This is a genomic window from Pseudochrobactrum saccharolyticum, assembly GCF_008801715.1.
In the GTDB taxonomy this organism is placed as follows: Bacteria; Pseudomonadota; Alphaproteobacteria; order Rhizobiales; family Rhizobiaceae; genus Pseudochrobactrum; species Pseudochrobactrum saccharolyticum.
In genome coordinates this window covers 346,029-397,119 of sequence record NZ_VZPG01000004.1, presented here as the reverse complement: position 1 = coordinate 397,119, position 51,091 = coordinate 346,029, and the positions used below count along the sequence as shown (strand labels likewise).

43 protein-coding genes and 4 tRNA genes (1 of these 47 running past the window's edge) are annotated in these 51,091 nt (G+C 50.7%); 21 read left to right on the top strand and 26 right to left on the bottom strand.

Going from position 1 to position 51,091, the window contains the following annotated elements:
• The 3 genes from F7P81_RS14100 to F7P81_RS14090 all read right to left on the bottom strand — a co-directional run.
• The coding region (locus tag F7P81_RS14100) for a GTP-binding protein (protein WP_210246329.1) at positions 1-298 on the bottom strand (298 nt) is incomplete at its 3' end.
• 216 nt (positions 299-514) lie between these two features.
• Positions 515-588: transfer RNA gene (locus tag F7P81_RS14095), tRNA-Gly, on the bottom strand.
• A gap of 25 nt (positions 589-613) precedes the next feature.
• Positions 614-698 (bottom strand) — tRNA-Tyr (locus F7P81_RS14090).
• 280 nt (positions 699-978) lie between these two features.
• Here F7P81_RS14090 and rlmB point away from each other — a divergent pair.
• A complete protein-coding gene (rlmB, locus tag F7P81_RS14085) occupies positions 979-1,869 on the top strand; it encodes a 23S rRNA (guanosine(2251)-2'-O)-methyltransferase RlmB (RefSeq protein WP_151160002.1) in 891 nt (296 codons plus the stop codon).
• 106 nt (positions 1,870-1,975) lie between these two features.
• Here rlmB and F7P81_RS14080 read toward each other — a convergent pair whose 3' ends face one another.
• On the bottom strand, positions 1,976-2,410 hold the full coding sequence (locus F7P81_RS14080) for a CBS domain-containing protein (RefSeq protein ID WP_022710935.1): 435 nt from the start codon (positions 2,408-2,410) through the stop codon (positions 1,976-1,978).
• Between the two features lie 186 nt (positions 2,411-2,596).
• Positions 2,597-3,334 carry a rhomboid family intramembrane serine protease gene (locus F7P81_RS14075; RefSeq protein ID WP_116087614.1) on the bottom strand — a complete coding sequence of 246 codons (738 nt, stop codon included), beginning with the start codon at positions 3,332-3,334 and terminating at the stop codon, positions 2,597-2,599.
• Between the two features lie 663 nt (positions 3,335-3,997).
• Between F7P81_RS14075 and F7P81_RS14070 the strand changes: the two genes are divergently transcribed.
• The 3 genes from F7P81_RS14070 to F7P81_RS14060 all read left to right on the top strand — a co-directional run bounded on the left by F7P81_RS14070 (position 3,998) and on the right by F7P81_RS14060 (position 7,038).
• Positions 3,998-4,960, top strand: a complete 963-nt coding sequence (locus F7P81_RS14070) for a PAS domain-containing protein (RefSeq protein ID WP_170265291.1) — start codon at positions 3,998-4,000, stop codon at positions 4,958-4,960.
• A 191-nt stretch (positions 4,961-5,151) separates the two neighbouring features.
• Positions 5,152-5,781 carry a PilZ domain-containing protein gene (locus F7P81_RS14065; RefSeq protein WP_151160000.1) on the top strand — a complete coding sequence of 210 codons (630 nt, stop codon included), beginning with the start codon at positions 5,152-5,154 and terminating at the stop codon, positions 5,779-5,781.
• Between the two features lie 663 nt (positions 5,782-6,444).
• Entirely contained in the window at positions 6,445-7,038 is a 594-nt protein-coding gene (locus tag F7P81_RS14060; protein ID WP_075656443.1) for a transglutaminase-like cysteine peptidase, read from the top strand.
• A 108-nt stretch (positions 7,039-7,146) separates the two neighbouring features.
• On the opposite strand, the gene F7P81_RS14055 is transcribed toward F7P81_RS14060, so the two are convergent.
• Together F7P81_RS14055 and F7P81_RS14050 are read right to left on the bottom strand one after the other, a co-directional pair.
• Positions 7,147-7,677 (bottom strand): gamma carbonic anhydrase family protein, encoded by a 531-nt coding sequence (locus F7P81_RS14055; protein WP_075656330.1) that lies wholly within the window; start codon positions 7,675-7,677, stop codon positions 7,147-7,149.
• A gap of 29 nt (positions 7,678-7,706) precedes the next feature.
• A complete protein-coding gene (locus tag F7P81_RS14050) occupies positions 7,707-8,162 on the bottom strand; it encodes an NUDIX domain-containing protein (RefSeq protein WP_151159999.1) in 456 nt (151 codons plus the stop codon).
• A gap of 162 nt (positions 8,163-8,324) precedes the next feature.
• Between F7P81_RS14050 and F7P81_RS14045 the strand changes: the two genes are divergently transcribed.
• Positions 8,325-9,302 carry a metallophosphoesterase family protein gene (locus F7P81_RS14045; RefSeq protein WP_151159998.1) on the top strand — a complete coding sequence of 326 codons (978 nt, stop codon included), beginning with the start codon at positions 8,325-8,327 and terminating at the stop codon, positions 9,300-9,302.
• Here the strand turns inward: F7P81_RS14045 and F7P81_RS14040 are convergent.
• From F7P81_RS14040 to F7P81_RS14030, 3 genes are all read right to left on the bottom strand, one after another.
• Positions 9,265-9,924 carry a hypothetical protein gene (locus F7P81_RS14040; protein WP_151159997.1) on the bottom strand — a complete coding sequence of 220 codons (660 nt, stop codon included), beginning with the start codon at positions 9,922-9,924 and terminating at the stop codon, positions 9,265-9,267. The genes F7P81_RS14045 and F7P81_RS14040 overlap by 38 nt on opposite strands.
• Positions 9,925-10,059: 135 nt before the next feature.
• Positions 10,060-11,766: a 2-isopropylmalate synthase gene (gene leuA, locus F7P81_RS14035; RefSeq protein WP_170265290.1), complete on the bottom strand. Its 1,707-nt coding sequence runs from the start codon at positions 11,764-11,766 to the stop codon at positions 10,060-10,062.
• Between the two features lie 456 nt (positions 11,767-12,222).
• Positions 12,223-13,131, bottom strand: coding sequence for a cation diffusion facilitator family transporter (locus F7P81_RS14030; protein ID WP_151160028.1), 909 nt, complete (start codon positions 13,129-13,131; stop codon positions 12,223-12,225).
• Positions 13,132-13,788: 657 nt separating this feature from the next.
• Between F7P81_RS14030 and F7P81_RS14025 the strand changes: the two genes are divergently transcribed.
• Together F7P81_RS14025 and F7P81_RS14020 are read left to right on the top strand one after the other, a co-directional pair.
• Positions 13,789-14,697 (top strand): cation diffusion facilitator family transporter, encoded by a 909-nt coding sequence (locus F7P81_RS14025; RefSeq protein ID WP_116087624.1) that lies wholly within the window; start codon positions 13,789-13,791, stop codon positions 14,695-14,697.
• Between the two features lie 126 nt (positions 14,698-14,823).
• Positions 14,824-15,297, top strand: coding sequence for a YccF domain-containing protein (locus tag F7P81_RS14020; protein ID WP_075656322.1), 474 nt, complete (start codon positions 14,824-14,826; stop codon positions 15,295-15,297).
• Positions 15,298-15,389: 92 nt separating this feature from the next.
• Here the strand turns inward: F7P81_RS14020 and F7P81_RS14015 are convergent, their stop codons facing one another.
• Together F7P81_RS14015 and putA are read right to left on the bottom strand one after the other, a co-directional pair.
• The gene (locus F7P81_RS14015; RefSeq protein ID WP_151159996.1) at positions 15,390-17,561 is read right to left on the bottom strand and encodes an anthranilate synthase; all 2,172 of its coding nucleotides are present in this window, start codon (positions 17,559-17,561) and stop codon (positions 15,390-15,392) included.
• An 889-nt stretch (positions 17,562-18,450) separates the two neighbouring features.
• Positions 18,451-21,609, bottom strand: a complete 3,159-nt coding sequence (gene putA / locus F7P81_RS14010) for a bifunctional proline dehydrogenase/L-glutamate gamma-semialdehyde dehydrogenase PutA (protein WP_151159995.1) — start codon at positions 21,607-21,609, stop codon at positions 18,451-18,453.
• Between the two features lie 125 nt (positions 21,610-21,734).
• On the opposite strand from putA, the gene F7P81_RS14005 reads away from it, so the two are divergent.
• Positions 21,735-22,196, top strand: a complete 462-nt coding sequence (locus tag F7P81_RS14005; protein ID WP_075656316.1) for an Lrp/AsnC ligand binding domain-containing protein — start codon at positions 21,735-21,737, stop codon at positions 22,194-22,196.
• A 69-nt stretch (positions 22,197-22,265) separates the two neighbouring features.
• On the opposite strand, the gene zigA is transcribed toward F7P81_RS14005, so the two are convergent.
• From zigA to F7P81_RS13975, 6 genes are all read right to left on the bottom strand, one after another.
• Positions 22,266-23,471 (bottom strand): zinc metallochaperone GTPase ZigA, encoded by a 1,206-nt coding sequence (gene zigA / locus F7P81_RS14000; RefSeq protein WP_151159994.1) that lies wholly within the window; start codon positions 23,469-23,471, stop codon positions 22,266-22,268.
• 256 nt (positions 23,472-23,727) lie between these two features.
• Positions 23,728-23,934 (bottom strand): DUF3126 family protein, encoded by a 207-nt coding sequence (locus F7P81_RS13995; RefSeq protein WP_022710917.1) that lies wholly within the window; start codon positions 23,932-23,934, stop codon positions 23,728-23,730.
• A gap of 214 nt (positions 23,935-24,148) precedes the next feature.
• Entirely contained in the window at positions 24,149-24,973 is an 825-nt protein-coding gene (gene cysE, locus F7P81_RS13990) for a serine O-acetyltransferase (RefSeq protein ID WP_022710916.1), read from the bottom strand.
• A gap of 257 nt (positions 24,974-25,230) precedes the next feature.
• Positions 25,231-26,010, bottom strand: coding sequence for an alpha/beta fold hydrolase (locus F7P81_RS13985; protein WP_170265288.1), 780 nt, complete (start codon positions 26,008-26,010; stop codon positions 25,231-25,233).
• Between the two features lie 53 nt (positions 26,011-26,063).
• On the bottom strand, positions 26,064-26,546 hold the full coding sequence (locus F7P81_RS13980) for a DUF192 domain-containing protein (protein ID WP_151159993.1): 483 nt from the start codon (positions 26,544-26,546) through the stop codon (positions 26,064-26,066).
• Between the two features lie 89 nt (positions 26,547-26,635).
• Positions 26,636-27,217 (bottom strand): cold-shock protein, encoded by a 582-nt coding sequence (locus tag F7P81_RS13975; RefSeq protein WP_022710913.1) that lies wholly within the window; start codon positions 27,215-27,217, stop codon positions 26,636-26,638.
• A 229-nt stretch (positions 27,218-27,446) separates the two neighbouring features.
• Between F7P81_RS13975 and F7P81_RS13970 the strand changes: the two genes are divergently transcribed.
• Complete coding sequence (locus tag F7P81_RS13970) at positions 27,447-27,887, top strand: VOC family protein (RefSeq protein ID WP_151159992.1); 441 nt, start codon at positions 27,447-27,449, stop codon at positions 27,885-27,887.
• Positions 27,888-27,917: 30 nt separating this feature from the next.
• Here F7P81_RS13970 and recJ read toward each other — a convergent pair whose 3' ends face one another.
• From recJ to F7P81_RS13940, 6 genes are all read right to left on the bottom strand, one after another.
• Positions 27,918-29,720 carry a single-stranded-DNA-specific exonuclease RecJ gene (gene recJ / locus F7P81_RS13965; RefSeq protein WP_151160026.1) on the bottom strand — a complete coding sequence of 601 codons (1,803 nt, stop codon included), beginning with the start codon at positions 29,718-29,720 and terminating at the stop codon, positions 27,918-27,920.
• Between the two features lie 346 nt (positions 29,721-30,066).
• Positions 30,067-31,056: a class II fructose-bisphosphatase gene (gene glpX / locus F7P81_RS13960; protein ID WP_022710910.1), complete on the bottom strand. Its 990-nt coding sequence runs from the start codon at positions 31,054-31,056 to the stop codon at positions 30,067-30,069.
• Positions 31,057-31,344: 288 nt separating this feature from the next.
• Positions 31,345-32,874, bottom strand: a complete 1,530-nt coding sequence (locus F7P81_RS13955) for an ABC-F family ATP-binding cassette domain-containing protein (RefSeq protein ID WP_151159990.1) — start codon at positions 32,872-32,874, stop codon at positions 31,345-31,347.
• Between the two features lie 355 nt (positions 32,875-33,229).
• On the bottom strand, positions 33,230-34,549 hold the full coding sequence (locus F7P81_RS13950; protein WP_151159988.1) for a homoserine dehydrogenase: 1,320 nt from the start codon (positions 34,547-34,549) through the stop codon (positions 33,230-33,232).
• A 105-nt stretch (positions 34,550-34,654) separates the two neighbouring features.
• A complete protein-coding gene (locus F7P81_RS13945) occupies positions 34,655-35,848 on the bottom strand; it encodes an LL-diaminopimelate aminotransferase (protein ID WP_116087639.1) in 1,194 nt (397 codons plus the stop codon).
• Between the two features lie 178 nt (positions 35,849-36,026).
• A complete protein-coding gene (locus F7P81_RS13940) occupies positions 36,027-36,371 on the bottom strand; it encodes a hypothetical protein (protein WP_022710906.1) in 345 nt (114 codons plus the stop codon).
• A gap of 401 nt (positions 36,372-36,772) precedes the next feature.
• Here F7P81_RS13940 and F7P81_RS13935 point away from each other — a divergent pair, with 401 nt between their 5' ends.
• From F7P81_RS13935 to map, 5 genes are all read left to right on the top strand, one after another.
• Positions 36,773-37,945 (top strand): YcbK family protein, encoded by a 1,173-nt coding sequence (locus tag F7P81_RS13935; protein ID WP_246176131.1) that lies wholly within the window; start codon positions 36,773-36,775, stop codon positions 37,943-37,945.
• Positions 37,946-38,260: 315 nt separating this feature from the next.
• A tRNA-Glu gene (locus F7P81_RS13930) sits at positions 38,261-38,335 on the top strand.
• Between the two features lie 239 nt (positions 38,336-38,574).
• Positions 38,575-38,649: transfer RNA gene (locus F7P81_RS13925), tRNA-Glu, on the top strand.
• Positions 38,650-38,743: 94 nt separating this feature from the next.
• Positions 38,744-39,448 carry a DNA/RNA nuclease SfsA gene (gene sfsA, locus F7P81_RS13920; protein WP_151159984.1) on the top strand — a complete coding sequence of 235 codons (705 nt, stop codon included), beginning with the start codon at positions 38,744-38,746 and terminating at the stop codon, positions 39,446-39,448.
• 81 nt (positions 39,449-39,529) lie between these two features.
• Positions 39,530-40,357 (top strand): type I methionyl aminopeptidase, encoded by an 828-nt coding sequence (gene map / locus F7P81_RS13915; RefSeq protein ID WP_022710902.1) that lies wholly within the window; start codon positions 39,530-39,532, stop codon positions 40,355-40,357.
• A gap of 58 nt (positions 40,358-40,415) precedes the next feature.
• On the opposite strand, the gene pdxY is transcribed toward map, so the two are convergent.
• Positions 40,416-41,264, bottom strand: a complete 849-nt coding sequence (pdxY, locus tag F7P81_RS13910) for a pyridoxal kinase (protein WP_151159981.1) — start codon at positions 41,262-41,264, stop codon at positions 40,416-40,418.
• Entirely contained in the window at positions 41,264-42,499 is a 1,236-nt protein-coding gene (locus tag F7P81_RS13905) for a benzoate/H(+) symporter BenE family transporter (RefSeq protein ID WP_151159978.1), read from the bottom strand. The genes pdxY and F7P81_RS13905 overlap by 1 nt, the downstream gene beginning before the upstream one ends.
• 140 nt (positions 42,500-42,639) lie before the next feature.
• Between F7P81_RS13905 and pdxR the strand changes: the two genes are divergently transcribed.
• From pdxR to F7P81_RS13870, 7 genes are all read left to right on the top strand, one after another.
• Positions 42,640-44,127: a MocR-like pyridoxine biosynthesis transcription factor PdxR gene (gene pdxR / locus F7P81_RS13900; protein ID WP_151159976.1), complete on the top strand. Its 1,488-nt coding sequence runs from the start codon at positions 42,640-42,642 to the stop codon at positions 44,125-44,127.
• Between the two features lie 119 nt (positions 44,128-44,246).
• Positions 44,247-45,038, top strand: a complete 792-nt coding sequence (locus F7P81_RS13895; RefSeq protein ID WP_151159973.1) for a YggS family pyridoxal phosphate-dependent enzyme — start codon at positions 44,247-44,249, stop codon at positions 45,036-45,038.
• 276 nt (positions 45,039-45,314) lie between these two features.
• Complete coding sequence (gene radC / locus F7P81_RS13890) at positions 45,315-46,085, top strand: RadC family protein (RefSeq protein ID WP_374828100.1); 771 nt, start codon at positions 45,315-45,317, stop codon at positions 46,083-46,085.
• Positions 46,086-46,284: 199 nt separating this feature from the next.
• Positions 46,285-46,923, top strand: a complete 639-nt coding sequence (locus tag F7P81_RS13885; RefSeq protein ID WP_151159969.1) for an outer membrane protein — start codon at positions 46,285-46,287, stop codon at positions 46,921-46,923.
• 375 nt (positions 46,924-47,298) lie between these two features.
• Positions 47,299-48,363: a dipeptidase gene (locus F7P81_RS13880; RefSeq protein WP_151159966.1), complete on the top strand. Its 1,065-nt coding sequence runs from the start codon at positions 47,299-47,301 to the stop codon at positions 48,361-48,363.
• A gap of 205 nt (positions 48,364-48,568) precedes the next feature.
• Positions 48,569-50,191 (top strand): ABC transporter substrate-binding protein, encoded by a 1,623-nt coding sequence (locus F7P81_RS13875; RefSeq protein ID WP_022710894.1) that lies wholly within the window; start codon positions 48,569-48,571, stop codon positions 50,189-50,191.
• Between the two features lie 6 nt (positions 50,192-50,197).
• Positions 50,198-51,091, top strand: partial view of an ABC transporter permease gene (locus F7P81_RS13870; protein WP_022710893.1) — the 5' portion only. Its footprint extends 171 nt past the window's final position; only the first 894 of its 1,065 coding nucleotides appear in the window; the start codon lies at positions 50,198-50,200; its stop codon lies beyond the right edge, outside the window.

The window sequence follows — 51,091 nt, the reverse complement described above, 5'->3', positions numbered from 1 at the left end:
CCAGGATCGCGCCGTCCATCTGCGCAGCACCGGTGATCATGTTCTTAACATAGTCAGCGTGGCCTGGGCAGTCTACGTGTGCGTAGTGGCGGTTTTCTGTTTCATATTCAACGTGCGAGGTCGAAATAGTGATACCGCGGGCTTTTTCTTCCGGTGCGTTATCGATCTGGTCGTAAGCGCGGAAGTCACCAAAGAATTTGGTGATTGCAGCTGTCAACGAGGTCTTACCATGGTCAACGTGACCGATTGTGCCGATATTGACGTGCGGTTTGGTACGTTCAAATTTGCTCTTTGCCATCGCTGTCGCTCTCTTTCACCACAACGCTTAATTTAATGCGCTGCAACAATTTTAATTGCCATATAACTTACCCTACGACCTGACAGTCAAGGATATTATATAGTAGAACTAAAGCCCCGCCCCGCTACCGGATCGGAACTCTATCAACTCGCTTCCGGCTTAAGCTTTATTCAAAGCCCGCCAAGTTACTCACGCCAAACCGCCCTGAAATAAATCTGGAGCGGGTAGCGGGAATCGAACCCGCGTATTCAGCTTGGAAGGCTGCTGCTCTACCATTGAGCTATACCCGCGCACTCTAAACTCCTGCTCTGGCAGTGGTGGAGGAGGTTGGTTTCGAACCAACGTAGGCTAAGCCAGCGGATTTACAGTCCGCCCCCTTTAACCACTCGGGCACTCCTCCAGAAACTCACTGCAAGCAGAGTTGAGCGACTAGGCATTCCGTTCACTGTGACCCCGTAGCGCTTGGCTCGTTTGTCGCTGTGAACGAGGCGGGTTATGCCGATAACACCCTGATAAGTCAACAGCTCTTTTTGAAAAAAATGCACAAAATTTTCACAGGCTTATCAATCATCCACAATATAGGGCTTTTCAGGGGTAGTTTTTTCGCATCATGAAACTTTCCTGCCTGTGAATAAGGAAAGATGCTACCTTGAAGACAGGAAAATCGGTATAGAGCGCTCATGAAAGATAAAAAATCGTCACCGGACTCATCCGGCTCCTCCTCCGGCACACCAAAAGATTCGCATTATGCGCGTCTGCGGCGCCAGTTTCGTGATCAAAAATCCGGCGGCAGCGAACAAAATTCGCAAAATAACCGGTTCCCTAAGCGTAAACCTGTAAAAGGCACGCCTGCGGGCGACGGAATCACCCGTCTTTATGGCCTGCATACGGTAAAAGCCGCGCTGGAAAATCCGCGCCGCAAAATTTTCCGTATGATGGTCACTAAAAACGCCCTCGCCCGTCTGGAGCTGGATGAAGCAACAATTGCCCGTCTCGCTCCTGAAATGGTTGAGCCGCGCGATATTGATGCGCTGACCGGCTCCGACGCTGTTCATCAGGGTGTTCTTATTGAAACTGCAGCGCTTAAACCGCGTAAATTGCAGGATCTGAAAGAAGGCAGCCTGCTTTTGATTCTCGATCAGGTCACCGATCCGCACAATGTCGGCGCTATTTTGCGCTCGGCTGTGGCTTTCGGTGCAGATGCTTTGATTACAACATCCCGTCACAGCCCGCAGGAATCAGGTGTTCTGGCCAAATCAGCATCCGGCGCTTTGGAAATGATCGACCAGATTGAAGTGCGCAATCTTGCTGAAGCGATTCAGGAGCTGCATGAGCTGGGTTACATAACAATCGGCCTTGATTCTGAAGGCCCTCAGGAAATGGAACACACGCTCAAAGGCGACAAGATTGCTCTCGTGCTTGGCGCGGAAGGTAAAGGTCTTCGCCAGAAAACCCGCGAAACAGTTACCGCATTGGCACGGCTTGATATGCCGGGCGCAATTAAATCGCTCAATGTCTCGAACGCCGCTGCAATTTCACTTTATGCTGCCCAGCGTTTCCTGAGCAAATAACAAGTTTGAACAACAAAGCCCTGTATCGGGGATTCGCTGAGTGTCACTTTTGACCGTGACATTCTCCTGAATCACTCAATGCAGGGCTTTTTTATAAAATCAGCAATCAGGCAGTGGCGATATATTGAATCATCTCGGCCGTTTCCTGTTCGGCCTGTTCAATACGACGCTTCACAACGTCACCAATCGAAATAATACCGACGAGATCACCGGCTTCATTCACCACCGGTACATGGCGGAAACGATGCCGTGTCATCATTTCCATGACATAATGAACATTGTCCTGCGGGCTGCAATGCAGCACTTTTGTCGTCATTGCTTTTGAAACCGGCAGCTGCAAGGCCTGTATTCCGTGATTAGCGCAGGCGCGCACAATATCCCGCTCGGAAAGAATCCCTGTATATCGGCCCTTGCCGTCATCAACCAGCAAAGCACCGATCCGGTGCTCTGAGAGTTGTTTTGCTGCTGTTTCCAGATTCGCATCTGACCTGACAGTGAAAACATCACTGCCCTTCTGCTCCAGAATTGCGCGTACAGTCATTATTTCCTCCCGATAATGAAACACATCACATTTTCCTCCTGAAAACAGAGAGGATTATGGCATCAGGCGGCTGACCGGCACACAAAATACTGCATAATGTTACAAGAACGGAAGAGCAGCATGTGTACTGGTGACCGTTGATTCAGTCTAACACAGAATCGCGGAAGGCGATAAAACAAAGCAGCTTCAGGAGCGCCCGCGCAGCAACAAAGCTATGCCGAAGAATCCTGCAACAAAACCGCCGATATGTGCCTCCCACGCAATGCCTGACAATTCACCGGCAGGCGTTGCATAGAGTCCTGTAATCACATTGATGAGCAGCCAGAAACCGACAAATGTCAGAACGGTGCGGTTTTGCAAGGTTTCAGCCACCGACAATAGCGGCCCGCCGAAAGCAGGTACCTGCCGTCCTGTCCCTGTATAATAAGTAACACGACGGAAACCGAAACGCGCCGCAGCCCCCATCATGCCGGATATTGCACCGGAAGCCCCGACAAGCGGGATATTGCTGTCCGGATAAAGCGCATAATGGGTGAATGCCGCCAGAATGGATGTGAGTATCCAGAACAGCAGAAATTTACGCGTCCCGATACGACCGGCCAATGGCGACCCAAAAGCGGCAAACCACACGCTGTTCACCGCCAGATGCGCAAATCCGCCATGCATGAAGGAATAGCTGATTGCAGTGAACCATGCTGTAATATCGGTAAAGCCGCCCCACGCACTGAAGCGCTGCGGAATAAATGCAAAATTCAGCAGGAACCAGATATATTGCGGATCGCTCAGCAGATAGAACTGCACAATATATACAGCGGCACAGAGACCGATTAATGCCACAACCACCGGCGGCATATTAAAGACCGGCTGAGAACCGCCTTGTCCGCGGTCATCCTCTGTCCGGGTTTCATTAACCGGCTGCTGCATATTATCCTCATCATGATTTACACATTTATCGGCAGAGTGCTGTCGGAACACAATGCGACAAGGTCTGTCTGCGGAATTTATCGCTCAAACAGGAACATAGAGCACTTCCGGTAAAAGTGGAAAGCGGTTTTGTCGCGGCATTTTACATCGCACATTTATATGCAGGCGTGAGGCAAGCCTGAAACATTCCGGTGAAATTCTTGAAAACCTTGTCCAGTTAAGAAAAAACCGCCTGTTAAACAGGCGGCGAACGGACAATATCGTCCGGACATAAATTCTGGAGTTCAAGCATAAGATGCAATTGGCAGCTTCCCAATAAAACGCCTGCAACTTTTGCGTAAAAGTATCTAAACATACTTAATTGATTAATGCAATCGAAGCAAAGCGTTAACCATAAATTTTATTGTTCGTGGATGTTCGGCGCTCAATCATGGCTTGTTTACGTTCCTGTGCGCATATTATCGCCATCAAACATATTCAAAAACCCGTCAATCTCAGCTCCGGCTGAGAATTTTTATCGGGCTTTGAAAATTAAAATATGTTTCGCGAAAGCAGTGTTTCAATCTGAAAGACATGCGCGCTCAACATGTTACACACAGCCGGTATTCCGCTGCAAAAGCAGAAATATCCGGTCGCAGGAAGATACGAGGACAGCGCCATATCATGAAACATGATTGGACGGCAGATCTGCTCACATATTGGGACAGGCTGCGCGGAACCCGCGCAGCGCCGGATCGTCGTGACATCAGCCCGCGTGCGCTGGGTGGCAAGCTACCGAATATCTTCATTCTGCGCAGTGATGCTGATACCAACGGCGCAGCAGAGCAGCCTGAGACCGCAGATATTCCGCAGGCAAAGCAATGGCAGTTCCGGCTGGCCGGTACCCGCCTCTGCACAATTTATGGCAGAGAATTGCGCAATACCCGCTTTTTATCTCTCTGGCATGATGATGTCCGTTCATGGCTTGCTGAACAGCTGCATCTCTCCGGTCTGGATTACCGCCCGCTGCGGCTGGAACATACCGGCCAGACGCTGAACGAAAAAAACTGCCATTTCGAAACATTATTATTGCCGTTGCATGAGGCAGACGGTTCCCTTGCATGGATCGGCAGCATGGTTGCGCTGGATCAGCCGCTCTGGCTTGGCAGTGAACCGCTCATCAGTAACCGCATGGGTCTCTCAGACAATAATGCTGCGCTACCTGTTCAGGATGACAATCTGAATGCGGCGAAAGGGATGAAGTCTGTTCTTCAGGTCTTGCTCGATCGCCATCACGAACTTCTGCCGAATGCAGATAATATGCCGATTGCGAAAACCGCATCAGCGGGCACTGCCCCTCTTCTTGATGAAAGCATCAGAATTGACGGTATCGGTGTAGCAGATACGGCTTTTGCCAGAGCCTTACTTCCCCAGATCGAAGCTTTGATGCCGGCTGCGCGGGCAACGGAACAAATTGTTCCGCATTCTGCCCGCCCCGCACCGGCAATAACCGGCGCACCTGCTCCTCTGACGGTTGCTGATCTCATTAAAAGTATTCATACAGCGGCACCGGAAACCGAATCTGCCTATCAGACACCCAAGGCAGCACATCTCAAGCTGATAACCGGCGGCAAAGACAAATCCTGATTTGTGAGGTCAGTATAACCGGCAGTACTGATGTAAAATTTGTTATCCCCATAGAATGGTGAAGTAAAAACGCTACAAAATTAAGCTTTTAGTAGCGTACTGTTAAATTTTATCGTATCGTATTATCGCCGGTGAAGGGGAAACACCGGCTTTCATATTTTTAGAATCGCTCAAAGGCACCTTTGAATCATATGTCGGCAGAAACACCTCCATCTTCGCACGCCTCATTCACATCGCCTGCAAAGACTGCGGAGCAACCGGATTCTGCCGTAAGACTAACCCTGAAATCACCTCTGGACGGCCGCTTCATGCGCGCTGACGGCAGTGAATATGCCTGCAAATTATGGCGTATCTCCACCAATAATGCCGACCTCACTCTGAGCGATGATGAAATCATCATCCGTGCGGATGATCATATTATTGCTTATGTGGATAATATCGGACGGCTCGAAGGCACTGTCATCAGTGTTCAGCGGGATGATTTCACGCTGCAGCTGATCCAGACTGTGCATCAGAAAAATAAACTGGCTGCAAAAATCAACTGGCTGAGCAAAAACACCAGCCAGCAGTCAGAGCAAAGACGTCATGCCCGTCATACACCTGCGCGTACCGAAGCGATCCTGATCCTTGATGACGGTTCGGAACATGCCTGTAAAATTCTTGATCTGTCACTGTCCGGCGCAGCCGTCGCCACCAATCTGCGACCACCATTGCGCAGCATTGTAACGCTTGGCAACAGTCAGGCGAAAGTCATGCGCCATTTTGAAGATGGCATCGGTATTGAGTTTCTGGTTCTGCAAACCGATCTGCCAAAAGACTAAAGCATCTCCTGTTTAATTCTGCCCTATTATATTCATCCGGACATCGGGTGAACGTGTTGACGCGCGCAGATTTCATCAACCGGCCCGCGTAAACGATCCGGCACTAAAGCCCCTTTTCCCTTGTATCTATGATTCTGAGTGATCTTTGCTGTTGTGTATTAAGGGCAAGGCATCACCATTCTCAGGGCAAGCCTGTGTAAAAAGCCACGCATTCATATTTTATAGTTATCAAACGCTGAAATTCATTTTTACAAATTCGTAAAAGCACAAAACGGCTAGGTAAATATAAGCTTATCGCACACGGCACGTCTTACACCGCATATTAACCAGAGGCTGTGGACATCCGGCGGATTTCAACCCGCTGTTAACTGCACAACGCTCTGTTAACCTCAAGCTTTCACACAACCGAAACCTGCGTGAATTTTGCGTATAGTAAGTCCTAATTTTCGTTAAAACACTGATTTTACAGGCAGTTAAGGTTTACGAATTTTCACTTCTGCGTTTACTTTGTCTTATTCATATCCCTTTGGATAGTGTCAATGTCTCGCTGCCATGGTGCTCTCAACAAGGAGCGTCACAATGTATAAAAAGACAGCACATAAAAAGAGTGCCCGCAGCATAACAGCAAAGAATAAGCTGGCTGCCGCAACTCTGCTGCTTACAATGACAGTTTTAGGAACAGTGTTCGGCGGCACGACGACAAGTCAGGCTGCTCAGCCATGGATGCAGACGGAAGGCCGCACAACCCAGCCGGTCGGTCATTATGACTTCTGCAAACAGTATAAAAAAGAATGCAGCCAAACCAGCCGCTCAGAAGCCCCGTTGCAGCTCACACAGGCTCTGTGGAACAAGATCGTTCAGGTCAATGCACAGGTAAACACTGCAATTCTGCCACGCACCGATATGGAAATCTGGGGCAAGGAAGAAGTCTGGTCTTACCCGACACAATATGGCGACTGTGAAGACTATGTGCTGCTCAAGCGCCGTATGCTGATTAATGCCGGTTTTCCGGTGAATACATTGCTGATTACTGTTGTCCGTCAGAGCAATGGCGAAGGCCATGCCGTGCTGACAGTGCGCACAGACCGCGGTGATTTCATTCTGGATAATCTTGAAGACAGCGTCAAAAACTGGAGCCAGACGGACTACACCTATCTCAAGCGTCAGTCCGCCCGTCACAGCGGCCAGTGGGTCGATATCCGTCACGCACCGGAAATGCTGATGAGCGGTATTGCAACATCAGCGCTGGGAAATTAGAGCGCTGTGCGCCCTCTTGGGCGCACAAAACTCGCTCTAACACTTTATATTTACAGCATAATTTTACCTCAAACTGATTCAAGCTTAAGAAATTATGCAGTTGAGCAATTAAGGCGCAATTTCCAAACCGCGCTGATAACGCTTGCCATTGGCAACGTAATTTTGTGCGGAATCACGCAGTTTCTCAATTTGCTCTGTGGTCAGTTCTCGCAATACCCGCGCCGGTGAGCCGACAATCAGCGAGTTATCCGGAAATTCTTTTCCCTCGGTGACCAGAGCACCGGCGCCGACCAGAGAGTTTTTGCCGATTTTTGCACCATTAAGAATAATTGCGCCGATTCCGACCAGACTATTCTCGCCAATCGTGCAGCCATGCAGCATTGCCCGATGGCCGATTGTGCAGCCCTCACCAATGGTCAGCGGAAAACCGATATCGGTGTGCAAAACACAATGTTCCTGCACATTCGTATCCTTACCGATATGAATCAGCTCATTATCGCCTCGGGCGACAACGCCGAACCAGATCCCCGCATTTTCACCGACACGCACTTTGCCGATCAACGTCGCATCCGGTGCCAACCAGTTACTGGCACGATGGTCGAATTGTGGATTATGGCCGTCCAACACATAAACCGGCATGGTGGTATCTCCGTTTTCTCAAGCTCAAATCACCACAACGCATCCGGCTCCGCATGGGTTGTGATCTCTTTCAGACGACGCATCGTGGCCTCTGTTACGCCGTCAGGCAAGTCACTGAACGGAAAAAATCCGGCCTCGACAATTTCCCAATCGGGTGAGCGCGTTCCGCTCTGTTTAAAAGACCGGCATATATACAGTGCCACATGATCGCGATTGGAAGCTTTGGTGTTTTTATACAGAGCGAAAAGTTCCGGCGTAGCAGTCAGCTCAATACAAGCTTCCTCACGCAGCTCTTTAATCAGAGCCTGTCCAAATGTTTCTCCACGCTCCACACCACCGCCCGGCAAATGCCAGCCTTTGACATAGGTATGGCGCACCAGAAACACACTCTTTCCTTCGTCTCCGAGCACGACAGCCCTCACCCCCAGCGTCATAGGACGACGGAACAAAAAATACGTATGAAAGAACCAGCTTTTAAAATTCATAAATCGGCTTTTCTGCAATGGTCGGAGATACTAAATATAAAGAGTACGGCTTACGATCCAGTCAATTGACAAAACTATTAGCCCGCATGCGTTTTTACACGCCAAACTCTTATATGTATGTTTTTCATTGACTATGCGCAGTTGAAAGCTAAATCTTCGCCAATGTTCAGACTTGCCCATATTTCAGACATTCATCTGTCGCCGCTGCCGCAGGTTCGCTTGCGCGAACTGGCCTCCAAACGCATCACCGGCTATATTAACTGGAAGCGTCACCGTAAAGGTGCCATGCATGACTGGGTGCTGGAAGGGCTGATTAAAGATCTGCAAAGCCACAAGCCGGATCATATTGCCGTCACCGGTGATCTGGTAAATCTCGCGCTTAATCTTGAAATTGATAATGGTTTTGAATGGCTTAAACAGCTCGGCTCACAGGAAGACGTTTCTTTCGTGCCGGGCAATCACGATGCCTATGTTCCGGGTGCGCTGGATAAATCCTGCTGCAAATGGGAGCCGTGGATGCGCGGCGATGGCATCGACAATCGTGAAAAACGTCCGCAATTTCCCTATTTACGTGTGCGTGACGGCGTGGCGATCATTGGCGTCAGCTCGGCACGTGCGACCGGTCCGTTCATGGCCAGCGGTGATTTTTTGCCTGCACAGGCCGCGCGGCTGAAAAAAATGCTGATTGAAACCGGCGAGCAAGGTCTGTGCCGCGTTATCCTGATTCATCACCCGCCGATCCGCAATGCAACACCGGCCTATAAGCGGTTGTTCGGCATTGGCCGTTTTCAGAAAGTGATCCGTGAAGCCGGTGCCGAACTGGTGCTGCACGGTCATACCCATCTGGCAACCTATAATGAAATTGCGTCTCCAAATGGCGCGGTGCCGGTGATCTGCGTGCCATCGGCCAGTCAGACGCCCTATCCGATCGGTCATGAAGGCCGGAAACCACCGGCGCGCTATAATCTGTTTTCTATTGAAGCGCTTGATCAGCCGCAAAGCTGGCAATGTCACTGGCAGCAATATGGTTTTACCGGTGAAAATACTGACGTACAGCTGATCGGCGAACGCACATTAATGCTTGGCAAAGCTGCACCGCAAATTAGCGCGGCAACAATTCCGGCAGCATCGGCAGAGTGAAGCCATAATAGTGCAGCGCTAAAATCAGCACCAGACAGCCGAGCAAAGCACCGCCTGCAAACCATAATAGTTTATTCAGCGCTGAATTTTCCGAAATTTCTGCGCTGCTACTCTGTTCTGTGGAATTTTCAGCGACAGCAGACTGCTGCCCTGCAACAGGGACTTCAGAAGTCCAGTCATCCATCAGCCGCTCGCGCTCAAGAATCCGCGAGGCAATATAGCGCGTCACAGCTTCTGAAATGACCTTGATATCTTTATTATCGGCCAGAATAATCCGCCCCAGACGGGTATCACGGACAAAACGATAGCTGCGCCGGTCGCGGGCAATCATTACAAAGGCGCTGGCATCCAGCCACAAACGCGGTTGCATACCTTTATTCAGGCAGAAATCCCACTGCTCATCCGCTGCCGGCACCGCATCAAAAACCGGCTGTAAATCCTGTAACAGCAATTCCAGACGGGCAATATCCGTCTCTCTGATATCGGTAATACTGTCGAGACGGTCGGCCTGTGCAGTTTTCGCCTGCCGGATTGCAGCTTTCAGCCGTTCTTCTCCGGATAAATGTGCTTCCGGCACAGATGCAGACGGATATATCGTGAAATCATCTTCGCTTTTATTCATACCGCCGCCTTTTATCTTGCTGCATTTTACAGGCAATCTCATGCATGGCGATTTTATGACTTTAGACCGGCATTATAACAAAAAGGCCTGAAACCGTATAGTTTCAGGCCTTTTATCCGTCACAAGAACAGAGTTTTATTTAATCAGACGGTTTGCGGCGGAAACAATCGCAGCAAGCGATGACGTCACAATATTATGGTTCACACCAACACCGAAGACCGATCCCTGCGGATGCGACAGTTCCACATAGCTGATCGCCGATGCATCCGAACCACGCTGCAACGAATGTTCCGAATAATCGGCAACGGAAATATCAATGCCGATATGTTTTGACAGCGCATCAATAAAGCCGTCCACAGGACCGGTGCCGCGTCCTTCAATGGTTTTTGTCACACCATTATCAATAATCTCGGCCTGCATAATACGGACAGCTTTATTGTCCGGATCAGCAAAAGTATGATGATCAACAAATTCCAGACGCGAACCTGGCTGGCTCACATAGGCTTTCTTGAACTCTTCATAAATGCGCGGTGCCTGCAGCTCTTTTCCTTCATCATCGGTAATCTGCTGAATGATTTCGCGGAATTCCACCTGCATCTTGCGCGGAATATTCAGACCGTAATCCTGCTGCAGGATATAAGCGATACCGCCTTTACCTGACTGGGAATTGATACGGATAATCGCTTCATAGGAACGGCCGACATCCTGCGGGTCAATCGGCAGATAAGGCACTTCCCAAACCGGTGTATTCGCGCCTTTCTTGGCTTTCATACCCTTGTTGATCGCATCCTGATGCGAGCCGGAAAACGCCGTATAAACCAGCTCACCGACATATGGATGACGCTCAGGAATAACCAGCTGATTGGAATATTCGTACACTTCCTTCATGCGGTTGATGTCCGAGCAATCCAGTTCAGGATCAATACCCTGCGTGAACATGTTCAGTGCCAGTGTCACCACATCCACGTTACCAGTGCGCTCGCCATTGCCGAACAATGTGCCTTCCACGCGGTCAGCGCCGGCCATCAGACCCAGTTCGGTTGCGGCAATACCTGTACCACGGTCATTATGCGGATGCAGAGAGATAATCAGGTTTTCACGATTATCCAGATTACGGCACATCCATTCAATCTGATCGGCATAGACATTCGGCGTATTCATTTCCACCGTGGACGGCAGATTGAGGATCAGCTTGTTTTCAGCAGTCGGTTTAACGATTTCCGTCACCGCATTACAGATTTCCAAAGCCACTTCCAGCTCGGTACCGGTAAAGCTTTCCGGCGAATACTGGAAACGATAGCCGCCGCCTGCTTTGGCAGCCATATCCATAATCATCTTGGCGGCATCAGTAGCAATCTGCTTGATACCGGCAACATCCTTGCCGAACACAACGCGGCGCTGCAACTCACTGGTAGAATTGTAGAAATGGATAATCGGGGTCTTAGCGCCTTCCAGCGCTTCAAATGTGCGGGTAATCAATTCCGGACGGCACTGCACCAGCACCTGCAAATCCACATCATCCGGCACATTGCCTTCTTCAATCGCCCAGCGGCAGAAATCAAAATCAGTCTGGGAAGCGGACGGAAAGCCGATTTCAATTTCCGAAAAGCCCATATCCATCAGCAACTGGAACATACGTGCCTTGCGGTCATGGCCCATCGGGTCAATCAGCGCCTGATTACCGTCACGCAGATCAACCGAACACCAGATCGGTGCCTTTTCGATCATTTTTGAAGGCCACTGGCGATCCTGCAAAACAGTGGTTCTGAACGGCGTGTATTTTTCAGCCGCAATCGGCATGCCTTTGCGAGGGGATTTGGAAGCGGAAATAATATTGGTCATTTTAAAGTCTCATCAGCCACAGCAACTGCAATATACAGCCACCTTAAACACGCCCTGTCTGCTCAATTATAGAATGAAGATGCAGAAAAATCGGGCACAATCGAAACGGATTCTTTGACCGGAGCATGAGTCTGACGGCTCTGTACGACCGCCGGACGCTCCAATCAACGAGCCCGGCGATCGCCGCTAAGGCCGAGTAGAAGTAGAAGCGAGAGTGGACGCGCGCAAGACTCAGCGGCTCCAAAGCCCTGATCTGCTCCGAAGCTCACAAAAGAGCTGGTATGATGATGCGCGTTGTTCATGGGACAAATGCTATACGCCTTGATAACAAGTTGCAAGAGACTTCCCCGCAAACGAAATAAAATTACAGGCCTATTCAGAGAAAAATAAAAACGCTGCCCTGCACAATGGCAGGACAGCGTTTTTATTATGAAAAATCAATGCATTAAATTTCCATTATGCAAAAGGAACGGCTGCAGTTCCCGGCGGAAGCTTTGCCTCATCCTCAGGCTCAACATGAATCACAACCCGTGAATTATCAATTTTCTCATGCAGCGCATCTTCGATCCGGTCACAGATAATATGCGATTCACCGACTGTCATATCGGCCGCAACAACCAGATGAAATTCGATAAAAGTCACACGTCCGGCAATGCGGGTTTTAAGGTCATGTACCTCAAGTGCCCCTTCGGCATTGGTGGAGATAATATCGCGGATCTGCATTTCCTCAACAGGCTCAACACCCACATCCATCAGTCCCTGCACGGAGGCATTGATAACATGCCAGCCCTGCCAGAGAATATTCAACGCCACAACAATCGCCAAAATCGGATCAAGAATTGACCAGCCGGTGATAATTGCTGCAACCAGACCGACCAGCACGCCTGCGGAAGTCACCACATCCGTCATAATATGTTTGCCGTCAGCCAGCAAAGCCGGTGATTTGGCAGCGTGTCCCACACGGATCAGCAGCCCTGCCCAGAGCATATTAATCACGCCTGCAATCAGGTTGATGCCCAGCCCAAGCCATGGCTCGTCCAGCGTGCGCGGTGTTTCCAGAGCACTCCACGCCTCACGCACAATCAGCAGTGCCGCAACAACAATCAGCACACCTTCAACCACAGCAGAAAGATATTCCGCTTTATGGTGCCCGTAAGGATGGTTACCGTCTGCCGGCATAATACTGACTGTAATTGCCCACCATGCACCGACAGCAGCGATGACATTGACAATCGATTCCAGCGCATCGGAATAAAGCGCAACAGAACCGGTAAGCAGATAGGCCAGATATTTAAGCGCCATCACGCCGATGGATACCGGAATTGTCCATGTAGCCAGTCGCCGAATTCTCAGATTAGCATCCATACCCAAACCTTTTATCTCTCCGAACATGTTATTGCGCCGTTTTGTTGAAAAACGACGGGACAGCCGGAGATTTACAATTTTGCAGTTTATAAAATTCGGCAGCTTATGCAGAGACTGCTTAACAGTCATCCAAAGCCGCCCTCATCGAAATAAATTCAATTCAGCACTCGCTGAGATGTAATTACCCTTAGCGCAAAATGTGCCAATTCCAAATCTCTAAAGTACCAGACCTGACATTTTTCGCTAATTTCTGCCGTCCAGTTGCAACTGGTTTTCACTCAGCGCTGTATTTTTAATAAATCAGCAAATTCATAGACTTACATATGGTTTAACTGCAAATCATTTGCAAATACAGATGAGAAAAAGCCGGCAATTCGAATCAGAGAACAATCCGAAACTGACGTGCCAAACGGTCAAAAGCGGCATCTCTTTTAATTTTCATAATAATAATATATAGAGTGCCTATGCATAAATGCGCAGCTTAACATCCCGATCCGAAATTACGCACAGCAGTAATAAGACAATATCTGTCCGGATCAGCGCAGAAAAAGTGCTAAAAACAAAAAAGCAGCCAGCTAAACCGTTTTCACGGCATAAATACTTGTGCCTTCCGGTTTCACAGATGGTTGTTCTTTCTACAAAGGCAGACCCTTTAAAATGCAACGTCTCGCACGTTTTGAACAACTGATTTTACGAAGATCAATATTTGTCACAATCTTTATCGGCCTCTTCGGAATAGTCTTCGGCATACTCTCCGGTTCCAGCGCAGTCATTTTTGACGGCATGTTCTCCTCAACCGATGCTGTCATGTCGATACTTGCCCTTTTTGTCGCACGGCTCCTGACCAGCGAAGGAACACGCCGCTTCCAGCATGGTTTCTGGCATATTGAACCACTGGTTCTCGCTTTTAACGGCATCGTGCTGATATTGTTCTGTCTCTATGCTTTCATCAACGCCGTCAGCACCTTGCTGCAAGGCGGCACAGAGCTGAATTTTGACTGGGCAATTCTCTACGCCGTCATTGTCTGTATCATTTGTTTTGTCATGATGGCCTATCAGCACAAGATCAATAAACGGCTCAAATCGAACTTTATCACGCTTGATACGCAAAGCTGGCTGATGACCGCTTTGATTACACTGGCTCTTCTGATCGCCTTCAGCCTGGCATGGCTGTTACAGGGTACAGCTTTTGAGCCATGGACGGTCTATACAGACCCCGCCATTTTGCTGTTTCTGTCGGCAGGCCTTATCTTTGTGCCGCTCAAAACAGTTCTGGGTGCATTTCGCGAGATTTTGCTGGTCACACCGGAGCGCATGGACCTGCGGGTGCGCAAGATCATGGATAGAATGAAGGCCAAACATGGCTTCAAAAAATATGCCAGCTATGCAGCCAAGATCGGCCGCGCACGTTTCATTGAAATTCACATCGTTCTGCCCGCTAACTTCCCGATAACATCCATCGCAACGCTGGATGCAATCCGCGAAGAGATCGGTGAGGAAATCGGCGGCGCAGGCCCGCAACGCTGGATTACTGTGAGTTTCACCGGCGACGAAGCGTGGATTTAACGGGCAAAGTAATTTTATCGCACATCAAAGATTAACACCCCAATAAATTGGACATGCAAAAGAAAGTTTGAACCTTTAGATGAATAATTTTATTATATAATTTCACTCATAATAATGGATATAAATATGCGATTTGCAGGAAATGTTATTTGGTTTGTTTTCGGCGGTGCAGTTCTTGCCTTGATATGGCTTTTGGGTGCTGCAGTCTTCGCTATTTCTATTATTGGCTTACCGCTGACCCGTGCAGCGATTGAAATGGCCAAAATGTCTGCATTTCCATTCGGTAAAGATGTCGTCCATGTCAGGGAGTTAGACCGCAAGGGCGTAACGGCCACCACTGCCACCACCGGAACGATAGGCTTTATATTTAATGTTCTTTGGGCATGCACCTTCGGTATCGTGCTGTTCTTTTCTTACATCATTGCCGGTATCATCAACTGCATAACCATCATTGGTATTCCATTCGGCATACAATCTTTCAAACTGGCCGGCATCTCCTTCTGGCCGGTTGGCAGACGTGTTGTCAGCATCGAACTGGCTAAGGCCGTGCGGGAAGAAAACGCCCGTATGCAGCTACAAACTATGAGACCGTCTGCTTAATCTTGGTATTTATCAGATACGCATATCTGCTACAAAAAAACAAAGCCGCGCAACAGATGTTACGCGGCTTTTCTTTTAAACATCACTTGCGGTTACTTCTTGACGAGCTTTGACACCACATTTTCAATCATCTGCATACCGGCATTACCGCCGAGCGTCATGATTGACTCCGGATGGAACTGTACTGCAGCCACCGGCTCTTTTGCATGTTCGAAGCCCATGATAACGCCGTCATCTGTCTCAGCAGTGATGATGAAATCCGCTGGCAGTGTCGTCTTATCCGCATAAAGCGAATGATAACGACCAACGGTGACTTCCTGCCCGAGACCATCAAACACCACACCATTTTTCAGAATTTTGATGCGTGACGGCTTGCCATGCATCGGTATTTCCAGCTGTTTCAGTGAGCCGCCATAGGCCTCTGTCAGCGCCTGCAAGCCGAGACACACACCAAAGACCGGCAGATCACGCTCACGTGCTTTGCGGATTGTATTCGTGCAGTCGAAATCTTTCGGCGTACCAGGCCCCGGTGAAAGCACCACCAGATCCGGTTTAAAGCGGTCAAAAATTTCATCACTCACCGGCGAACGCACAGTCGCCACATTGGCGCCGGTCTGGCGGAAATAATTGGCAAGCGTATGCACGAAGGAATCTTCGTGATCGACCAGCAGAACAGAAATTCCGGTTCCTGCTTTCATAGACTGCGCCTTCTCCTGCAATTCCGGCTTGATATGCGCCTCACGGATCGCTGTCAGCATTGCCGATGCTTTCAGCTCGGTTTCGGCTTCTTCTTCCTGCGGGTTTGAATCATAGAGTAAAGTCGCCCCTGCCCGCACCTGCGCCACACCATCTTTAATGCGGATAGTGCGCAGTGTCAGACCGGTATTCATATCGCCGTTGAAATGCATCATGCCAACCGCGCCGCCATACCATGCACGCGGGCTGCGCTCATTTTCTTCAATGAAACGCATTGCCCAGAGCTTCGGTGCACCGGTCACAGTGACTGCCCATGCATGACTGAGGAAACCGTCAAATGCATCCATACCATCGCGCAGACGACCTTCAATATGGTCAACCGTATGGATCAGGCGGGAATACATCTCGATCTGGCGACGACCGATTACACGCACCGATTCCGGCTCGCAAACGCGGCTTTTATCGTTGCGATCCACATCGGAGCACATGGTCAGTTCGGATTCATCTTTTTTGGAGTTGAGCAGTTTCAGAATCTGCTCGGAATCTGAAATCGCATCTTCACCGCGTTTAATGGTACCGGAGATCGGGCAGGTTTCGATGCGACGACCATTCACCCGCACAAACATTTCCGGTGAAGCACCAATCAGATATTCCTGCTCACCCAGATTGATGAAGAAAGAATATGGTGACGGGTTAATGCTTTTCAGCTTGCGGGAAATGGCTGAAGGCTGATTTTCGCATTTTTCATAGAAAATCTGCCCTGGCACCACTTCAAAAAGATCACCGCATTTGAAGCTTTCTTTGGCGCGTTCAACCAGAGCAGCGTATTCGCCCTTCTGGTGATCGCCTTTTGCCTGCAATTTTTCAGCTGCTTTGAATACATCAGACGGTATTTCGCGCGGTAAGCCATCTGTTTTCTTATTGCCGACAGTGAAATCGTAAGAATCCACCCATGCTCTTGCAGAATAATGGTCAACGACAAGAATTTCATCCGGCAGAAACAGGACCAGATCACGCTGATCTTCAGGACGTTTCAGCTTGTAAGTAATTGGCTCGAACTGGAAGGCCAGATCATAGCCGAAAGCACCGTAAAGACCGAGATTGCTGTCTTCCTCGGAATAGAACAGAGAAACGATCTCACGCAGCACGGTGAAGACCGACGGCATACGCGAGCGTTCTTCTTCCATATATTGGCGTGTCGGCTCAGCAATCGTCAGCTGAATTTTCTGCTCTGTTTCATCATTAATCGTCACTTCCTGCAAAGCGCCGATCACAGGGCGGATACCACCTAGCAGAATTTCACCACGGGCATTCAGCGCTTCAATGCGCATAGAGCGGCCTTTGGAAGTAATCACCAGTGGCGGATCAATAATTGCCGTATCCCAGCGTGTGTAACGACCCGGATATTCATAATTGGATGAAAAGACAGCGCCGCGTCTTGTATCCAGCGCATCAATACGCTTGTCAATAGCCGTTTTGTAATCCACCAGATGACGGCGGCGTGCGACAGTAATGCCGCCCTGCGTGATATGATCGTGCTGATCCTGATCGGCAGTTTTTGCCATAATCGCTCTGCTCCTGTTGCTGCGATCCCTATACTGCCAAACGGCCGGTTTCGCACCTGTTTTTCAACAAAGCATCTCTGCTTTGATTTTAAGTAGATACTCAGGCGTTTCAGGATTTCAGGGCAGAAAATAAAAACGGCCGCCCGGTGAACCCCTGAGCGACCTGAATGACACTTATGCAAATGTCTGCGTTGGCCGCTAGAAGCGAGCCCACCACCAAATAAGAGATGCAAAAGTAAAATTAGTCATGCGCTATTTTTAGCTCTGTTTTTCAGACCTTGCAAGCTCTTCTGTTTTATCATTTTGCGGAAAAGATATTATTGCGCAGAACAAATACATACATCTTAAAATTGCATTTTAAATTTCATTCGAATAAACGCCGATCAAGCCCATTCAACACACAGTATGAGTCTGCACAATGAGCCACCGCGTTACAAATGCTCAAACGCTTACGCCCTTTTCACCACATCAAGCCTCTGAGAACTACCCCATCCGGTAAAGAACACATTTTCATATAACAGCACAATAACAGAAGCTTATATCAAGCCATCAATCAAAAACTTCCAAAAGAAAACCCGGATCAGCAAAAAGATCCGGGTTAAAATGTCCGATATGCGAACTGTCAGGCAGGCGATCATATGGGGAAGATTTGCCCGTCCCGCTTTTCAAAAGCAATTAATTTCAAAAAAATATTATGCTCAGATCTAAAATAACTAAGTGAAGTATGCTTTTCAGTACAAGATCAAAACTACCTCAGGTTGTATTTTTCGTCAACGAAATTCTGTGCAAAACAGAAAATAAAAAATCGCCCGCCACATTTTATGCGGCAGGCGATTCTTTTTCGATAAAACGCAACATATTGCCCTGATTGAGGGCAATCGCGTTGGCTATATTATTCGCCCATCGCGATCAACGAAGCGTTACCACCGGCTGCTGCGGTGTTAACTGACACAACCTGCTCCAGCGCAAAGCGCAGCAGATAGTTCGGGCCACCAGCCTTAGGACCGGTGCCGGACAGGCCGGAACCGCCGAATGGCTGCGTACCGACAACCGCACCGATTGTATTACGGTTGATATAGATATTACCCACATCCAGACGCTCAACCGCACGAGCCACAACCGCTTCAATACGGCTATGGAGACCAAAGGTCAGACCGAAGCCCGAATTGGCAACCTGATCGAGAACATTATCAAGTTCAGATGCTTTCCAGCGTACAACATGGAGAACCGGACCAAACACTTCGCGTGTCAGTTCTGATGCATCTTTCAGCTCAATAATATGCGGTGCAAAGAAATGACCGGCCTGCAATTCACCTTCCGGTGTCACGCCAACCTTAGTCACTTTAGCTTTGCCTTTCATCTGCTCAACATAGTCGTTCAGCATGGTCTGCTGTTCACGATCAATGATCGGGCCGATATCTGTGGTTTCCAGAGCCGGATTGCCGAGATGCATTTCACGCGCTGCACCTTCGATCATCTTCAGCATGCCGTCAGCAACATCTTCCTGAAGATAAACAATACGCAGAGCCGAACAACGCTGGCCGGCAGAACGGAATGCCGACATAACAACATCATCCGCAACCTGCTCTGGCAGAGCAGTCGCATCAACGATCATGGCGTTCAGACCACCGGTTTCAGCGATCAGCGGTACAATAGGGCCCTTCTTGGCCGCCAATGTACGGTTGATTGCCCATGCTGTATCGGTCGAACCGGTGAAGCACACACCGTCAATGCGGGCATGTGAGGTCAGAGCAGCACCAACGGAACCGTCACCCGGCAGATAAATCACTGCATCCTGCGGTACACCGGCTTCATGCAGCAGCTTGATTGCTTCATAGGCGATCAGCGGGGTCTGTTCCGCAGGCTTGGCGACAACCGCATTACCGGCAGCCAGTGCAGCGGTCACCTGACCAAGGAAGATTGCCAGCGGGAAGTTCCACGGGCTGATACAAACGAACACACCGCGACCGCGATAACGCAGACGGTTATCTTCACCTGTAGGGCCAGGCATAATGGTTTCATTGGCAAAATGACGACGGGCTTCCGCAGCATAATAACGGCAGAAATCAACGGCTTCACGGATTTCGGCAATGCCGTCATCCATTGTCTTACCGGCTTCACGCGACAGAAGATCGATGAAACGGTCGCGGTTCTTCTCCAGAAGATCACCGGCACGTTCCAGCGCTGTCGCACGGTCTTCAACGCTCATGCGCGACCAGCCGGCGAAGCCTTTACGTGCAACTTCAACAGCTTTTGCAGCATCTTCAGCAGTTGCTTCGGCAACTGTACCCACCTGAGAACCGTCTACCGGCGACAATACAGGCTGACCGGAGCCTTTTTTCGCAAAACCGGCAAATAATGGCACTGCATCAACATTCGCCCGCGCCTTAACGATCCCGTCCATAAAAGTCCCCAATACTAGTCTGTCACCAAATTCAAGTCCGGCAGAGTTACGACGCTGCCCATACATATCAACGGGATACGGAATATTTGCATTCCGCATGCCTCTGCCATCATTCAAAATTTCAACCGGACGCTTCAGCAGGCTTGCAACCGGCACATTTTCATCGCCCACAACGGAAACAAACGACGAGTTTGCACCATTTTCCAGCAGGCGGCGCACCAGATAAGCCAGCAGGTCGCGATAGCCGCCAACAGGCGCATAAACGCGGCAGGCAATCTTTTCACCGGCTTCTGTCACCTGTTTGAACAGGCTTTCACCCATGCCATGCAGGCGCTGGAACTCGAAACCGCTCTTATCATTTCCGGCCATTTCCAGAATCATCGCCACAGTCAGGGCGTTATGTCCGGCAAATTGCGGGAAAATATGCTTACGCTGATCCAGCATGTAGCGGGCGCAGGCAATGTAAGATGCGTCAGTTGCAGCTTTACGGGTAAAGACCGGATAGTCTTCCAGACCGCGCTCCTGCGTACGCTTCACTTCTGTATCCCAGTAAGCACCCTTCACCAGACGCACCATCATGCGCTGACCGGTCTTTTCGCACAGGGAAACAATATGCTGGATAACCGGCAGAGCGCGCTTCTGATAGGCCTGAATCGCCAAACCAAAACCATCCCAGCCAGCCAGTGACGGATCAGCGAAAACGCGGTCGATCAGGTCTAACGACAGTTCCAGACGGTCTGCTTCTTCCGCATCAATGGTGAAGTTCAGATCATAGGATTTGGCTTTCTGAGCCAGCGCCAGCACATCCGGCACCAGTTCACGCATCACCTGCGCATGATGGGTTGCCAGATAACGCGGATGCAGCGCCGAAAGTTTGACCGAAATACCCATACGATCCGGCAATTTGCCATTGCCGGCAGCTTTGCCGATTTCATCAATCGCATCGGAATAGGACTTATAATAGCGCTTGGCATCTTCTGCCGTACGGGCACCTTCGCCGAGCATATCGAAAGAATGGCGATAGCCTTTTTTCTCAGCGACTTTGGCGCGCTTCAATGCATCGTGAATATTTTCACCCAGCACGAAATGCGAACCGAGAAAGCGCATTGCCTGTTTGGTGGCTGTGCGAACTGTCGGCAAGCCCATACGCTTAACCAGCGAAGACAGAACGCCTTCCGGTGTTTCGCCCGGACGGATAACTTTAGCTGCCAGACCTAACCCCCATGCGGAAGCTGATACAAACCATGTATCGCCCTGCGCACGATGCTCAGACCAGTTGCCCTGCTTCAGCTTATCTTCGATCAGCTTGTCCTGTGTCGCACTATCCGGCACGCGCAGAAGCGCTTCGGCCAGCACCATCAGCGCCAGACCTTCACGGGTGGACAGGCCATATTCACGCAGGAAGTCTTCAACACCGCCAATCCCTTTGGACTGCTTGCGGATACTGGTGATGAATTCCGAAGCACGCGCATCAATGCGGCGGTTGGCGGCATCATCGAATGTTACGCTGGCCAGCAATGCACTGACCAGCTCATGGTCATCCGGTGCATAAGGCGCAATAAAAGGCGGCAGTGGCAGGGTTGTATTCTGAGCCTTTTCAGAAACAACCTGAGGGGCGTTTGAAAGGGCTGTATTGGGCAGTGTCATAAAAAGGCTCCTGTAGAGTCTTGCGACGGGTTTTTAACTGTATATTTTATCTCATATAGTTTATCTCACTAATTAAAGTGCCTTATTCGGTGGATATCACTGCAAAAATCGGAATTTTAGCTAAAATGAAGCAAATTGACGCTATGGACAAAAAGATCCTCCGTGCATTGCAGGAGGACGGCAAGCTGACCAATGCCGAACTGGCCGAGAAAATCAGCCTGTCACAGACCGCAACGGCCGAGCGGGTCAAGCGTTTAACCCGCGATGGTTATGTGCTGGGCTATACGGCAAAACTCTCACCGAAAATGCTCAACCGCTCCATGCTGGTATTCGTGGAAATCAAGCTCGACCGCACAACACCGGAAGTTTTTGAAACCTTTGCCGAGGCCACAAAAAACAATCCGGTGGTGATGGAATGCCATATGGTGGCCGGTGGTTTTGATTATCTGGTGAAAGCGCGTGTAGCGGATATGGAACAATATCGCCGCTTTCTGGCAGACTCCCTGCTCTCGCTACCGGGCGTACGTGAAACCCATACCTATCCGGTGATGGAAGAAGTTAAAGAAACCTCGGCAATCGGGATTTAAAAGCGTGATGCCTTTGCGTGAATCTATTTCTTCACGCAAAGGCGTATAATATTGTTTTTAAATAATAAATTATGCAGCGCGCTGATCCCAAGGCTCGAACGGATCGTAAAGCGATGCCCATTCATCGGGCACAAAATTATCGGCTTCAACCAGACAATTATCCAGCGCAGCCCGTATTGCCCCCTCATCCATCGCGGCAGTACCGATAAAAACCAGTTCCTGCCGCCGGTCACCCCAGAACGGATCAAGATAAGGCTGCATAGACTGACGCCAACCCTCATCTTCCGGCCAATATTGTTTCGGGATTGACGCCCACCACAATCCGCGCTTGCCGGTGCGCAATAATGCCCCCGCCTGACTAAGCTCACCCACATAGCGCGGGCGGGTGGCCAGCCAGAAAAAACCCTTCGAGCGGATCAGCCCTGCCCAGCTTTGCTGAATGAAGTCATGGAATTTAGCCGGATCAAACGGGCGGCGCTCACGATAGACAAAAGAGCGGATGCCATATTCCTCTGTCTCCGGCACATGATCTTTAAAACCATAGAGCTCTTTAAACCATAACGGATGTTGCTCGGCCTTTTCAAAACTAAAGCGGCCGGTATTCATGATCTTCGCCAAAGGCACTTTGCCGAAATCAGCATCAACCACATCGCAGTCCGGATTGAGTGCGCGGATAATTTTATAAATATCCTGCCTTTGCGCGGGCGAAACTTCGCTGATCTTATTCAGCACCACGACATCGGCAAACTCGATCTGCTCCACCAGCAAATCCACAATACCGCGCTCATCGCCCTCACCGGCTGTTTCGCCACGATCGCTCAGAAAATCCTGCGATGCATAATCGCGCAGCAGATTAGCGCTGTCGACAACAGTTACCATCGTGTCCAACCGCGCCACATCAGAAAGGCTGAAACCTTCCTCATCACGAAATTCAAAAGTCGAGGCTACCGGTAAAGGCTCGGAAATACCGGTCGATTCAATCAGCAGATAATCAAACCGCCCCTGTTTTGCGAGCTGCGTCACCTCCTGCAAAAGATCATCGCGCAGAGTGCAGCAGATACAGCCATTGGTCAGCTCAACCAGTTGCTCCTGTGTGCGGGACAGATTGGCACCGCCATCACGCAGCAAAGCCGCATCAATATTCACTTCACTCATATCATTCACGATCAGGGCAACACGCACCTCTTCACGATTGTTCAAAATATGGTTGAGCAAAGTGGTTTTTCCGGCGCCCAAAAAACCGGACAAAACCGTGACAGGTAAACGTTGTTCCATTTCATCTCCTGAATATCGCCATGTTACGGGTCATGCGCGCCTCAGCGCACAGCCAGTCATTATCGGAAAGGCGATATTGATATGTTATAATATAACACATCACAAGAGGTTTTACGCTATTGCGACCTGATTACACAGATTGAAGGCTTAAATATAAAAAACGGCGGCTTATGCGAATGAATCTCTTCATGCATAAGCCGCCATAAATATTTGTAATTCAAAAGATTTTTAACTTCAGCAGACAGAGCTGCTAAAATTACAGGTCCATTTCCAGAATGGCCATGGAGAAGTTGTAGGACAGTTCGCCCTCATCTTCATCCTTATAGATGATGCCCAGAAACTCATCATCCATATAGACTTCGCAGGAGTCATCCTTACGCGGACGCGCCTTAACAGTCAGGTTCTGATTATCAAAAGTCCGCTTGAAATAGGCGTCCAGTTTCTTAATTTCTTCGGGTTTCAAACGGATTCTCCTGTTTCATTTTACGGGGCTGTCTCATGCGCCCCTGTGCCCGATATGTAAAGGGGCAACATGTCGCTTTATCCTAAAACTATACACGCTTTTTCTTAGCGTATATTTATTCTTACACACGCTTTATCTGATCGGAGCAGGATAAGAAATCAGTCCGGCGAACTGATTTCCCTGCGCAGGCGCTTACACTTTTCGGAGCGTGCTTTTATTCAGCAGCATTAATCAGCTGATCCATCGCGCGCGAAGGCTCAGCACAATCGCAACTGCCAATCACTTTCGCCGGAACACCGGCGACCGTCACATTATCCGGCACGGCTTTAACCACCACGGAACCGGCAGCAATTTTTGAGCATTCACCGATCGTGATATTGCCAAGAATTTTTGCACCGGCGCCGATCAGCACCCCACGGCCGATTTTCGGATGACGATCACCGCCAGCTTTACCGGTACCACCCAGTGTTACCTCATGCAGGATCGACACATCATCGCCGACCACCGCAGTTTCACCGATAACCACACCGGTCGCATGATCGAGAAAAATACCGCTGCCGAATTTCGCCGCCGGATGAATATCGGTCTGGAAAATCGATGAAGAGCGGCTCTGCAGATAATAGGCGAAATCCTTGCGTCCTTCTTTCCACAGCCAATGCGCCAGACGATGGGTCTGGATGGCATGGAAGCCCTTCATATAAAGCAGAGGATCAAGAAAACGGTTTGCCGCCGGATCACGGTCATAAACCGCCTGCAAATCAATGCGCAAGGTCTGCGACCATTCCGGCGAGGCTTTGCTCATCGTTACAAAAGTCTGGCGCAGCAGATCAGCAGCCACATCGGCATGACCGAGACGCTCGGAAATGCGATGCATAACCACATCTTCCAGGCTACCTTGATTAAGCACTGTGGAATACAGAAACGCCGCCAGCAACGGCTCTTTCACGGCTGCAGCTTCGGCCTCAGCACGCACGGAATACCAGATCGGATCCATATGATCGACGACCTTGCTCACCGGAACAGAACCATGTGCGGCCATTGCATCACTCCTGGCTTTACAGCATTCACTTATTCTTCAATCACCGGAAGCCGCCAAATGCATTGAAATGGCTGGAAAATCTTACCGGAAACCAAATATTTCCGATTATTTTCGCCAGTCATTCACATTGCTGCTTCCGGCATTTATCTGGGCGAGTTTAAACCGCATTACAAGAGATGAAAATCCCTCTGCTGCTATTGCGGTAAAATTACCTGAGCGGATCGTCACATTTTCATAGAAAACCTGTCCGGCAGCACTCAGTCAATCGGATGCGCCTTCAGAAACTCCAGCACAGCCTGCTTGTAAACTTTATCTCCGACCGCCAGCATATGATCGCGGTCAGGAATATCAACTGCCGTTGCATTTGGCATCAGATCAGCCAGATCCTGCGCATCACCGGCAATATCATCCTTCGTGCCGACAGCAACCAGTGCCGGCTGGCTGATCATCGCCATTGCCTGTGCGGGAATAAGCTCTTTGGACGTAATAACACAGGCTGCAAGCGCAAAACGGTCGCTCTTTGTCTGATCTGCAAATTTACGGAACATCAGACCGCGCGGATGGGTGATACTGTCCACATCTTCCGACAACAGCGCATCATAGATCGGATCCCAGTCACCGGCACCGGTGACCATACCAATGCCTAAGCCCCCAAAGACCAGACTATGCACGCGTTTTGGGTGTTCCAGCGCCGCAAAAGCACTGATCCGCGCGCCCATGGAATAACCCATAACATGGGCTTTATCGATATTCAGATGATCCAGCAGGGCAATAGCATCAGCCGCCATTAATGACGGGTAATAGAGTTCCCTGTCATGCGGCTTGTCAGAACGACCATGGCCGCGATTATCAATCGCAATCGCGCGATAACCGGCATCGGTCAGTGTTTTAATCCAGCCCGGATTGAGCCAGTTGACCATACCGGAAGATGCGAAACCATGGATCAATAAAACCGGCTCACCTTGTCCTTCGTCACGATAAGCCAGCTTTAATCCGTCATGTTCAAAATAACGGACTTCATTCACATTCACGACCATAGTTCACTTCCGAGATTTATCTTCCGCCCTGTTTAGCACAACAGGACTCAAATTCACTGACATTGCCCGCATATTATCCGGTGCTTGACTGTATCACCAGCCTTGATGCCAAGTTTAGCGGCAATGCCTGCATTCACTTCAATGACAAAAGCCGCCGGCTCACCGGAAGCAACAATATCTTTTGAAAAGGGCACCGTATTTTCAGCAACCCGCGCGATTGATCCGTCATTACGGACAAACAACATATCCAGCGGCAGCGGCGTATTGGCCATCCACATCATGACCGGACGCTCTTCACCGAAAACAAAGATCATCGCACGGTCAGCCGGAAAATCCTTACGATACATCAGTCCTGCACTGCGTTTCTGATCCGTATCGGCAATTTCCAGCCCGAAACTTTTCTCTCCCGATGCGGTCTGTATTTTCAAAGCCTGCGCATCCACAGGAACGCGCATCGGCTCTTCCTGCGCTGATACCGCAAAGCTGCCACCCAAAAGCGCGGCCACAAATACCAAATAAGCAAACCACTGTTTCATCGGGCAAACCATACTTCAAAACATGTTTGAGAGAAAATATACGTGCAGACCATTATAGCAAATATAAAAAAACCGGTCAGAGACCGGTTTTAATGCGGATTAGTAAAAGGCGAACCGATATCCGGATGAATTTCTGCCGCCATCAGCCCTTTATCACCATGACCGAACCGTACCAGAACCACCTGTCCCGGACGCAGTTCCATCATACCGAAGCGACGCAGCGTTTCCATATGAACAAAAATATCTTCCGTCCCCTCACCGCGGCTTAGAAAGCCAAAACCTTTGGTACGGTTGAACCATTTGACAATTGCCCGCTCCAGCCCGCTCGACGGCGTAACCACAACATGGGTGCGTGCAGGCGGCAGAGTTGAAGGATGCGCAACATCGGAAAGGTCGAGAGACAAAACGCGGAAACATTGCCAGCCGCGTTCACCGCGGCGAATTTCGCAAACAACACGCGCACCTTCCTGCGCGGTCTGAAAACCGTCACGGCGCAATGTCGTCACATGAACAAGAATATCACCGTAGCCGTCCTGATCGGGAACGACAAAACCATAGCCCTTCGCGACATCGAACCATTTAATGACGCCGGAAATCTCGACAATATCGGTTGCATCCTCAGCGGAGTTGGTACCATCCATAAACTCATGGGACAAAGACTTGTCAGTCATGGCACGCTCCTCCTTTCATCTGCCGGGCAAATCAGGTTGATTCTCATCTTCAAGATAACACTTCCTTAACCGTATCCGGCAAGAGCAAACTTTCAATATTCCTGTTTCGATCACAGACTTTATGAGCAGGCATGCTAAAACAGCGGTGAACTATTTCAAATCTGCCCTGTTTTAAATATGACACCCGCTAAAACAGACAGGATCAAACAGGGGAAAACAGGAGGCAAACATGCGCTATTTGCACACCATGATCCGTATTCGTGACATTGATGAGTCACTGGATTTTTTTGTTGGAAAATTCGGACTGGTGGAAACACGCCGCACGGAAAGTGAACAGGGACGCTTCACTTTGATCTTCCTCAGCGCGTCGAAAGATCAGGCGAATGCAGAAAATTCCCGCGCACCGGAGCTGGAACTCACCTATAACTGGGATGCGGAAACCTATAGCGGCGGACGCAATTTCGGCCATCTCGCCTATGAGGTCGATAATATTTATGACTTCTGCCAAAATCTGAAAGACAAAGGCGTTGTCATCAACCGTCCGCCACGCGACGGCCGCATGGCTTTTGTAAAATCACCGGACGGTATTTCCATTGAAATTCTGCAAAAGGGTGAAAGACTGGCACCGCAAGAGCCATGGGCATCTATGGAAAATACCGGCAGCTGGTAAACTAACCTCAGCAAGCTGTTAAGCTGCCTCTTATTGGCGCGAGAGATCAACCTTAGCCGCATCCACGATACGGATTTGTGTTGAGACTGAGCCATTCCAGTGATTGAGCGATAAATGGCCGGCAACATGCACCATGTGTCCGGCCTGATCGAACAGGAAACGCCCAAGATCACTGTCAGCAGCACGGAAGGCAATACCGTCGACACGTTTGCCGTCCAGCCCTTTCAGGGCAACTTTCACATGATCGCGCCCGACAACACGCACATCAGCGATTGTATGGTTTGGCAGTGCCAGCAGCGGTTGCACATGACCAGCACCATATGGCCCTGCTTTTTCCAAAGCATTATACAGCGCAACCGTGGCACCTGTGGCAGAAACCGCACCATCAATCGCCAGACTTTGCTCAGCGCGCAGTTCATCCACCTGCTCGGCAGCCTGCTCTTCAAAAAATGCGCGCAAAGCACCGAGTTTGGATTTCTCCACCGTGATACCCGCCGCCATAGCATGACCGCCGCCTTTGACCAGCAAGCCCTGTTCAACGGCTTTGCGCACCAGCTTGCCCAGATCAAAACCACTGATCGAGCGCCCCGATCCTGTGCCCACACCATTACCATTAAAGGCAATGGCAAATGTCGGACGTTTCGCCTTATCCTTCAGACGGGAAGCCAGCAGACCAACAATACCCGGATGCCAGTCCTCATTAGCAGTGACCAATACGGCCGGCCCTGACTTGCCGGAAAGCTCAGCAAAGGCTTCCGCTTCCGCCTGCTGCAACATCACCGCTTCCATCGCCTGACGCTCGGCATTCAACCTGTCCAGCTCTTCAGCGATGGTATTGGCTTCAACTGGATCATCCAATGTCAGCAAACGGCTACCCAAAGCAGCATTGCCGATACGCCCGCCTGCATTAATGCGGGGGCCAATGAGAAAACCAAAATGAAAACTATTGAGCGGCTCACCGATACGCGACACCCGCGCCAAAGCCGCTAAACCTGCATTGCTCTGATTGCGGGCAGCGAGCAGACCTTTAACCACAAAAGCGCGGTTCACACCGATCAGCGGCACCACATCGCAAACCGTGGCCAAGCCCACCAGATCGAGATAGCCCAGCAAATCCGGCGTACCATTTGGCGCTTTGATACCGCGCTCACGCAATTCCCGTGCCAATTGCACCAAAGTCATAAAGACAACACCGGCAGCGCAGAGATGCCCCTGCCCTGAAATATCATCCTCACGGTTCGGATTAACAATCGCGGCGGCATCTTCCGGCAAATCGCCGCCAACCTGATGGTGATCCAGAACCACAACATCAGCACCGGCATCTTTCGCAGCGGTAATCGACACGGCACTGTTAGTGCCGCAGTCGACGGTCACAATCAGCGATGCACCTTTGGCAACCAGCTCGCGCATGGCGTCGGGATTTGGACCATAGCCTTCAAAAATGCGATCCGGAATATAAATGATATTCTTGATGTCATAGGCATTGAGAAAGCGGGACAGCAGCGCAGATGAACAAGCACCATCGACGTCATAATCACCAAAGATTGCAACATTCTCACGGCGCTGAATAGCATCGGCAATACGAACAGCAGCCTGTTTCATATCCGTCAGAGTGAGCGGATCAGGCATCAGGGTACGGATGCTCGGATTGAGAAATTCTTCAGCGGCTTCAAGGCCAACGCCACGACCAGCCATAACACGGGAAACCAGATCGGGAATGCCGTAATTCTGGGCGATAGCGAGGGCGGTATTGGCTTCCCGCAGACCTAACCGATCCACCCATTTCATGCCCGTTGCAGAAGAACGTATTCCGAGAAACAAACGCTCATTCATATCCACGCGGGCAACTCCTGTTTTTACAAACAACAAAGGCGATATCAGCATAATCCCGAAAAGTTGTATGACTTTTCGGACAAGATTATGCGCATAAAGAAGAAAATGTCGCTCTTTGTCATTTCAGAGCTTGATCGAAACAATAAAGGCGACATTTTTCAATGTCGCCTTATAGCAGAATTTAATTATGGTGCCACTCTCGTAGCTGTTCTTGTAGCGCGAGGCTAAAAATCATCAGGTTGCGGCGAAAATGGTGATTTCGAGAACCGGAGCGGAGCGTACTGATAGTACGTGAGCACCGGAAGCACAGAAATCGCCATTTGCAGACCAATCCTGATGGTTTTTATTAAGCGAACTTGGAGAGGTCTTGGTGCCGCGCTTTAATCTCACGCACAGTCTGTGACTGAGCACGCATGACGATGGTGTGGGTCTGAATGTAGTCGCGGGCAAATTTTACGCCGGAGAGCATGTTGCCGTCGGTTACACCGGTGGCTGCAAACAGTACGTCGCCTTTCGCCATTTCTTCCATCAGATAGACTTTGTTCGGGTCTGTAACACCCATTTTCAGAGCGCGGGCAATCTGGTCATCGGAATTGAACTGCAGACGACCCTGCATCTGGCCGCCGATGCAGCGCAGAGCTGCTGCTGCCAGAACGCCTTCAGGCGCGCCGCCAATACCAAGATAGATATCAATGCCGGTTTCATCCGGATTGGTGGTGTGCATTACACCGGCAACGTCACCGTCACCGATCAGACGGATTGCAGCACCGGTTGCGCGTACTTCTTCGATCAGGCGTGCATGACGCGGACGATCCATGATGCAGGCGGTGATTTCATTGACCTTAACGCCTTTGGCTTTTGCCAGCGCGTTCAGGTTTTCAGTCGCAGAAGCATCAATATCTACAACGCCGCGCGGATAACCCGGACCAACAGCGATTTTCTGCATGTAAACGTCCGGTGCGTAAAGCAGATTGCCTTTTTCAGCAATTGCAACAACAGCCAGCGAGTTTGGCAGGTTCTTGGCGCAGATGGTGGTGCCTTCCAGCGGATCGAGCGCGATGTCAACTTCAGGACCGTTGCGGGTACCAACTTCTTCACCGATATAGAGCATCGGCGCTTCGTCACGTTCACCTTCACCGATAACAACAGTACCGGAGATCGGCAGACGGTTCAGCTCTTTACGCATTGCGTCAACAGCAACCTGATCCGCAGCTTTTTCATCACCGCGGCCACGCAGACGGGCAGCAGCCACAGCGGCGCGCTCGGTCACGCGAACCAGCTCGAGTGTCAGAATACGGTCGAGACCCTGCGGGGTCTGATCTGCAGAATTGGCCATTTAAACAGTCCTAAATTCGTTATCGAAAGATATGCCTGCAATCCGGAATAGTATCGCTGCGCAACGGATACAAAACTGCTGTAGCCGATTATGATGACAGGGGATTGTCAGACATGGTCGCCATCTTTTGGCAAAGTCGGGCTCTCCCTGCAAGGGATAAAGCGCGGGGAGAAAAAGTAAATCGATTATACTCGGTTGAAAAACCATCACATTTGAAAACGAGTGATACCGGCAGTGTATTTTCGTAAGAATTACACTGCCGGTATCTTTTGTTATATATCAGACTATTCAGCCCGCAAGCTGTCCGGCTTCTTCAAAGAATGCTTCCGGTGACTCCACTTCAACCAGCTTATTCTTCACAATCTGCCAGAAACGATTGCCGGTATTGCGCACGAAACTGCGGTCATGCGACACCAGAAGACAGGCGGCATCGCTGTTCAGCAATTCAGCTTCCAGCGCCTCCTGCCCCTCAATATCCAGATGGTTGGTCGGTTCATCGAGAATATAGAAATTCGGATGTGTCAGCCGCAGCACCAGCATAGCAAGCCGCGCTTTTTGCCCGCCGGAAAGTCGTGCAACCGCCTTCCCCTGCATATCAATATTCATACCCGCCCCTGCCAGCAGCGAACGCGCTTTCTGATCGCCGATATCAAAACGACGAATGATGGTTTCCAGCGGCGTATGCTTGTCATTGAGTTCCGACAATGCCTGATCGCTATAGCCCAGCACCAGTGACGGCGTGGCTTTAAGTGCCGAACTTTCCGGCTCAACACCCGTAATCACATTCCGTACCATGGTCAGCAACCGCGTTTTACCGGTACCATTGGCCCCCAGCAGTACAATACGATCACCGGGGCTAATCCATAAACGGCCAGTTTTATAAAGAATGCGATTATCCGGCGTGACCACATCAAGATTATCAATCACCACCAGTGCACGGGCATGACTGCTCTGCCCTGCCAGCCTGATAACACCGGCAGACCGCTCCAGATGCGCAGGCTTGGCAGCATCTTCCAACCTCTCCGCACGGTCCTTCAGCTGTTTGGTTTTTATCACCAGCAGGTCACTGCCCGAATTGATACCAATATTATTGAGTTTGGCCGCCTGTTTGCGCAATTGCTGTGCGGTTTTCATATCTTTCTGATATTGGCGCGCATCCGCAGCATCGGCCTCATCCAATGCGACACGGGCACGGCTATAAGACAGAGCATAGATTTGCGAATTTTCAGGCCGCAAAAACAATGTACGCTTGGTTACAGCATCGAGAAAAGCACGGTCATGGCTGCACATAATCACTGCTGTTGAACGCGGCAGATCATTCAACCAGCCTTCAAGTAGATGGATTTTTTCCAGATCCAGATGGTTGGTCGGCTCGTCCAGCAGCAACAGATCGGGCTCGGCAATCTGCGTTCGCGCCAGCAAAGCAAGGCGCTGCCAGCCTCCGCTCAACTGCCGCATTGCACGGTCACGCATATCCTGCGGCACACTCAGATCGTCGAGAATAATATCAACGCGCCAGCTTTCATTCAGCTGCGCATCTTCATCCAGCCCACTCAGCACCACATTATATAAGGAAATATCCAGCCAGTCCTGCGGCACATATTGCGGCACCACGCCGGTTTTCAGACCACGGGCACGGGTCACCAGACCATCCGTTGGCTCCAGATCACCGCTGATGATACGCATCAGACTGGATTTACCGCGACCGTTGGCGGCAACCACACCAAGACGTTCCCCCTCACCGACAACGAGGCTTAAATTACGAAACAGTTCGACAGACAGAGTAAGAGAAAGATTTTGAAGATTAAGGTAGGACATAAGATCAGCTCAGAATTTGCCATAGCCGCACAGAACATCGCATAGATGCGAACTGGTAACGGGATGGCTCAAATCAGATGCAGCATGCTCCAAGCAGAACTACACCTTTCAGAAAAGGCTGATAAAGACAGGCTTTACAGTCTTAATCGGCCCTGCACAAATTAATGAGACAGGGCGTAATCAGGGCCGAATGTGTGATGATGCTGATGTCGCAGAGAAAACATCTTACGGCCCTCCTTTCCTAAACTGCGTTGAGCTGCTCAGAAATTTATCAAATAGATTTTTTGCTGACAAGAGCTATCCGCAACAAAAAACCGCCGGAAATTCCGGCGGTTTTTATCAATTTCTGTCTTTATTAACCCGCACGTTCAATGCGGATCATCTGCGGCTTGTCGAAGAGATCACCATCTTCGGTAATCGCCTTCAAAGCCTGCTTAACCGCTGATTCCGTGGTTGCATGGGTTACGAGTACAACTGTTTTAATCACAGCCTCTTCGACATTGGCACCGGTGCCGCGCTGAACGATAGATTCCAGCGAAATATCATTTTCCGCCATGCGCTTGGCAATCGTTGCAAACACTCCGGCGCGATCATGCACATTCAGACGAATAAAATAACCACCGGCATGAGAACGCATTTTCGCGCGCGCTGTCGGCTTCAGATCTTTTGCAGGTGTACCGAAGACCGGCCCGTGCTGGAAACCCGGACGGCTTTTACCGATATCGGCAATATCACCAATCACAGCAGAGGCCGTGGCATTGCCGCCGGCACCCGGACCTGAGAGCAGCAATTCGCCGAGAAGGTCGGTTTCGATCGCCACCGCATTGGTCACGCCATGCACCTGCGCAATAACAGAAGAAGTTGGCACCAATGTCGGATGCACACGCTGCTCCACACCGGTTTCTGTCTTCTGAGCCACGCCGAGCAGCTTGATTTTATAGCCAAGCTCTTCTGCTGCACGGATATCCGCAAGCGAAATATTGCTGATCCCTTCCAGATAAATATCATCCGCCGCAATCTGCGTGCCGAATGCAATACTGGTCAGCAGTGCCAGCTTATGCGCCGTGTCATTGCCTTCAATATCAAAGGTCGGATCAGCCTCCGCATAACCGAGACGCTGTGCATCTTTCAGACATTCGGTGAAGGAAATTCCCTCCTCACCCATACGGGTCAGGATATAGTTACAAGTACCGTTCATAATACCATAAACACGCGACACAGTATTACCGGTCAGCGATTCACGCATAGCCTTAATCACCGGAATACCGCCTGCAACCGCTGCTTCAAAATTCAGCAACACGCCTTTGGCTTCCGCGATTTTGGCCAGTTCCACACCATGATAGGCCAGCAAGGCTTTATTGGCAGTCACCACATGGCGACCGGAATTGAGTGCAACCTCAACAGCAGCGCGTGCAGTGCCTTCCGAGCCGCCAACCAGCTCAACAAAAACATCAATATTATCTGATTTTGCCAGTGCAACCGGATCATCGAACCATTCAATATTGCTGAGATCAACACCACGGTCACGCGTACGGTCACGTGCGCTGACCGCAGTCACTACAATTTCGCGTCCGCATTGCCTTGTCATCATTTCGGCTTTATCGCGCAGAATGCGCAAAACCGATGCTCCTACGGTGCCAAGTCCGGCGACACCGATCCGCAATGCATTACTCATTATTGTGCCTCAGCAATATATACTTAATTCAACGGGCGGGAACTGTATGCTCCCGCCTCACTTTATTCGCTTGGCTCAGGGCAATCCCCTGAAGCCGCCTTTTTATCAGGCAACTCCGTCAGCATTCCCCAAAAAGCGTTTGATATTACGCGCGGCCTGACGAATACGATGTTCGTTCTCCACCAAAGCAATGCGCACAAATTCATCCCCATGTTCACCGAAACCGAGGCCGGGCGCAACAGCTACATCAGCTTTTTCGATCAATAGTTTGGAAAAATCGAGCGAGCCCATGGCGCGGTAGCGTTCAGGGATCGGAACCCACGCAAACATTGTCGCCTCAGGAGACGGAATTTCCCAACCTGCACGGCCAAAACTCTCAACCAGAACATCGCGGCGTGTCTTATAAACATTACGCACATATTCAATATCGCTGCCGTCGCCGTTCAGAGCTGCCGTTGCAGCCACCTGAACCGGCGTGAAAGCACCGTAATCGAGATAGGATTTGACCCGTGTGAGCGCCGCAATCAGCCTTTCATTGCCAACCGCAAAGCCCATACGCCAGCCGGCCATCGAGAATGTCTTGGACATGGAAGTAAATTCAACCGCTACATCCATTGCGCCCTCAACCTGCAACACCGATGGCGGCGGGTTGTTTTCGTCAAAATAGATTTCCGAATAGGCCAGATCCGACAGGATGATAATATTATGCTTACGGGCGAAGGCCACCACTTCCTTATAGAAGTCGAGTGTCGCCACTTGCGCAGTCGGGTTGGACGGAAAACTCAGAATCAGCGCAATCGGGCTCGGGATCGAGTGTTTAACACCGCGCTCCAGCGAGACGAGGAAACTGTCATCCGGTTTTGCACTGATGGAACGGATGACACCGCCGGACATGACAAAGCCGAAAGTATGGATCGGATAGGTCGGATCCGGACACAGAATAACATCACCCGGCGCAGTAATCGCCTGCGCCATATTGGCAAAGCCTTCTTTGGAGCCAAGCGTGGCAACAACCTGTGTATCCGGATTGAGCTTCACACCAAAACGACGCGCATAATAATTGGCCTGCGCTTTACGTAAGCCAGGAATCCCTTTGGATGAGGAATAGCGATGGGTGCGCGGGTCCTGCACAGCCTCACAGAGCTTATCAATAATGCCCTGCGGTGTCGGCAGATCAGGATTGCCCATGCCAAGATCAATAATGTCGGCACCCGCCGCTCGCGCACTCGCCTTCAGGCGGTTAACCTGTTCGAAGACATAAGGTGGCAGGCGACGGATTTTATGGAATTGTTCCGACATATCTCTCTTCCGTTTAATTAAAATGCGATGCAGCATAATCTTGTAAAACTGCACGGCTGTTAAAAGTCCGGATCAGTACGACCCGAATCCAGAGTGCCAAAACAGCACTCCGATCTGTAAATTCTAAAATGCGAATAAATTTATGGCGTATCAAAACGCCTGTCGTCAGATCAGCCTGTTACTCGGTGGCTTCGATTGCCTTTAATGTGGCATCGGTTTCCGCCTGCAACTGACGTTTGCGGGCTTCGATTTCCGCTCGGCTCGATCCTGTTGCGGGTGCGCTTCCCTGACGTGCCTTGGCGCTGCTGAGGCTACCGGTAATCCGGTCTTTTTCCTCAAAGGTCAGCTGCTTGGTTTCACCGCGCGGCATAATCCCGAAATTCGGATAAGCTCCGGTACGCAGCGCACCCTCCTGCGGCACACCAGCAGAAGGCCCGCTTGTGCAACCCGCGAGCGCCACAGCAGCCACGGCAAACATTGCATTACGCAGCGTTGCGAAGTGATGTGTCTGTTGTGCGCTCATAGAGGAAATTCCCTGCATATCGAATTCTGGTCGTAACTCTGGCCGAATAACTGGACAATAAACGTATAGACGCATTTCGCAACAGGAAGCTTTCATTTCCGCCGTGAAAAACACTCTTATTTACGTCATTCTGCCAAGTCTGCCCGCGAACACGAAATGTAACAATTGTTATTGTTTTGAAAAGAATTGTTACAGGGCATAACTTGCGCCCCAATTAATAAAGAATTAACAATTTTTGCGACGAAAACAGTCATTCCGCATATATTAATAATAGCCAGAATTCTGCACAAACGGAGCCTCTTTACAGCCCTTTGTGCCAGCAGTTGCACAGGAAACCTTTGATTTGAGTTCAGTTTCCGCAGATGCACTCAGACAAGTCGCAGCATAATGAAGGGTCTGCTTTGTTCGATACGATAAAACGTATACGAGAAAAAAACGCTCAGCTTTTCTGCGGCTCAGCTATCATTCTCGCTTTAAGCATCAGTGGCTGCACCACATCTTCCGGCACATCCCTGCTGGAAAGCGTCGCCAATGATACGACTCTGGCCGAAAATAAATCCGGCGATTCCGCTTCTGATACTCCGGCGGCAAATACAGCAACCGCTGCGACAAAAGCTGCTCCGGCCTCTGCTATAACGGCAGAAGCCGCAAAACAGACAGCAGAAGCACAAACGGAAAAACCGGTACAGGTTGCCTTGGCTGATACAGCCGCCGCCGCAACCAATCAGATTGTACAGACACCGGAAACCGCAGCCCCTGCCGAACAACCGAGCACTCTGGCTGCACTTTTCGGCACACGAAACAAGCCTACTGCTGCTTTAGCAGCGATTCCGCAGGCAGAAGCAGCAACACCGGCGACAAGCCAGACAAAGCCGCAGAATAATGCTGCTCAGGCCGAAACTGCCAAGCCGGATGGAAGCGCAAATACCGCACAAACTCCTGCAATTGACAGAACAAGCCAGAGCGCAGGCGCGGCAGCCCGTCTTTTCTCACCGGGAAAAAACAGTGTGCGCGGCACCGGAAAACAGGAAGCTACGGTTACAGCCTCTGCCACTCCTAAAAGAGCAAGCGACTATAATTATACGCTACCGGGTGTGCGTGCGAATGGAGGCGTAGAGATTCGTCACAGTAATAAAGTGTTCGACGAAAGCGATATTGATCTTGATGAAGACGATTTCAGCGCGCCGGTAACACTCGCCTCCGCTGGCGGCATGGCGCGTCTTGCGCCGAACGGCCTGCGCACCCAGCATGATAAAGTGCAGGTTTCCTGCCTGAAACCGCAGCTGGTCTCAATGATTAAACGCCTTGAAAGCCACTACCGCAAACCGGTTGTCATCACCTCCGGCTACCGCAGTCCGGCGCACAACCGTTCGGTCAGAGGTGCGAAACGCTCATTGCATATGTCGTGCTCAGCAGCTGATCTGCAGATTCCAGGCGTTTCCAAATGGGAAATCGCCCGTCAGGTACGCACATGGCCAAGTCGCGGCGGTGTCGGCACCTATTGCCATACAGAATCGGTACATATCGATGTCGGGCCGGAGCGCGACTGGAACTGGCGCTGCCGTCGCGGCTAAAAAATACTGTCAGACAAATCATTTTACAGGCCGGATCAGCTATCTGATTCCGGCCTGTCTTCATTTTCTGAACCGCTCTGGTGATTTGTGCGGCAGATTTGCATTTATTGGCAGGGCAAAATGGCACCCAAACACGCCTCAGCTCCCGTCATTCAGCGCTAAACACTTAATTCCACACGACAAAAGCAGCGCTTCCGTGGCTTTATTCACAGGCAGAGCACTGCCAAATGAAAAAAATCTGCATTTTTTGCAAATTTCTTATTTTACCCACTTGCACGATAAATATCATGCCGCTATAAGCCGGTTCACCAGCAGGCGCCCATCGTCTAGCGGTTAGGACAGCGCCCTTTCACGGCGCAGACAGGGGTTCGATTCCCCTTGGGCGTACCATCTTCTCCAAGCTGATGAAGATGAATGATCTCAGGATCAGATATAAAATTTCCCCTTCTGAACTAAATCAAAACACTCGAAACTGAACTTCATATTGCGTTTTAATCCGCCGTGATTCTGATTACGGCTGTTTCGTTGCTTTTTCATAAGCATCAGATTTTTTTCACATATTTTGTATTTTTTTGCATTTTCCCTATTGCGCTTTCAATACGGCTTAGCTATATAGCGCTCACCGGCAGGCGCCCATCGTCTAGCGGTTAGGACAGCGCCCTTTCACGGCGCAGACAGGGGTTCGATTCCCCTTGGGCGTACCACTTTCTCTCTTGAGAAATTCAGTTTTCCGGAAACAAATCTCCAAGAATAAAAATTCAGTTTTGCATTCAGATCAGCTTTGATCTAACCAGAAACATGCTTTTTCCTTCTCCCCTTATTCGCGGCACATTATTGCAGCGCTATAAACGCTTTCTGGCGGATATCCGGCTGGACAGCGGTGAACCCATTACCGCATCTGTGCCCAATACCGGTTCTATGCGCGGCCTGACCACGCCGGGTTCAGAAGCATGGCTCAGCGTCTCCGACAGCCCGACTCGCAAATATGCCCATACGCTGCAAATTGTGCAGGCCGACGACACTCTGGTCGGAATCAATACCGGCCTGCCGAATAAAATTGCTGAGGAAGCGATCCTGTCCGGCATGATTCCGCAATTATCCGGCTTCACCACGCTCAAGCGCGAACAAAAATACGGGCAGAACTCCCGCATTGATTTATTGCTTCTTGGAGAAACGCATCAGCAGACCTATGTAGAGGTCAAGAATGTGCATTTTAAACGCACAGGACAACTGGCAGAGTTTCCCGATAGCGTAACTGCCCGTGGTGCCAAACATCTCTTTGAGCTCAGCGAGATGGTCAAAGCCGGTCACCGCGGTGTTATGGTCTTCGTTATTCAGCGTCAGGATTGCGATTCTCTGTCCATATGCGGCGATCTTGATCCTGCTTATGCCGCAGCATTTGCGAATGCGCGGCAGCATGGGGTTGAGGCTTACGCAATTCGGTGCCACATAAGTCCTGAATCAATTATCGCGGATCAGACGGTTCCTGTTCTGAACCTGTAAATCTTTTGCTTTGTCTTAGTCGCAAGGCAGTCAATTCCGGTACAGCCTGAGCGCTGTCCTAACATATATACGGATCACCCGATGGTAACCTATGTCAATGCCGACAGCGCCCCGCTTAAATATACTGGCCAGATCAAGCTTTACGGACCTGAAGGTTTTGCAGCGATGCGTAAGGTCTGCGCAATCACATCCGAATGTCTTGATGCACTGAATGATATTGTCAAACCGGGCGTTACCACCAATGAGATCGACCGTTTTGTCTTTGAATTCGGTGCCGATCGCGGTGTGGTGCCTGCCACGCTGAATTATCGCGGCTATACCAAAAGCTCCTGTACTTCGATCAATCACGTTGTTTGTCACGGTATCCCTGATGACAAGCCGCTGCGTGAAGGCGATATTCTCAATATCGACATTACCTTCCTGCAGGATGGTTGGTATGGTGATTCAAGCCGCATGTATGCGGTCGGCCAGATCAAACGTGCTGCCGAGCGCCTGATGGAAGTCACCTATGAAAGCCTGCTGCGCGGTATTGCAGCGGTGAAGCCCGGCGCAAAAACCGGTGCAATCGGTGCCGCCATTCAGTCTTATGTAGAAGCAGAACGCTGCTCTGCCGTGCGCGACTTCTGCGGTCATGGTGTGGGGCAGTTGTTCCATGATGCACCGAATATTCTGCACTATGGCAAAGCGACTGATGGCGTGGAAATCCGCGAGGGCATGATCTTCACCATCGAGCCGATGATTAATCTCGGTAAGCCGGATGTGAAAGTGCTGAAAGACGGCTGGACAGCCGTGACCCGCGACCGCTCGCTGACAGCACAATATGAACATACAATAGGTGTGACCAAAGACGGCTGTGAGATTTTCACACTGTCGCCGAAGGATATTTTCTTCACCACCGGCAACAAATAATAAAATGGCCGCATCGTTTAAAAATGATGCGGCCATAATTTATTAATGTGAAAGATTGTTAAATCGTAGGCAACAGGGCGGTAATAGCACTCCCCAATTGCATCTCATATTCGCCCTGTGCGGCTGTACGGCTGACAACATTCAGCACTGTCGTCGCCGCATTACGGGCAGCTTCTGTCAAAGTGCCGCCATGCGCAAGATTGGCCGTCAGCGTGCCGGTAAACAGGTCGCCGGTTCCCACCGGTACAATGGGCACACGCGGCGAAGTCAGTCTTGTCACTTCCCCGCCTTCAAACACCACATTCTCCAGCGAGCCATAAGGCGTATCGGGAAACACACAACCCGTCGCAATCAAGCGCGCATTGTTGAACGCCTGTATCTGCCGTACCTTTTCCTGCAAAATATCGAAGGACGAAATCTCGCTTCCGGCAATCAGCCCGACTTCGAACTGATTGGGTGTCAGGAGATCGGCCAGCGGCACCAGTTCATTGATAATACAATCCACCACCGGATCGGCAACAAATACCCCCAGCCCCGTATCACCCATCACCGGATCACAAATATAGATGATTTCCGGATTGATCTTACGCGCCCGTTTGACAAAATCCGCCACAACCTCGCCATTGGCACGCGAACCCAGATAGCCGGAGACAATATAGCGGCTGGTACTGATTAAGCCGCGCTCTTCCACGCCGCGCAACAAATCACTCACCAGTTCCGGCTCCAGCACCCGCCCGCGCATGGTTTCATAGCCCGGATGGTTGGAGAGCAATGTCGTCGGCACTGCCGCAACATTCAGCCCCCGCGCCTGCATTGGCAGCACCGCAGCACTATTGCCGACATGGCCGTAGACAACCTGACTTTGAATGGAAATCACTGATGTCTGCATTGATAATGGCTGCGACATTACTTTACTCCTTCTTTGACAGCGACCAGCGCTTCACGATCCCGCTTCGGTAACTGTCCGTTCAGCAACATATAGGCAACCAGACCGATCACCAGCCCCCAAAATGCCCCGCCAATACCCAGCAGATTAATATTGGCAGCCGAGGCCAGAAAAGTAATCAATGCCGCTTCACGGGTTTTCGGATCAGCCAGCGCGCCTGCCAGACTGCCGCCAATGGTACCGAGCAAAGCAAGACCAGCGAGCGTGGTGATAAATGTTGATGGAAAGGCCATAAAGACCGCAGCAAGCGTGACACCGAACACACCGACAAGCACATAGAAACAACCTGCCGCGATACCGGCGATCCAGCGTTTGCGCGGGTCTTCATGCGCTTCGCGCCCCGTGGCAATCGCAGCGGTAATCGCAGCAATATTAAAAGCATGCGAGCCGAATGGTGCCATGATGAGTGAGCCAAGACCGGTGACTGTGACAATCGGATTGGCACTGGTTTTAAACCCGTCATTCCGCAGCACCAGCATGCCCGGCATATATTGACCGGTCAGCGTGATGAGGAATAGCGGCAGTGCCACACTCAGCAGCGCATTCAGCGAAAAGACCGGCATTGTAAACACCGGTGCGGCCAGTGTGAGACTAAGGCCGGAGAAATCCACCCGTCCCTGCACCAGCAGAAAACCGATGCCCAGCACCAAAATTCCGACCACCGCATAGCGTGCCGTAAAGCGCTTGAGCAAAACATAGGCCACGATCAGCCCGCCAACGAGCAGCGGATCAATGGTTGCACCGCCGAAAGCGCCGATGCCGAATTGCAGCAGAATACCGGCCAGCAGGCCGGAAGCGATACTTGCCGGAATAAGCCGGATCACTTTCTCGAATGTGCCGGAAAGCCCAAGCACGACAAAAGCAAGCGCCGAGATAATATAAGCACCAACCGCCTCCGCATAAGGCGTTGTGGCCAGCGCAGTAACCAGAAAGGCCGCCGCTGGTGTTGACCATGCGGTGATGATCGGCTCACGAAAATGCCAGCTCAATATCAGCCCCGTTACACCGACACCGATAGACACAGACCAGACCCATGACGCTGTCAGCTCAGGGCTGAGACCGGCAATTTTCGCCGCCTGAAACACCAGAATAAAAGTCCCTCCGTAATTGACAATCACCGAAATCAATCCGGCAACAATCGGATGGGTCAGATCGCTGAAGCGCAAAGGAGATGGTGGCGGAATAGTCTGGGACATAAGACAGGCTCTCTAATATGGCTGTGGCGCTGCCGGTTCTGCATAAAGCCGACGGTCACAGGATGGTCATGATGCGCTTGACTTTTAACTCGTGAATGGTCTGTTATCTCCATCCACTTATCGCTTTGGAGCCAGACCAATTGTTCAGGCACTCCCAACTTGAATCTGTCAAAGCATGGATTGCCCATCCGGCTCATGTCACAATGCCGCTTCATGCACGGATACAGCGCGCCATCCGCCAGCTGATCGTCAACGGTGCATTGGCATCGGGTAAACCGCTCCCCGCCTCCCGCGCCTTAGCAAAATCGCTGGATGTCTCGCGTGATACGATTGAGGCTGCCTATAGCCAGCTTCATGCAGAAGGCTTTATTGAGCGTCGGGTTGGCAGTGGCAGTTTTGTGGCCGAGATGACTGACTTCTCGGCGGGGCGCAGGCTCTCGCAACGCGATGCGCTTGCCCGCAATCAGGCACCGAACCTGAGCAAACGCGGCAATGCCATGTTTCGTAGCGGCGGTGTGCGTGAACAACTGGTTCCCCGCCCTTTTGCACCGGGTCTGCCGGAAACCCGCAGCTTCCCGATACAACTCTGGGAGCGGCTTGAAAGGCAGGTTCTCAAAGAAACCGGCACACAGGCACTGCTGCACGGCAATCCGCAAGGCACTGAGCCGCTGCGCCGTGCGATTGCCGATTATGTCAATCTGGAGCGTGGCGCCCGTGCCACCGCCGACCGTGTGCTGGTGCTGACCAGTTCGCAGCAAGCACTGACACTCTGCGCCAATATGTTGCTGGATGCCGGCGACAGTATTTTCATTGAAGATCCGGTCTATTACGGCGCTCGCAGAGCTTTTGATGCGGCGGGACTGATCCCCGTACCAGTTCCCGTTGACCGGCAGGGCATTATAGCCGAGCATATTCTCGAAGACCCGCTTAAAGCCAAAGCCGTGTTTCTCACCCCGTCCCATCAGTTTCCGACCGGTGCAACACTGGCACTGGACAGGCGTCTGGCATTGATCGAATGGGCATCCCGACATCAGGCATGGATTATCGAAGACGATTATGACAGCGAGTTTCGCTATACCGGCAAGCCCACAGCCTGTGTGCAGGGGCTCGATCCCCATGACCGCACCATCTATATCGGCACTTTCACCAAATCTCTGTTTCCGGGTCTTCGCATTGGCTATATCGTGCTGCCGCCACAACTGGTTAAACCCATGACCGTAGCGCGCACCTTGCTGGATGGTCATACAGCATCCGTGGCTCAGCTTACACTCGCGCGTTTTATGGAGGGCGGTCATTTTGGTGCGCATATCCGTGCCATGCGCAATATTTACGCCGAGCGTCTCGAAGTTCTGACAAAACTCGTCGGGATACATCTAAGCGAATTTATTGAACCGCGAGTGCCGATCGGCGGCTTGCAGATGCCGTGTCTGCTCACCTGCGAAATATCGGAGCGTGCAGCCATTGATGCCGCAAGACGTGTCGGCATCGAATTGCTGGGGCTATCGCCGCTTCATGCATCCGGCAGCGGCAGAGCCGGATTTCTGATGGGTTTTGCAGCCTATACACCGGCAGAACTGGAAATTGCCGTTAAAAAGCTCAAAACAGCTTTTCAGAATATCAAAATCTGAAATTTCAAATGGCCTGCCAGTGAATTCAAAAGTGGCCGGTCTAAGCCAGCCATTTCTATACTATGCTCCGTGTCGTATTTTGCCTGCACTCAAGGCAGCACGACTGAAAGACACATGCCATGGATCAACTGCTCACCCCGCTTTCTGCCGAAGATATTGCCCGCTTTGGTGAAACACCCGCAATTCGCTTTGCGCAGAATTTGCAGCTGGTTCAGGAACGTATTGCTGCGGCAGCCTTGCGCAGTGGTCGCAACTGGCAAGATGTCCGTCTGCTACCGGTTACCAAAACTGTTCCGGCACATATTCTGCGCTATGCGTTTGCCGCAGGCATTACAGATTTTAGCGAAAACAAACTTCAGGAAGCCCGCGATAAACGTGCGAAATTGGAAGATCTTGCGATTAACTGGAGTATTATCGGCCATCTCCAGACCAATAAGGTCAAATATCTCACACGTTTCGCCACAGAGTTTCATGCGCTCGACAGTATCCGCCTTGCGGAAGAACTGAACCGCCGGCTGGAAAGTGAAAACAAAGATCTGGATGTCTTTGTGCAGGTCAACACATCCGGGGAGATCAGCAAATACGGCCTGCATCCCGATGATCTGCTGCCATTCATCGAGCGCCTGCCCGACTATCCGCGTCTGAAACCCCGCGGCCTGATGACCCTTGCTCTGTTCAGCTCTGATCTTGATAAGGTACGCCCATGCTTCCGGCTGCTGCGCAACCTGCGCGATCGGGCGGCGCAGCATCATTCCGGTATCACCAAACTCTCAATGGGCATGTCCGGTGATTTTGAGGCGGCGATTGAAGAAGGCGCGGATATTGTCCGCGTCGGTCAGGCAATCTTTGGCCCAAGGCCGACTGCAGATGCTTTTTACTGGCCGGGCCTGACAGACACAACACAGCCATAAAAACAATTTAAGAAATATAATCAAATACTTAAATTGTTAAACTACCTCTTAAAACCTATTTTCCGATAGACCATTCTGAGATTTTCCGTTTAATCTGTAAACGGAAACCGCTCATCCCTGCGGTAGCCATCTGTGCATTCGGGGGCACGTTGCAGTATGGCAAATAAAATTGCGTCAGCGGATGAGACAGATCTGTTTCCGCCTGCTGATGAGAGACTTCATCTGCAGATATTCAACGAGGCAGGCATAATGCAACAGCCTTCCGGCCGCTTGTCTGTGCCTGCCGGAGCAACCGAAAACCATCCGGTTCGTTCGGCAGAAACACCTCCGCAACCGGAACAGCCTGTTAAAACCTCTGCAGCTGCAAAGAAAAACAAACCCCATTATAGCGGCCACCGTCAGCGCCTGCGCGAGCGTTTCAACAATCATGGTGACGATGTTCTGGCCGATTATGAGCTGCTGGAGCTTCTGTTGTTTCGCACCATTGCGCGGGCAGATACCAAACCTCTGGCCAAAGCTCTGCTCAACCGCTTCGGCAGTTTTGCCGGTGTGCTGGGTGCTGAGCCGCAATTACTAAGGGAAGTTGCAGGCTGTGGTGAAGCCGTCGCGCAGGATATCAAACTGCTTAATGCCTGTGCCCGCCGTTCCGGCAAAAGTGAAATCATGAAAAAGGATGTGCTGGATTCATGGAGCAAGGTCATCGCCTATTGTATGACCTCAATGGCCTATGAGAACCGCGAGCAATTCCGCATCCTGTTTCTTGATAAGAAGAACCGCTTGATCGCCGATGAAATACAGCAAATCGGTACTGTCGATCATACACCGGTCTATCCGCGCGAAGTCATCAAACGGGCACTGGAACTGTCCTCTACTGCCCTGATCTTATTCCATAATCATCCGTCCGGTGACGCAACACCATCCCGCGCCGATATTGATATGACCAAGGTAATTATCTCAATTGCATCGCCGCTGAATATCGCTGTCCACGACCATATTATCATCGGCAAAGCTGGTCATATCAGTATGCGCGGCCTCGGACTTATCTGAAAGAATACGCACAAAAATCCGGTTAACCCATTATTAATTATAAACAAAACAATAAGACCGGCTTAACAGAAACATGACATAAACAAACCAAATTGGTCACAATTAACCGGCATAACCGGCTCAAAGGCGCAAGACTAAAAAGACTCGGGCGCCAGACAAATTTCAAGATTGCCTCACATGGCAAATACGGAGCCGGACTATGCGTCACTTTACACTTATCAGCACAGCAGCACTCGCGCTGGCACTTACACAGGCTTCTGCTTTCGCAGCAGATTCCTTCAATAATGACTATAACTACAATGACAGCTCATCGAGCTATGATGCGCCTGCGACATGGGAAGGTAACTATGTCGGCGCGCATCTCGGCACCACTTCTTCCAAAACACCAAGCCCGTTCTCCAGCCGTACTTCGGCAATGGGCGGTATCGTCGCCGGTAAGAACTTCCAGTCCGGCAACTTCGTTTATGGTGGTGAAGTCGAAGGCAACTTCGGTGAAGCGGAACATAAAATTCAGGATGGCGGCCGTCTGCAGCAGTCATGGAGCGGTGTAGCCAAGGTGAAAGCCGGTTATGCCATGGACAAGACTCTGGTTTACGGTACTGTCGGTTATGGCCTAACCCGCTTTAAGCCAAAAGACAATGTTACATCCGGCAGCAAATGGGCTGGCGGCGTACAGATGGGCGTTGGTGTTGAGCAGCAACTCTCCGGCCCGTTCTCTGTCAAAGCAGAATATAACTATATGCGTCACAATGGCGTAAAAACCAGCGTGAATGACACACGTTATGAAAACAATCTCAAGACCCACACTCTGAAAGCCGGTGTTAATTACCGCTTCTGATTCTTGAGTATTTGAACAAACCAAACCAAAGCGCCGTATTTTCTTAAATACGGCGCTTTTTTCATATTTTTAGATTTTTTGCTAAAATACATTGATTTTATTATAAAAAACAAAAGCTTGAATAAGCGTATCCATTCTGAATATGGTTTGTTTTTTCAGCATAGGTTTATGCAAATTTTGCATTCCCCCACCTGATTAATGTCAGGATAATAACTTTTTCGATGCATTTTCCTCTTTGTCTTCGTCATTTTCACTGCTTTTTTATACGCGCCTTTGAGCTGCCTCAACCGGTCAACAGCTTGATCGTGCCCCGCAGCTTGACTTGAACAGGCTCCCTGATTTTAAAGTTAAGCTGAGGAAATTGGGAATTTAATCATGCAAGCAGTTTTTGACGGCCATAATGATGTGCTGCTTCGTCTTTGGGAGAACCGTAATAAAGGCGAAGATCCGGTAAAGGAATTTATCGAAGGAACCACGCAGGGTCATATTGATCTGCCACGCTCCCGCAAAGGCGGCCTTGCCGGCGGCCTCTGCGCGATTTACATTCCCAACCCTGCTACCGGCGAAACAATTTTTGACGAACCGGACAGCAATGGTCATTACGACACGCCGCTTGCTGCCCCGCTTGACCGCACCTATTCCTTCGACATCGCCAGCGAATTTATCGACATCGCCTATAAGCTTGAACGCGCAGGCGGATGGAAAATCTGCCGAACCGGTCAGGATATCGACAATGCCATTGCAGACGGTGACTTTGCAGCCGTTCTGCATATGGAAGGTTGTGAAGCGCTCGACAAGGATCTGAAGGCACTGGAACTGTTCTATCAGGCCGGTTTGCGCTCGCTCGGCCCTGTCTGGAGCCGCCATAATATTTTCGGCCACGGCGTACCGTTCTCCTATCCGATGAGCCCTGATACCGCACCGGGACTGACCGATGCCGGTAAAGAGCTGATTAAGGCCTGCAACAGCCTCGGCATCCTGATCGACCTGTCGCATATCACTGAAAAAGGCTTCTGGGATGTGGCCAAACTCAGCAATCAGCCTTTGATTGCCAGCCATTCCAATGCCCATGCCCTGACACCGGTTGCACGCAACCTCACCGACAAACAGCTGGATGCAATTGCCGAGAGCAATGGTCTGGTCGGCCTGAACTATGTCACCACCATGCTGCGCGCAGATGGTCAGGTGAATACGGCCACACCGATGAGCGATATGGTGCGCCATATTGATTATCTGGTGAAGAAAGTCGGCATCGATGGTGTGGCGCTCGGCTCGGATTATGACGGCGGCCCGATACCGGAAGGTATTACGGATGCTGCGGGTACACAAAATCTCGTTCAGGCGCTGCGGGAAGCGGGCTATGGCGAGGATGATCTTGCAAAAATCTGTCGTGAAAACTGGCTGCGTGTGCTGCGCTCTGCCTGGCATGAACACCACTGAGCAATCATAAAAAAGCACAAAAACAATCAGTTGACGACAAGTGTCAGCCTCCTTGCGGAGTCCTGCCATTCAATCATATGATAGATAAAAATCTTTCTGCCGGATTAGCTCGGCAGAAAGAAAATAACACGGTGCGATACACGTGTTTTCAGTATCGCAGGCACGTTGAACGGCCAATCATTTGGGATGAAATATGGGGTATATAATGATTAAAAAATCCAACGGGATTAAAACATTAAATCGTTTTGGTTATCTCGCAGCCACCGCCGCTCTGGGCGTATTTGTCAGCGCAGCAGCAGTGCAGGCCGCAACACCGGCCGATACGCTGGTTCTGGGCTGGACATTCGATGACATGATTACGCTGGATCCGGCGGAATCCTTCGAGCTCTCCACCGGCGAAATCCTCGGCAACACCTATGACCGCCTGCTGCGTCTCGACCCGAATGATGCATCCAAGGTCATCGGCGACGTTGCGGAAAGCTGGGAAGTTTCCGAAGACGGCCTGACCTATACTTTCAAAATCCGTGAAGGCCAGAAGTTCGCCTCCGGCAACCCGCTGACAGCTGAAGATGTGGCCTACTCGCTCATCCGTGCTGTTAAAATTGACAAGAGCCCGTCTTTCATCCTCACCCAGTTCGGTTTCAAGCCGGATAATGTGGAAGAGAAGATCAAGGCAACTGATGCCAATACACTGGTTATCACTGTTGACCAGTCCTATGCGCCAAGCTTCGTGCTGAACTGCCTGACCGCTGACGTGGCCTCGGTTGTTGACAAGAAACTGGTTGAAGAAAACGCCAAAGACGGCGATTACGGCTATGGCTGGCTGAAGACCAATTATGCCGGTTCAGGCCCGATGATTGTCCGCGACTGGCGCGCCAATGAAATCGTTGTTCTGGAACGCAATGACAATTACCGTGGCGACAAATCCCCGCTGAAACGCGCGATTTACCGCTATGTCAAGGAAAGCGCGACCCAGCGTCTGATGCTTGAAAAAGGCGATATCGACGTAGCGCGTAACCTTGAGCCGGGCGACATTGATGCGATTGCCAAGACCGAAGGCGTTTCGCTGGCATCCGCACCAAAGGGCACTGTTTATTACTTCAGCCTCAACCAGAAAAACGAAACTCTGGCCAAGCCTGAAGTGCGTGAAGCTCTGAAATATCTCGTTGATTACAGCGCGATTGAATCAACACTGATTAAACATATCGGTGTTCAGCACCAGACATTCCTGCCAAAGGGTCTGCTCGGCGCGTCGGATGAAAAACCGTACAAGCTCGACGTAGCCAAGGCTAAGGAATTGCTGGAGAAAGCCGGTCTGAAAGACGGTTTCAACATCACCATGGATGTGCGTTCCAGCCAGCCAGTCACCGGTATTGCTGAATCCATTCAGCAGACTTTTGCTCAGGCCGGTATCAAGATGGAAATCATTCCGGGCGACGGCAAACAGACCCTGACCAAATATCGTGCCCGCAAGCATGATCTCTATATCGGTCAGTGGGGCACAGACTACTGGGATCCGAACACCAATGCGGACACCTTTGCCAGCAATCCTGACAATAAAGACGATGCATCGGCCAAAACACTGGCATGGCGCAACGCGTGGGATATTCCTGAGCTGACCAAGGAAACCAAAGCTGCTGTTCTGGAACGCGACACTGAGAAGCGTACACAGATGTATATGGACCTGCAGAAGAAACTGCTTGATGACGGTCCGTTTGTCATTCTGTTCCAGCAGACTGAAGTTGCCGCTTACCGCAATAATGTCGAAAACTACAAGCTGGGCGTGACCTTCACCACCAACTCTGTCTACGACGTATCGAAGAAATAATACGGTATGAGTGTAACCACTATTACAGCATCCGGGCGCAAAAACGCCCGGATCAGCAAATGGGCTCTCGGGATCGGGAGCTTCTTGCTGGTCGTCATCACAACCTATCTCGGTCTGCTGGCTGTGACCTTCTTCATTGGTCGCGTCATTCCGATTGATCCGGTTCTTGCAATTCTCGGTGACCGCGCACCGGCTCATGTTATTGAGCGCACCCGCGAAGAGTTAGGATTAAATCTGCCGATCTGGCAGCAATTCATTATTTATGTTCAAAAAGCCCTGTCCGGTGATTTCGGCATGTCGGTTCTGACCTCCAATCCGGTTATGACTGACATCAAGCGCGTTTTCCCTGCAACAATGGAACTGGCAACCATCGGCACGCTGATCGGCGCTGTCTTCGGCATTCCGCTCGGTGTGCTCGCGGCTGTAAAGCGCGGCAGCTTCATCGATCAGCTGGTGCGCGTTATCGGTCTGTTCGGTTATTCCGTTCCGATCTTCTGGCTCGGCATGATCTGTCTGCTGATTTTCTACGCCAAGCTTGGCTGGGTTGCAGGTCCGGGTCGTATTGATGTGGCCTATGAATATACCTTCACGCCGATCACCGGTCTTTATATGCTGGATGCGATTATTCAGCGCCAGTGGGATGCGCTGGGGAATATTCTCTCGCATATCATTCTGCCTGCCTCGCTGCTCGGTTATTTCTCTCTGGCCTATATCAGCCGCATGACCCGTTCTTTCATGCTCAATGAACTGGATCAGGAATATATCGTTGCAGCGCGTGCAAAGGGCTTAAGCGAAACCAAGATCATCTGGGGTCATGCCCTGCGCAATGCGGCCGTACCGCTTGTGACTGTGATTGCCCTGTCCTATGCCGGTATGCTGGAAGGCTCGGTTCTGACTGAA

Coding starts and splice junctions, on each gene's coding strand:
- F7P81_RS13985 (WP_170265288.1), bottom strand. CDS start 26,010: ATGGTCGTGAATGTGAATGAAGTCCGTTATTTTGAACATGACGGATTA.
- rlmB (WP_151160002.1), top strand. CDS start 979: ATGAAAGATAAAAAATCGTCACCGGACTCATCCGGCTCCTCCTCCGGC.
- zigA (WP_151159994.1), bottom strand. CDS start 23,471: ATGGAACAACGTTTACCTGTCACGGTTTTGTCCGGTTTTTTGGGCGCC.
- F7P81_RS14080 (WP_022710935.1), bottom strand. CDS start 2,410: ATGACTGTACGCGCAATTCTGGAGCAGAAGGGCAGTGATGTTTTCACT.
- F7P81_RS14070 (WP_170265291.1), top strand. CDS start 3,998: ATGAAACATGATTGGACGGCAGATCTGCTCACATATTGGGACAGGCTG.
- F7P81_RS13895 (WP_151159973.1), top strand. CDS start 44,247: ATGGATCAACTGCTCACCCCGCTTTCTGCCGAAGATATTGCCCGCTTT.
- F7P81_RS13955 (WP_151159990.1), bottom strand. CDS start 32,874: ATGTCCTACCTTAATCTTCAAAATCTTTCTCTTACTCTGTCTGTCGAA.
- F7P81_RS14020 (WP_075656322.1), top strand. CDS start 14,824: ATGCGATTTGCAGGAAATGTTATTTGGTTTGTTTTCGGCGGTGCAGTT.
- F7P81_RS14030 (WP_151160028.1), bottom strand. CDS start 13,131: ATGGATGCTAATCTGAGAATTCGGCGACTGGCTACATGGACAATTCCG.
- F7P81_RS13905 (WP_151159978.1), bottom strand. CDS start 42,499: ATGTCCCAGACTATTCCGCCACCATCTCCTTTGCGCTTCAGCGATCTG.
- F7P81_RS13970 (WP_151159992.1), top strand. CDS start 27,447: ATGCGCTATTTGCACACCATGATCCGTATTCGTGACATTGATGAGTCA.
- F7P81_RS13950 (WP_151159988.1), bottom strand. CDS start 34,549: ATGAGTAATGCATTGCGGATCGGTGTCGCCGGACTTGGCACCGTAGGA.
- pdxY (WP_151159981.1), bottom strand. CDS start 41,264: ATGTCGCAGCCATTATCAATGCAGACATCAGTGATTTCCATTCAAAGT.
- F7P81_RS13880 (WP_151159966.1), top strand. CDS start 47,299: ATGCAAGCAGTTTTTGACGGCCATAATGATGTGCTGCTTCGTCTTTGG.
- F7P81_RS13980 (WP_151159993.1), bottom strand. CDS start 26,546: ATGAAACAGTGGTTTGCTTATTTGGTATTTGTGGCCGCGCTTTTGGGT.
- F7P81_RS14045 (WP_151159998.1), top strand. CDS start 8,325: ATGTTCAGACTTGCCCATATTTCAGACATTCATCTGTCGCCGCTGCCG.
- F7P81_RS14025 (WP_116087624.1), top strand. CDS start 13,789: ATGCAACGTCTCGCACGTTTTGAACAACTGATTTTACGAAGATCAATA.
- F7P81_RS13975 (WP_022710913.1), bottom strand. CDS start 27,217: ATGACTGACAAGTCTTTGTCCCATGAGTTTATGGATGGTACCAACTCC.
- F7P81_RS14005 (WP_075656316.1), top strand. CDS start 21,735: ATGAAGCAAATTGACGCTATGGACAAAAAGATCCTCCGTGCATTGCAG.
- F7P81_RS14075 (WP_116087614.1), bottom strand. CDS start 3,334: ATGCAGCAGCCGGTTAATGAAACCCGGACAGAGGATGACCGCGGACAA.
- F7P81_RS13945 (WP_116087639.1), bottom strand. CDS start 35,848: ATGTCGGAACAATTCCATAAAATCCGTCGCCTGCCACCTTATGTCTTC.
- F7P81_RS14050 (WP_151159999.1), bottom strand. CDS start 8,162: ATGAATTTTAAAAGCTGGTTCTTTCATACGTATTTTTTGTTCCGTCGT.
- map (WP_022710902.1), top strand. CDS start 39,530: ATGGTAACCTATGTCAATGCCGACAGCGCCCCGCTTAAATATACTGGC.
- F7P81_RS14040 (WP_151159997.1), bottom strand. CDS start 9,924: ATGAATAAAAGCGAAGATGATTTCACGATATATCCGTCTGCATCTGTG.
- F7P81_RS13885 (WP_151159969.1), top strand. CDS start 46,285: ATGCGTCACTTTACACTTATCAGCACAGCAGCACTCGCGCTGGCACTT.
- cysE (WP_022710916.1), bottom strand. CDS start 24,973: ATGGCCGCACATGGTTCTGTTCCGGTGAGCAAGGTCGTCGATCATATG.
- glpX (WP_022710910.1), bottom strand. CDS start 31,056: ATGGCCAATTCTGCAGATCAGACCCCGCAGGGTCTCGACCGTATTCTG.
- sfsA (WP_151159984.1), top strand. CDS start 38,744: ATGCTTTTTCCTTCTCCCCTTATTCGCGGCACATTATTGCAGCGCTAT.
- putA (WP_151159995.1), bottom strand. CDS start 21,609: ATGACACTGCCCAATACAGCCCTTTCAAACGCCCCTCAGGTTGTTTCT.
- leuA (WP_170265290.1), bottom strand. CDS start 11,766: ATGACCAATATTATTTCCGCTTCCAAATCCCCTCGCAAAGGCATGCCG.
- F7P81_RS14055 (WP_075656330.1), bottom strand. CDS start 7,677: ATGCCGGTTTATGTGTTGGACGGCCATAATCCACAATTCGACCATCGT.
- F7P81_RS14060 (WP_075656443.1), top strand. CDS start 6,445: ATGACAGTTTTAGGAACAGTGTTCGGCGGCACGACGACAAGTCAGGCT.
- F7P81_RS14065 (WP_151160000.1), top strand. CDS start 5,152: ATGTCGGCAGAAACACCTCCATCTTCGCACGCCTCATTCACATCGCCT.
- recJ (WP_151160026.1), bottom strand. CDS start 29,720: ATGAATGAGCGTTTGTTTCTCGGAATACGTTCTTCTGCAACGGGCATG.
- F7P81_RS13940 (WP_022710906.1), bottom strand. CDS start 36,371: ATGAGCGCACAACAGACACATCACTTCGCAACGCTGCGTAATGCAATG.
- F7P81_RS13875 (WP_022710894.1), top strand. CDS start 48,569: ATGATTAAAAAATCCAACGGGATTAAAACATTAAATCGTTTTGGTTAT.